This window comes from Nocardia sp. NPDC046763, assembly GCF_040645495.1.
Lineage (GTDB): Bacteria > Actinomycetota > Actinomycetes > Mycobacteriales > Mycobacteriaceae > Nocardia.
This window is the reverse complement of record NZ_JBEYYI010000037.1, coordinates 1-57671: the sequence shown is the minus strand read 5'-3', so window position 1 is coordinate 57671 and position 57671 is coordinate 1. Positions and strand designations below refer to the sequence as shown.

Here is a 57671-nt window from a genome sequence, read left to right as displayed (position 1 = left end):
GCGAGCGTTGATGTATCCGTTCCGGATGCCGTATTTTCGGCTCGCCGACGAAAGCCCTTGCGCTGCTGATCGATGAGCGACACCGTCGGCCTTCGGTCCCGAGTCGAGAGCGTGACGAATGGCCGCGACCGACTCTTCATCGTCGGTGGCACCGTCAAAGTTCTACTGCGACAGGTGCTTCGAGAGTTCTCGGGTCCGGGTTGTCGTGCGGTGAACGCAGCGGTGGATATCGGTGGCTTCGGATGGCGTGGCACCGACCAACGGGGGGCGAGTCTCGTGCGGGAAGTTCGGGATTCGTTCGCCCAGAGCAGTTTTGACATAGGGCAGTTCGGGTAGCGTCGAACTGCGTTTGGTTCGGCTCCACTCGTCGAAGATCGCTTGCAGGTGGGCTGCTTTGCCGGTGTCGCCCTCGCGGATCGCCGCCGCGATGCCCACCGGTACTTCGACGATCGGGTTCCCACCGCCGGTGACGATGCCGTCGACGCCGAGGTCGGTCACATGGGCGGCAACGCTGTCATCGCCAACGAGAACACGCAGGCCGGTCCGGGTGTAAGCGTGCGTCGTTTCCCGGTTGGTACCCGAGTCCTTGATCCCGGCCAGGAGTGGGAACTGTTCGGCCAGACGGGCCAATATTGATGGTGTGACCGGTGTTTGAGTGTGGCGGGGAAAGTTGTAGAGCAGGGTCGGGATCTCGACACGAGTCAGGATCTGCCGGAAGTACTCGAACACCCCATCTTCGGGTGGATCGGCGTAGAAGTACGGGGCGACAACGGCCAGGTAGTCGGCTAGCGGTTGAACATCTCCGAGCTGGACGATGACCTCCTCGACCGCACAGGCGCCGATATGGGCGATGACTGTGCCCGGGAACCAGCGACGAAACTGCGCCAAGACCAGGAGGCGTTCGGTTGCCGTTGTGGCGAAGAACTCGCCGGTGGTGCCGTTGACCATGATCGTTCGCACCCCACGATCCCACAGCCACTCGGCGTAGCGACGGACGGCGTCAGTATCGACGCGGTTCCCAGTGAACGGGGTGACGACCGCGACAACGGGCGGTCGGATTTCCCTTCTGGCCGCGGCCTCGGGCGCAGGATCCGGCCCATTACTGCAGGCGGTTGTCATCGATGGGGCTCCTCGCAGATCTCCACAGCGGTTGCCTCACAGCGAATCACACGAATCTGGCTGCCGCAGTGGCTATCTCCAGTGGTGGGGACGTACCGCGTCGACTTCATTGCCGGACCTGGCACCCTGTCGATGCCATGCACCGGAATCGGAGACCAGCCAATGCCGGCGGTCCGACCGACCGCCCAAGCACCTACGACCGAGGACAGCATGTCATCTGCGGATCAGAACACCCGGCCGCGACAGTCGATGAATTCCGCCGTTGATGCCACACCCAGGCTTCGACGGATCCATGTCGGCTCGCTCACCTTACTGGTATTGAGTGGGCTGGTCAGCTATGTCGATCGTGCGACGCTGTCGATCGGCAGTCCGATGATCCGCGAGGATCTGCACCTGTCGGTTGCCCAGATGGGCATGCTGTTGTCGGTGTTCCTGTGGGCCTACGCGGCTGCGCAACTCCCGATCGGTGTCCTGGTAGACAAGCTCGGGCCGCGGCGGCTACTGGCCGCAGGGATTGTCATATGGTCGAGCGCGCAAGCCGCAGCCGGGGCGGCGGGGTCTTTCGGTGCCTTCGCCGCGGCACGAGTCGTGCTCGGCGTGGGAGAGGCACCCCAATTCCCCTCCGGTATCCGGGTAATCCGGGATTGGTTCAACGTCCGCGCCCGCGGCACCGCCACCGGGATCGTGAACTGCTCCTCGACCCTCGGCACCGCTGTCGCGGGTCCACTGCTGACCGGTCTCATGCTGGGCCTCGGGTGGCGATGGATGTTTGTCGTGATGGCCGTCGCGGGACTGGTCATCGCCGCCCTCTGGTATGCCTTCTACCGCGAGCCCGTGACCGTCGCGCTGACCGAGACCGAGCGAACCTACCTGGACGAGGGCGACATTCGGCTCGTTCGGGCATCCATCGGCTTCGCCGAATGGCGCCGACTCCTCGGTCACCGAACCACCTGGGGAATGATCGCCGGGTTTTTCGGCGTCGTCTACGTGACGTGGGTTTACACCGCGTGGCTGCCCACCTATCTGGAAAGCCAACGGCATTTGAGTATCAAGACAGCAGGATTCGCGACCGCGGTGCCCTTCATCGCCGGGGTCGCCGGGGCATTGTCCGGCGGATGGCTCACCGACCTCTTAGCCCGGCAGCGGTTCTCGCCTGTCGACAGCCGCCGATTCCCGTTGGTGGTGTCGTTGCTGGGTATGGCCGCCTGTACCGGCGCCGCGGCCTTGGTGTCCGCGACCGCTGTCGCCTTGGCTTTCATTTCATGTGCCATGTTCCTGGGTTGCGTGGCCAGTTCCGCATCCTGGGCCATGGTTCCGGTTGCGGCACCACCTCATGCCACTGCTTCACTGGGGGCGATTCACAATTTTGGTGGGTACCTCGGCGGTGCACTGGCGCCCCTGGTCACAGGTTTCGTCGTGCAATCCAGTGGCTCGTTCGTGCCAGCGTTCCTCCTCGCCGCAGCCGTAGCCGCCGGGTGCGCGATAGCGTCCTTCCTCACTGTCCGCGGCCCGGTAGCTTTGCCGACCGGGCCAGCGGCACTACCCGCGAGTCAGGGATAACCGGTCGAACGAGCAGGCGGCCGGGACGGTGGGATCAGAACAGTGTGTCGCGTATCCGCAAGGGCCGATACCCGGTCGGCCCGAGCTGGGCGAGTTCGGCGTCGACGTCGACCTCGATGGCACCGAAGAAGTTGATGTTCTCGCTGTGCGCCGGGCTGATGTGGGCGAGCACATCGTCTTCGACCCGCCGCCCCGACCGGCGCATCTGCTCGATCGCGAGCCCGTAATACTCTGTGGTCCAAGCGATTACGGCGTTCGTCACTAGAGTCAGGCACCATGCCTGTTCGGTTTGCCCTTCCAGATGCCGCGCCCGGATCGTGCCCTCGTGCGCGTAGAGCAGGTCCCGGCGCAGCGCGTGCAGGGATTCACCCTTGTTCAGCTGGCGGGCGATCTTGCGGCGATACCCCGGATCGGACAGATACCGTGCAGCGTAGATCGTGCGCCGCATCGCCCCATACTCCTTGAGCGCGGCTGCGAGGGCGTTCTGCCGACCCGACGCGGACAACTTACCGACCAGCGGTGGCTGGATTACGTGACCGGCTCACCCGGGGGCGCGGTGATCATCCAGTTTGTCGTGAAAACCCTTGTTGCCATGTTGGATTGGGGACTAGATCCGCAGCAGGCGGTGTCGATGATCGACTTCGGTGCCGCCGATACGCCGGTCACCAATGTCGGCGGTGAGCATCCAGGCGTGGATGCTTCCGACAATGGCGCGCACGATCCGCTGGTGCAGCGGCTACGCCAGCTCGGCCACCAGGTCTCGGTGGACCCACAATCCAGTGGAGCCTCTGCGCTGGTACGCGAGGGTAATGGTTGGATCGGTGGCGCCGACCCCCGCCGTGAAGGCGTTGTGCTGGGTGGGAATCCGCCACGCTGAACTGCCGCGCCCATCGGCCACCGAACTTCCACAAGCTGCGGGCCACGGTGGTGAGGACAGGAGACGACGCGATGAATCGCTTTCCCACAACCGATCTCACCGACCGCACACCGGACAGCCGCACACAGCCGTCAGCGCGGCCCGCGGACGACCGGTCGTCCGGGAACCGACGCCCGACAGAGGAAGTCCAGAACGACAGGGCTGGCGAGGGTTCGGAATTCCTCGAAGTAGGCGTGCCGGGCTCCAGGGATCAGGTGTAGCTGAGCACCGGGGATTCGGGCGGTGAGCAAGGGGGCGTTGGCGGCGGGGTTGAGCAGGTCGTCGGTGCCGTGCAGGACCAGGGTGGGTGCGCTGATGGCGGGCAGCAGGTCCCACGCGTTGTGCCGGTTGCTGGCCACGAGGTGGTGGTGTCGAGAGTGAGCGGGCATCGCGGGATCGCCGATAACGTTGTACGGGCCAGGGTGATCGGCAAGCCAGCGAGGCGTGTACATCAACTCCAGCAGCGCTTGCCGTGCGGCACCAGGCTGAGATTGGACCAGGGACCGGCCGACATCGTTGGAGCGTTCGATGCTGTGCGGGCCGCCGGGTGAGGTGCAGCCGAGTACCAGTGCACCCACCCGATGCTGGTGACGCGCGGCGAGTTGCTGGGCAACCCGGCCACCCATGGACGTGCCGTAGACGTCGGCCCGCTCGATGCCGAGCTCGTCGAGCACGGCGATGACGTCCTCAGCGAATTGTTCAGTGCTGTAGGGGGTGTCGGGCTTGTCGCTGTCTCCGGTGCCGCGATAGTCGAGGGTGAGAGTGCTGCGCGCAGGGTGGAAATCAGCGCGCACCGCATCCCACCAGTGATGGTTGTTCGCCTGGCCCGCCAGCAAGACCAGCGGCGCTCCCTCACCTTGGAGCTGGTAGGCGATGCGGGTCCCGTCCGGTGTTCTCGCGTACGTCATCGGCAGGGTGCCCTCACTTCCTGTATCGACGGGCACTGTACTGCCGCGAGCCGAATTGGTTCCCGCCCGCAGTGAGAAGTCGGACAGCCCAATGCCTGGTCGAGCTCTGGCCGGGACGCCTGCCGGTTTCCACACCTATGCGGCGAGAATCTTCGCGACCAGGGGGGTGAGGACTCGTTTGGGGCCGACTTCGATCCACCGGGATTGGCGACTTCGCTAACCAGGTGGGTGACCGCGCGGCATGGGTCAGCCTCTCGTTTTCTGGTCGGGGTGGGTCGCGAGTGCGTCGGCGCGCATTTCGTGCGAGTGCAGGACCCAGCGGTTCTTACCGGCGGCCTTCGCGCGGAACAGGGCGGTGTCGGCTGCGTCGAGAAGCGTTTCGGCGTCCGCACCGACCACCGGCCAGAGCACGGTCCCGATGCTGGCGGACACCCGTAACATGTTGTCGCCGACGATGATCGGCTCCGACAGTGTCGCCAGCAGGGTGTCGGAGACCGCGGCGAGTTGTGCGGCGTCGGCCTTCGGAATCAGAGCGACGAATTCGTCGCCACCGATTCGAGCTATGAAGAGTCCGGGATCGCGTGTGCCCTGGCGGAATCGGTCGGCGACGGCGCTGAGCAGTCGGTCACCCACGCCGTGGCCGTAGTGGTCGTTGACCTGCTTGAAGCCGTCCAGATCGAGGAAGCACAACCCGAGTTGATCGTCGTCGCCCGCCTGGGCGATCATCACGTCGAGCTGCTCGACGAGGTGACGTCGATTGGGCAGCGAGGTAAGCGGATCATGGCGGGCCTGCCGCTGAAGTTCATCCTGCATCTCGTGTTGCTCGGTGACGTCTTCCCCGACTGCGAGGAGGTAATCGGCTCGGCCGTCGGTGCCTTTGACGAAAGTGATGGCGAACGAGGCCCAGCCGTAACTGCCGTCGGCGCGTTGGATGCGCTGCTCCAGTTTGACCGTGCCCTCACCGGTTGGCACGAGCTTCTCGTAGACCAGCGCCTCGATCGCGTCCCGGTCATCAGGGTGCGCGAAGTCGTAGACGGACGCACCGCGGAGCCGATCGATCGGTACACCGATCATCTCGGCGAGCCCGCGGTTGGCATCGATCAGACGTCCCGTGGTGTCACCGACCGCGATGGCGACCGCCGCGTTGTCGAACACCACCTTGAACCGTTCCTCCGCGGCGCGCCGTGCGTTACCCATCGCGGCCTCGACGGACAACCGGCCTCGGCATTGCGCCTGATGCAGCGCCGCACCATAGCCTCGCCCGAACGCTGCCAGCAGGACCGCCAACCTCGATGCCGCGTCGGGCCTGCGGCAATATTCGGTCAATCCGCTGAGCATCCGTGCGGACACGGACAGCACCGGCAGACTCGTCAGTTTGGCGTCCACCAGTGCCGCACCCACTCGCGCGCCAACCTCCGCATCGAAATCTTCGCGGTTCAGCTCGGTGGTGAGCTCGGCGACCAGCTCACCCAGCATCTGTTGTGCCTCGCGCGCGGGCATCGGCACATAACATGCATCGGCCAGCGCCCGCTGCCAGGCGCGCGCCAGCCGACTATGTCGCCCCGGGTGACCGTGCATGGTCTCGTTCACACATTCCCCTCGCGATCGCCGTCGCTCGGAAGCCCCACCCCGCACGACGTATTACTTCCATCTGATCTTAATCACGATGGAATAGACGCCCAGGCAACAGGTTTCGATACCCGATCAGACGACGCAGTTCTCTGCGAAGATCGACTTTCCCTTGTACCGGGCCGTGGTGACCTGCCACACCCAGGTAGCTCGCACGCAGTCGGAGAGATCGGTGGCGTGGATCGCCACGGTCTGCGCCAGTTCGGGGTCGAGTGGGCGCAACCGCGTGCAGTGCGAATCGACACGAGTATTGACCTGCCGGAATTCCGTGACACGGTCGCGGACCACGGCTGCGGCGGCCTCCACCGCCCGCGGGAGGTCGGACCCGGGATTGTTCAACAGCCACAAAGGAATCAGGTTGAAATCGGCCAGGTCGGCGATGCACTCCTTCTCGAAGGAGAACACATCGTTCATCAGAGCGCCGATCTCCACCGTCAGCATTTGCAGCCGTTCGAGGTCCGCGGCGACGCCCGCCCGATGGATGTCATCCCATGGCAGGTAGCGGTCCTGGCCGAATTCACACAGTTCGATCGCCGGGTACATGCCTGACACGTGCGACCGCAGCTCGATGTACTCACCGACGTCGAGCAAACTGCCGCGCGCACGCGCGTTCTGATCCTGGATCGCCGACCGCAGATGCGCGATCGTCGACGCGAGGAACCGATCCAGCCATTGCGGCTGAGCGAGATGGGTCAGCATTGCCACAAACTCGCCGGTCGCCGACTCCACCGGGGTCGGATCCTCCGCGGTCGCACGGATTTCCAGCAGTCGGCACATCCGCTTGACCGCAGTCTGGGCGGCATGTTGCTCGTCCGGGTCGAGATGGGCGAACTTCTCCCGCCCGACAGTGTCGTTGAGCCAGAACAGGATTGCGTTGTACAGGCCGATCACCGTCATCCGCTCGGCGGTGATCGCTCCCGGATGCAGGTAGGGCGTCATGCTGTTGTAGTGCACGCCACCGGCTTCCAACCAAATGTTGCGCTCCCGGCAGAACTGCTCGACCCGCGCACATGCTTCGTCACCGAACCGATTCGGCCGAAAGTCTCGGCAGTACTCCGCGATATCGCAATCGGGCGTGCTGAACAGCTCACGCAACGACCACAGCCGCCCATCCCGCAACAGCGCGCTGTGCTCGGCGCGCATTCTCTCGATCCCGATCTCTAGCGCCGACGTGTACTCACTGCCCATGGACGGAAGCCCTCCCCGTAACTCGCACTCGTAGGCCAACGCCCCGCCGCGGCGGCGGAAGATCCGCCGATTCGGCGAGATCGTTTGGCCGGGCACCGCATCATAGGGCTTCGGCCGAGGTCACGTATGCCTGGCCGCTGCCGGTGGGGAAGAGCATGAGCCACGGCCAGAACGTGTCGTCCGAACCGGTGGAACCTTGGCAGAACCCTTCCTGACAGGTGAGTGGTCCCCGGGCGACGTCGGTGGTCGATTCGGGTGAATCGCCGACGTGCAGGCTTGCCACAGCGAGAGCTGGTGCGGCAATGGAGAGTGCGAGTCGGGCGCACACAGGGTGGAGCATGTTCAGGTCTCCTTGAAATTCCTTGCGGGAGAGTTGATCCGGAATGTGCCGGGGAGTCCTCGGGCGGGGGCTATTGTCCGCCGAGACCTGTGGTGGCGATACCGCGCAGGAAAGCGCGTTGGGCAATCGCGTAGACGAGTATCAGGGGTAGCAGGATGAGCATCGCCGCGGCCATGAGTACCGGCCAGTTGGAGATGTATTGGCCCTGCATCCACACCAGTCCGAGGGTCAAGGTGCCGATGTCCTTGCGCTGCACCATCACCAGCGGCCACAGGAAGTCGTTCCAGACGTTGACCCAGGTGAGTGCGGCAAGCACCATGGCGGCTGGTTTGGCATTGGGCAGGAGGATGCGCCAGTAGATCTGCCACGGCGAGCAGCCGTCGAGGACGGCTGCCTCTTCGAGGTCTTTGGGAAGGGTGCGGAAGAACTGCCGCATGAGGTAGGTGCCGAATGCGCTGCCGAACAAGCCCGGAACGATCATCGCCCACGGCGTGTCCATCCAGCCGAAGGCACGCATGAGGATGAACTGTGGGATGACGGTGACCGTCAACGGGACCATCAGTGTGCTGAGATACAGGATGAAAAGCGTGTCGCGACCGGTGAATTGCAGGCGGGCGAACGCATATCCGGCCAGGGAGCAGAAGAACACCTGACCGATGGTGACCGCCCCGGCGTAGACCACGGTGTTGAGTAGCATCCGCCAGAACGGCATGAGTGTGAACACGTCGGCGTAGTTGGACCATTGTGGATGCGTGGGGAGCAGGACAGGTTCGCTGACCTCGGCTTCTTTCTTCAGCGAGCCCGACAGTGCCCACAGGATCGGGAACAGTGCGCACCAGGCGGCCGCGATCAGCGCGGTGTAGACGGCGATGCCGCGCACAATGCTGCGCCTGATTCTTCGTTCGGTGGTTCTGGCCATCAATCCTCCAGGGAGTACTTGCGCGACAGCCGCAGCTGCATCACCGTGAGCGCGAGCAGGATTGCGAACATCACCCAGGCCAGTGCCGACGCGTAACCGAAGTCCAGGAACGCGAAAGCGTGCTGGAACAGCATGATTCCGAAAACGTATGTGCCCGACTCCGGTCCGCCGTGGCCGCCGGTGAGCACGTAGACCTGATCGAATGCCTGGAACGCGTTGATGACCGACATGACCGCAACGAACGACAGCGCGCCACGGATGAGCGGCACGGTGATGGAGAAGAGCTGGCGGATCTCTCCTGCGCCGTCGATCCTGGCAGCCTCATACAGCGACTCCGGCACGCCTTGCAACGCCGCCAGGAGCACGACGATCGCGAACGGCACGGACTTCCATATGCTGACCAGGCACAGCGAGACCATCGCCCACTTCGGGTCGATCAGCCAGGGCACCGGTCCCAGCCCTATCCAGCCGAGCATGATGTTGAGCAATCCGCCGTCGGTGTCGAACACGAACTGCCACACCAAAGCCATGACGACCGACGAGACAGCCAGCGGCAGAAACAGAATCGTGCGGAAGATGCCGAGGCCTCTGATCTTCCGGTTCAGCAGGGCCGCCACCACCACGCCGATCACCACTGTCGGCACCAGTGTTGCGAGGGTGAAGACAACTGTGTTGCGCAAGGCGATGAGAAACAGCGGATCCGCGGTCAGCAGGGTGCGGAAGTTGCTCAGCCCGACGAACCGCGGTGGGGTGAACAGATCCCACTGTTGAACGCTCATATACAGCGAGAAGCCGAGCGGGAACACCATGAACACCGCGATCGCCGCCAGGTTCGGTGCGATGAATGCGGGCCCCCATCGGGGACGGCGGCGCCGAGCCCGCGCGCGGGGCGCGGCAGGCTTCACTGGACCGGATTATGTGGGGGCGGGGGAGCTTTCGGTCAGGGTCATGGTTTGCGCAGCACCTCGTCGACGTCGTTGGACAGCCCCGTCAACGAGGCCGCTGGCTTCGTTCCGCGCAGCACGGGCCCGAAGCTGCGGTCCATCAAGGCGTCGATTTCCTCCCACACAGGGGTGACCGGCAAATAGCCCGACCGCGCTGGGCCATCGGTGAGTACCGCGAGATTGCCCACTCTGGCATGGGCTTTCGCGAATCCGGGCGAGTTGAGCGCGGATTTCAGCACCGGTACGAACAGACTGGATTCGCCGATGAGGGCCTGCCCGACCGGGCCGGTCACGAACTTCACGAATTCCCATGCCTGTTGCTTCCGGGGGCTGCTCGCGGCGATGGCCAGTCCGGTTGTTCCGATATTCGATTGGGCGCCACGGCTTTTCGGGCCGCTCGGTAGGACCGTGACGTCGAGATCCAGACCGTCGGCGTGGGTGAATGTGCCGTAGCGCCAGTGCCCGCCCATAGCCATGGCGGCCTTGCCCAGTACGAACATGTCCATAGTGGACATGCTTTGCCGATCGGCAGATGTGGGAGCCACCTTGTGCCTGTTCGATAGGTCCGCATAGAACTGGACGCCTTCGATGAAGTCGGCGTCGTCGAAATTGATGTGCACGGGTTTGACACGCGGGGTCGACCACGTGGTGCCGTTGTTCATTCCGAACAGCCCTGCCGAGTAGTAGGGCACCCAGGTGTCGACGAAACCCCATTGTGTGACTTTCCCGGACCGGTCCCTTTTGGTCAGAGCCTTTGCCGCGGTGAGGAACTCCTCGAAGCTCCACGGCCGATCCCACCGCGTCGGTGGCGGAGGCACCCCCGCATCGGCGAACAGCTTCCTGTTGTAGAACAGGAAGTTCCCCGACCACTGCTCCGGGAACGCATACTGTCCGCCCTCGAACTCGAACGTCTCGTACAGCGCCGCGACGCTGTCGGTCTTCAACTCTGCGGCGAACGCCGGATCGGATGCGAGCATGGTGTTCAAATCCAGCAGCATCCCGCGGTCGGCGAGCCCGGCGTAGGTCAACTCCCACGCCATCAGCACATCCGGACACTTGCCGCCCGCGCAGAAGGTCGACATCTGCTGTACCGGATCCGGTCCGGACAGCACCGTTTGCACCTCGATCTCGGGATGCCGACGGTGAAATTCGTCGATGATGGCCATCCGTCCCTTTACCTCTTCCGGATTGGCCTGGAAGAAGAATGTCAACGCCTGGTCGTCATCACCACATGCCGCAGCAGGCAGCGCCAAGGCCCCAACCCCCAACGCGCCAACACCACGAAGAAAGCCTCGCCGCCCGAACGGCTTGCCGATCATGTGACTCCCGATTTCCGTATCGACCGGTCACCCGATTCCCCAAAGGGCGCGCCCATTGCTCAACGGTGGCTATACAGCGGCGTACTCACGCTGTCCGTTCTGAGCTGTCGCGGGGCCTGTAACACGGCCATCCTGCCAAGACCCGTACGTGCCCGCCCGAAGCCTGTTCCCAGCAGTGGTGATGATGACGTCGTCGGCACACGTTTGGCGCGCCCACACCACGAAGAAGGGCGTTTCGGGCCAACCCCTCGTGGGTCCGAAACGCCCTTCCTCGTGGTGTCGTCAGGTTGCTGACAGTGCGGTGTGCACGTGAAATCGGTTCTCGGATACGGCTTTTGGGCTCCTCGTTCACTACTGGAGGACGGTGACTCTGCCGATCAATATCGAATGGTCGGAGCAGTAGGCTGGCCCGCACTTCGGGAGGCTTTCCGGCAAGCGGGCGCCGCAGCTGATTCCTGAAGTCGTGGTGTTCTCACAGGGACCGGGACCGATTACCTCGGCCGAGTATGTGGTTCCCGGCGCGATGCGATCCTCCCGAACGAAGATGAAGTCGATCTTCGGGGGGTTGCCGCACGCGGCGCCCCCGGTCGCGCCGTAGTCGGTTGCGATGCCGACGCCGGGGCAGGCCGGATTGGTGTCGTCGAGTTCGTGATAGTGACCGGTGTTCCGGCCGTTGGCCGGAGTGTTCACCGAGGAGGAGTAGTACGCGTCCATACGACCCCAGTCGGGCTGTGCGTTGAAGTCCCCGGCGGTGATAACGGTGTCTCCAGCGGCGTTGTACTGCTCCATCTTCGACAGCGCCGCGGCGAGCTGGTCCGTGCGCCCGCCGGGGACTTCGCGATAGGAGATGTGTGTCGTGCAGAACCGCATGTGCGGTGCGCTCAGCAGGTGGTCGCAGAGCATGTTGCGATGCTCGGTCGTCCCGTCGTCGCCGAGCGGGATTCGATCCGCTTCGCCCATTGGTTGGCGGCTGAAGATCGCGTTCCCGAATTCCCCTCCGTTGCAGGCGCCCTGACCGGTCAGAAGGGCCGGAGCCCAACGAGCGAAATTGGCGTTGTCCTGCGGCCACCCGGCAGCGCGCAGCCGAGTGATGAGGTCATCGAACTGGTCATGGCACAGTTCGTTGAAGGAGGCGAAATCAACGTGGTGGTTGACGATCGAGGCGGCCGCCGCTTCGGTCATCCCGTTGGTTGTGGAGTCCTTGTTCATCGCGTTTCCGGCCACGTTCCATTGCCAGACAACGTATGAAGCCGGTGTCTGTGCGGCGGCTTCGGGCGGTTGCGCGAACAGCGCGAGCAGACATGCCGCAGCGGCAACCAACACGTTGCGTGATCTCACCACGGCGAGGGTAGGGGTCCGCAGGGCGGTGCGAACCCCGAGTGTTCCCAGTGTTGGAAAGCCGGAGCGGTAATCGATCGAAATTGGTGCTGTCCTGGAGTGCGGCTGTTTCGAGGGCGAGCCGCAGCCGTATGGAACCGGCGTCGGCGCAGCGAAATACCTTGGCCGACAAGGGCGAGAGGAAATCGAGATGACCCCGAAAGCGATCGGATTTCTCAGGCGCGACGTATCCGGAATACGCCAGGACTGGGATGAGACTCGTCTTCGAAGTCTCGCAGCACGGTCGGGATATGACCTGTGCAAGGTCGTGGCGTTCGGCCCGATGACCGACAGCCCGATGCAGCGGCTGCGCACCGTAGTGATGCGCACCGGCGCCGAGGCGATCTTCGTGCCGTCCCTGAGTCATTTCGTCGGCGGGAGGGTACCGACCGAGATCGCTGAGATCGCCGATGTGACCGCCGCCGATACCGAAGAAGAGGTTCACAGGATGGGTGCTCAGCGTTGAATCAACAAGGCGGTCGGGTTGAGTACCGCCCACTCCTTGTTCGACCAGGTGTCGGATCCGTCGATGGCGTCGCAGCCGCGCAAGGCACCGTAGTGGCCGATGTCGGCGAACGTCAGCCCTTTGTTCAATAGCGCGATGTAGCGAGCCGTGTCCTCGGCCGCGGGTTTCGCTATGTTGCGCACGGCCTTCAGTTCACGGGTGACCTGAGCCAGGGTGCGGTTCCGATCCGCTTCGAGTTCACGGAGGGTGATGGTCTTGGCATCGGGTCGTAGCGCCATCCGTACCATGCGGGCCTGCCTGGTGGCCAGGTCTTGTGTGCGAGTGGGGTCGGTGTAGTGGAGAGCCACCTCCTTCAACGGCGAGACATATGTCCCGGATCCAGTGGTACCGCCGCCAGGTCGCACGGGGCCGGTGACGAAGGCGTCGACGTAGCGATCCTCGTCGAACCTTCGGAACAGCTCTTGCCCGCCCGCCGCGATCGTCGCGTCGATCTCGTCCTGTGTGGCAATGGTGATCCGGCCGTCGAATCCTTGCAGTCGCTGGATCTCTTCGAGTATCGGCGACCTCCCCGGGGACTTGGCTCCATTTGTCCGCCGAAGTGTGCTGTAGTCCGCCTCGTCGATCAGATCGCGGCCACGTATGTAGGTGGAAGACGTTGTGGTGGTGGAGATCCCGCTGGGTAGGTCGGAGAGTGCGGCCTCCAGAGCCGGTACGTTTGCCGCATCGACCGCCTCGGCCCTGTTGACGACCTCGGCGACGTCGTGGGCGGCTTGCGCGGGCTCTGTGGCAAACGCGGCGGCGGCATCCTTGGCAGCCGTACCGAGTGCATCGCGCACAGATCGCCACACTGCGTCCAAATCGCCGCCCACTACTGCCACCTTGCTGTATCGCACACCCAGCGCGCAACGGCGGTCGTACCGTCTTATTCATCGTCGCAAGAAGTGTCGTATGTACGACGTTGGATGGGTCCAACTGTTTGCCGCGTACGAAATTTCAGGCTGTGGGGTTCGAGCTCACTTCGTCGTTCACCCGACCGGTGGAGAGTGGTGGGGCGATGGCTTCCAGTGAGCGGCCCTCGGCATCGACTGCCAGGGCGCGAGCGACCATTCCACCCGCAATCATCACGGCTGCGCCCAGCAGATAGCCCATGAACAGGCGGCCCGGTTGGCTACCGTCGCCGATCAATCCGCCGTAGACCACCGGCCCGAGTGCGCCGAAAAGTTGGGCGATGGCGAAGAATACGGCGATCGCCTTGGCCCGTACTTCCAGGGGGAAGATTTCGCTGACGGTGAGGTACGCGGAACTCGCTCCGGCCGAGGCGAAGAAGAAGATCAGGCACCAGCATGCGGTCTGCGTGACGGCGTTCAGGAATCCGCCGTAGAACAGTGCGGCCGAGGCGAGCAACAGGACACCGGACAGAATGTAGGTCGACGAGATCATGATGCGGCGACCGATTGTGTCGAAAAAGGAGCCGAGGACCAACGGCCCCACCAAGTTTCCTACTGCGAAGGCCACCAGGTAGATCGGGGTCGTTGACGAAGGGACGTCGTAGAACTTGCCGAGAACCAGGGTGTAGGTGAAGAAGATCGCATTGTAGAGGAAGGATTGGCTGATCATGAGGCTGGCTCCGAGCACGGCGCGAGATGGGTACTCGCGGAAGAGAACTCGGGTCAGCGCGAGGTAGCCGATGTGGTCCGCAGGTGTGGTATCGATGGCCTTCGACTCGTCCACCGCGGGCAGATCGGCACCACTCGCCACCACCTCGCGCTCGATCGCGCGAATGGAGGCCTCGGCCTCGTTGGCCCTGCCGTGCATGATCTGCCAGCGTGGACTTTCCGGAAGATTTCGTCGTACGAGCAGAATCACCAGGCCGAGCACCGGGCCGAGGAGGAAACCCAGCCGCCAGCCAAGCCGTGGTTCCAGACCGTTCAGGAGGACGAGCGTGCCGATCGTTCCGAGTATCGCTCCGGCCCAATAGGTTCCGTTCACCGCGATGTCCACGCGCCCCCGATAACGTGCCGGAATCAGCTCGTCGACCGCGGAATTGATGGCCGCGTACTCACCGCCGATACCCATGCCCGCGATGAACCTCGTCGCGTAGAGGAAGAACAGCCACCCCCCGCTGCTGCCGAGGGTGAATGCGGTCAGGCCGCTACCGAGTAGGTAGATGCCCAATGTGATCATGAAGAGCTTGCGTCGGCCCAGTCGGTCGGAGAGGCTGCCGAACACCAGCGCCCCGGCAACCTCGCCCGCCAGATACACGGTGGCGATCAAACCAACTGCGGCGGAGGACATATGCAAGGTTTCGGGTTTGGTCAGCAGGTCGGCGACCGCGCTGGCGACGGTGATCTCCAGCCCGTCCAGGATCCACGCCACCCCGAGGGCGATCACCATACGGGTATGGAACCTCGACCATGGCAGCCGATCGATCCGCGCCGGTATCAATGTCCGTATGGTAGCGGTTTGCCCAGCCACCTCCGCCATCACGACTCCTGAGTTCGACTCTTCTGTCCCGATTGCGCAGTTCGGTCCGGCCCCCCGAACCCTGTACTTCCGTCCCCATCTGCATCGAGAACTGTATGGCGTCCCCAGAGATGGGAGGTTGTGCTTCTTGGGTCGATCGATTGAATCCGTTGGCACTCAGGTAGTTCGACACTCTGCGGGGTGAACGCTCCGGTAGGGCTTCCCACGCTTGGGGATACGCAGCGAGGTACTGAGTAGTGACTCGAAATATGCTGCGGCGGAGAATATTTAATCGGAAGTTAAAGGTCTGGTCGGCCCTTGGTACGCCAGTGTTGGCAATCAGTGTTGGCTCCCGGGGAGACGATCGGACCGACACTGATGATGTCCGCCCTCTCACGGTCCTCCCCACGACATACCGTCTCGCTCATTCCGGTTGGCTATCGGTACCGGATCAGCCCCAGGGATTTTGCGCGTGAAGCGCTAGTCCGCCGATTCTCGTTGCGCTACTCCCGTACCCGGACGAATGAAGCCCTCCGCGGAGATCGGTCGAGTAACCGATCAGCCCCCTGACAGACACCCAAGCGTCGGAACCGCGACGCGATCGCCGCTGCGTACTGGTTGGCAATCTGCCCGTGATCAAATGTGGCACAGGAGAATTCACATGACTGCGACGGATCTTCCCAAAGGACTTGCTGCAAACGGACCGTACGGGCAGACCGACACCGCTGTCGACGCTCTCGAGGAAGTGGTCTTCGGTTCCCACGGCGACATCCACGCGCACGTCTGGGGAGTTTTGGCCGACCATCCCGGTCCGCTTCGTTCGGATCTGACCTACACCGAACAATCGGATTCCGCATCTGCGCTCCTGCGGTTTGTTATCGAGTCACTCGGTCGGCCTGCCCGAGAGATCGCCGCCGATACACATCTGCGTGGCGCTCTGATCGACTGGGCGGCGGTCGCGTCCCCGCAATCGCTGTTGATGTTGATCGGTCATTTGGACCTGTCGATCGGAGCCATTCTGACGCTGGGCAACGGATCCGAGTACCAGCAGCGGTGTCTGGCCTCGTTGGATACCGGTGCGGCGGTTGGCGTGCCGATGCTGACCGAACTCGGTGGTGCGAACGGCGCGGACCAGCAGACGACGGCTACGTGGGATCCCGCCGCAAATGGGTTCTGGCTGACGTCGCCGACGCCGGGATCGATCAAGATGATGGCCGATGTCGCGGATGTCGATACTCCCAAAACCGTCGTCGTCACTGCACTGGTGCTTGTCAACGGTAGGGATGAAGGGGTTTTCCCCTTTTTGCTGGAGCTGTGCACCTGGAAAGGGATGACGCGCGGCGTCAACTTGGTGCGGCTGCCCGAGAGACTCGGTGCGCTCAGGGATCGCACCATGATTCGGTTCGACCGGGTGTGGTTGCCACGCGAGGCGCTGCTCGGCGGAGATTGGGCTCGCATCGATGACCATGGACGATTCGAATGCGCACTGCCGCAACGTAAACGGTTCCACAGGGCGATCGGCATCCGCGGCAACGGACGCTTGGATCTGGCTAACGCGAGCGTTGCCATGGCGCGCGCTGGTCTGGTGGGACTGGTCGACTACAGTCGGCGACGCCAACCCGGCGCCGAGGTGCTGGTGGCCGAGCGTGACGCTGTACAGCGCGACCTGATCACCGGATTGGCCGCTGTCTACGCGATCGGGGCTTTGGGTCGGCGTCTCCGCGAAGCCTGCGATACCTTCGCGGGCCCCGCCGATCCGCAGCAGGCACTGTGGTTGATGCTCGCGAAACCGCTGCTGTCCTATACCGCGCACCAGGTCTTGGTCATGTGCCGTCACCATGCCGCCGCGCAGGGATCTGTGCTCATAAACCATCTCGTCGACTGGATCGCCACGACTACCGCGATTATCACCGCGGAAGGCGAGAACCAGATCATGCAGACGGCAGCAGGAAAGCTGGTCGCCGATCTCGGCTTGCCGCAGCTTTCCGACCCGCCGATCTCGTTGCCGTGGTACGGCCAGATGTTGATCGAACGCGAACGGATAATCGCGGATGGCTTGAACACGAAGGATTACGGATCCGCCGGTGTCGCTCGGGGACCCGACGCCGCGGCGATCGAGCTGGCTACGGCAACTGCGGAACGGCTCGCCATGACCGCACTGTTCATCGATGCGCTGCACTGCCCCGATCCTCTCGCACGCCCACTGCTCGTTACAGTGGCCGCCGCCTACGCTCTGGACCGCATCCATGCCCGCGGTACCTGGTACGCGGAGCATGCGCTGCTGCCCGCCGATCATGGCGTGAGAATCACCGCGGAACTGCGTCTCCACCACGCGGTCCTGGCCGAGAACCTGTCGAGGATGGTGGCTGCCTTCGACACCCCTGCCGTACCCGGCCCGATCCTTGCCGAAGACTACATTCAAGCGTGGCTGGACCACTCGAGCTGACCGATAGGTTCGGCATTGCCGGCCCGGCGCTATAGGTACTACTTGCGGCGCGAAGGTCAGTGGGTCCGAAAATCCCAGGAGCAGAGGTCATCTCGGGCTGCGGGTGTCGTCGAGTACGCGTCGACCGGGGCAGCACCCACGACGGCGGGGTGGGCAGCCGGATTGAACCCCGAGACGGTCTTGTTGCCGAAGCTGATGACCGTCTCCGGTCCGCGGCGATCTAGCGATTGCCCCGTGCGCAGGGATGTCCATTGGAACCCGGGAGGCATCCGAGTGGCGCTGAATCTCAGGATGACCGAGCGACTCGGCATCGTCACTGTCGCCCCAACTGTTGATCCACGGGAATGAATTGTCTTGTCACAGAGGCAAACTGACTGAATCCTGTCGTCCCGACGTGACCGAGCCCGTATCGAGCAAGCGCCATGCCCAACAGACAACCCAACTCGATCTGTGAGCGGTCGGAGGCCAGGACGGTAAGCAGACCGCCCGCGAACACGTCGCCCGCACCCGTGGAGTCTCGAATCTGGTGCTCCGGCAGTGGCGTTCGAGCGTAGAAGTCGCCGATAACGCCGTCACCTTCACGAAGAAAACACCGGATTCCGGTCGGGAGTTTCACTACGACCACGGCATCCGGACTTTCGAACTCGTCGAGGATACGACCGGCGACCTCCTCATCTGTGTCTCCAGCCCTGAAGCGGCCTATCTCCCGGAATTCCCGATTGTTGACCAGCAGAAAGTCACTGGCGCGGATGATCCCTACAACTTCCGGGCTGCGCTCGACTGACCAGATGTGCCCAGGATCGAAGCAGATCACCGTTCCGGTTCCCGCGCGTTCGACCGCCGATATCACCGCCAACAGAGGCGCGGCAGTTTCGGCGTCGAGAAATGACGTCACATGAACCAGTCGTGCTGACGACAGATAGGCGACGATGTCGTCGAAATTCTGTTCCAGAAAGCTGCTCATCCGAGTATTGGCGCCGACGTGGGTGAGCAGGGTCCGAGCATCACCCTCGATCAAGGAGAAGCAAATCCCACAGTCCACGGTCTCGTCCTGGGCGACGAACGTGCGGTCAATAGCGAGGGCATCGAGCTGATCGAGGATCGATGACCCGTCGGCGGGGGAGCGCCCTGCGATACCGACGTACCCGAGCCGAAGCCCGGTGCGAGTCGCCGCGATGGCATGGATCGCGTTGAATGCCGACCCGCCCAGCACAGTCGTCGGCATTGCGGCACTGGCTATTTCGATTGCGGCATGGATCGTGTCGGCGTTCACCTCGATTTCGGTGCCCAGCTCCAGCACCTGCCCGTTGTCTGCGAGTAGCTCGGCGAGGCGGTCGGTCATCAGCCGGTCCGCGGGCGCGGTCTGCTCGGTCTGCGATGTGAGGTAGTCAAGGTTCAGCGCGCCGATACCGACGACGTCCACAGCGAATGGCATAAGGTACTCCAGTAGTGAGATGACTCAATACAGCCACCGGACTCCGGCCAGATTACCGAACTTCGTTGCAAGGCAAGAATGTCGGGCGGTGGGGTAAGGGTGGGATGAAGAGCATCCGCCTTGTCCGAGAAGGAATCCAGCGCCGCGGCAGCAATCACTTCCGGCCACTCCGGGGGCGCACGGTCCAGATGACCATCTGGGCGCCGTTTCCGCGATAGCAGACATCGAGTCTGAAAGTTATTCGCCGACAGCCGATCTGGATGCCGAGCCACCGGAGGTGAACTCGGTCGAAGAGGCCACCGCAGTTCTGGGAGACGACAAGATCGCCGTGTTCTGGGATGACTGAACAGAACGATCCCACCACCCCCGACGAGGTGAATGCCCTGCTCGATCGCCTCGTGTTCACCGACGCACCGATCGACCTGCCGGTGGAGCTCGGCCAGGACGACGGGCCGGAACTGAAGCCGCGATCGGTCAAGATGAGCGATGACCTGACACGCCGCGGCAAGGCGCGTGCCGTCAACCTGGGCCAGTCGTTCTCCGCCTATGTCCGGTCTCTCATCGAGCGCGACCTCGCCAGGCCGAGCACAAAGGGCCGGCCGCGGAACTGTCCCGGATTGCCGCTGATCTCAGCCGCGCGGCGGCCGAACTCGACCACACTGCCGCCGAACTCGGCCGCACCGCCTGATCGTCGGCTCAGCCGGGGCCGATCGCTTCGGGGCGAGATATCCGCCTCGCTGCGATGCCCCCGGTCGTGACACCGCCCGTACCGATTCACTTCGGGCGCAATGGACTACGGTTGGGAGCCCGGCAAGTGGGTCGCTGCCGGTCCAGGCGAAGGAAGAGGTGCTCGTGGCCAAGAAGGTGTTGGTTGAGCTGATCGATGATTACGACGGGCACTCGATTGCCGCTGAGACCGTCGAGTTCTCGTTGGACGGCGTCGAATACGTGATCGATCTGTCCGCAGCCAATGCCGACCAGCTGCGGCAGTTCCTGGCCGACTTTGTGAAGCACGCTCGAAAGACCCGTGCGGGACGCAGGGCGAAGGCCGGGTCGGTTCGAGGCTCCGACCGCGAACGAGTCAACCGCATCCGCGAGTGGGCTCGCAGCAACGGCATCGACGTGTCCTCCCGTGGCCGACTCGCCGCCAGCGTCGTTGCCGCATACGACGCGGCCAAGATTTCCCAGTAGTGGTCCCGGCGACGCACATCCGCCGAACAGTTAATCGGTAAACAGACTCGGGACCGCGAAAATCCTTCCCAGGGCTGGGAAGTCCTGGATGTCAGAGGTCCTTACGATGGCGCTCAGGCGCCTCGCGGGGGATGGCCGACGACGTTCACCGATGTTGGGAGGTTCATCTATGACAGTTCCGGTGCCGGTTGCCGATGCCGCCTTGCTCGCGGACCGTCGATTCTTCGATGCGCTGTTGGCAAGTGATCGTTCGGAGTTGGAGGAGATCCTCGATCCGGAATTCCTCATCGTCGACGTCAACGCCGGTGGGGTGACGTCGCGGGAGGAATTTCTGGAGTTCATCGGCAGTGGCGCGGTGCGGTTTTCGCGCATCGACACCTTCCCCGATGAGGCGATCGTGCGGCAGTTCGGGATCACTACGGCCGTCGTTGGTCGTACGTCGATGGCGTTCACGCTGCCCGACGGGGGAGTGGCGACCATCGAGAGCAGATACACACATCTGTTTGCCACCGGAGTGCAAGGCCTGCTTCTAGTTTCGGCCCAAGGTACCGCAATTTCTGCCGCGTAGAGGATGACTCGCAGAGGGCGCAAGGAACCCTGTTGTCCAGTTGTAGATCCCGATTCTCTCAATCGTGTTCGATGAGCAGCGATCGCCGGTAGTCGCTCGGCGTCTGGCCGGTCCATCGTTGGAAGGCACGCGACAACGCGCGGTAGTCGGTATAGCCGAGCTGCAGCGCGATGGACCGCGTCGAGCGCGCGGGGTCGGCCAGCAGGGCGACGGCCAATTGATGACGGGCTGTTTCGAGTTCGGCTCGCCACGTGGTGCCATGGTCGGCGAGACGGCGCTGCAGGGTGCGGCGGCTGGAGTTCAGGCGGCGGGCGACATCGTTCATGTCGACACCGTTGCCGCCACGCTCGGAGATCACGTGGCGGATGGTCGCGCGGACGGTCTCCTGCCACGGCGGTATCGCGCGGGGCTGGTCGATCAGGCGCTGGGCGTATGCCCGCAGGATTTCGTGGAGCCGTGGGTCGTAGTCCGGTTGTGCGTTGACATACTCGGAGCGCAGGAAGGTGATCACGTTGCGTTCCTGCTCGAAGTGAATGTTGCTGGTTCCCAGGGCACAGGCGAGGTAGGCGTCGCTGCGGGGCGCGCGGTGTGAAAAGTCCACCCGCACCGGGGCGACAGTGTCGCCGAATCCCTCCCTGGCCCGCCGCAATGTCACCGCGAAGGCGAATTCGCTGTGCACCGCCGCCACTGGTCCCCGGTAGGGCGAACCGGCGAGCTCCACCATGAGTAGGGTGTCGTCCTCGATTACACGCATCACGACTTCGGGGTTGCACACCATCGGCTGGTATTGCGCTACGGCTCGCAGACCTTCCGCGAGTGTGGGCGCGGTGCGGATCAGGTAGTCCCACACATGCAGACGCCCGGGTGCTGCGGCCGCCGCGGTCCGAATACCGGCTTCGTGGCCGAGTTGCTGTTCGAGGCTCCCCCACAGCCGCATCATGTCCATGGCCGGAATCCGGGTCATGTTGTCCAGCAATTCCGTTCGGTCCACGCTGGCGATGTGTGCAAGGTCCGATTGCTGGATTCCGGACTGCGCCGCAGTGTCCAGCACCAGCCTGGCACAGTGCGCGGACACAAGATTCGTGACAGCACCCGGGAAGAACGTGGCGTGTGGTCGGCCAGCGCGTTCGACCACATCCATCGAATCGTGTGTTTGCGTCATATGAACTCCGCGTGCCTTCGTGAATCAGAACTCGAGGTTGGATTGCTACAACCGCATAGTGCGTTGATCTTGTTCCACCCGTCTCGGGTCGAAGTTCCCGGATGTCATGACTGCGATCTTGGAACCTCAACAGTGGTTGATGTCAATGGGTGTCGGCGCGATGCGTGCCTTCTCACTGCTGAGCACAGCGTTAGATTCCGATCATGAGGCGTTCGCGACGGCACATCTATGGCGGCGTGACCGCAGTCCTGTTGCTTCTACTCGGGGCGGCCTCGTCCTGCTCGTCCTCATCGCACGACGCCCAGGCGTCGTGCGCCGCCACGCCTAATGGTGTAGCCGTTTCGACCACCGCCACCTCGTCGAACGGTTCTGCTGCAAACGATTTGGCTCTGCACCCCGAGATCGCCACTGGCTACCGCACGGGCATGAAGCCGGTGCGTACAGGCACTTTCGCAGTGTCGACCGCGAATCCGGTTGCCACCGAAGCCGCCTGCAGAACGTTGCGCGATGGAGGAACCGCCGCCGACGCGCTGGTCGTGGCCCAGACGGTGCTCGGCCTGGTGGAGCCGCAGGCTACCGGCATCGGCGGCGGCGCGTTCCTGCTCTACTACAACAACGACACCAAGACCGTCGACGCCTACGACGGTCGCGAAACCGCCCCTGCCGCAGCGACGCCCGACTACCTGCGCTGGATCAGCGATACCGACCACACCGCACCGCAGCCCAGCGTGCGTGCCAGCGGCCGGTCCATCGGCACTCCCGGAGTGCTGCGGTTGCTCGAACTGGCTCACGACGAGCACGGCGCGAAACCGTGGCAGGCACTGTTCGATCCGGCGATCGGCCTGGCGGACCGGGGCTTCACGATCAGCCCACGGATGGCGAGCCAAATAGCCAACTCGGCGGCCGGTCTGGCCCAGGACCCGAACTCCCGTGCCTATTTCCTGCAGCCCGACGGCACACCGAAGCCGACGGGCACGATGCTGACCAACCCCGCCATGGCGAAAACACTGTCCGCCATCGCCTCCGACGGAGCCAATGCCTTCTACGACGGAGCCATCGGCCATGACATAGTCGACGCGATCAACAACACGATCGGTGGTCGAACTGCCGGTACGACAACGACCGCCGATCTGGCCGCCTATCAAGCCAAGAAGCGCACGGTGGTCTGCTCGCCGTACCGGACACACGACATCTGTGGTATGCCGAGCCCGTCCTCGGGCGGTCTCACCGTAGCCGCGACCCTCGGTATCTTGTCGAACTTCGATCTGGCGTCCATGAAGCCGGACAGCACCTCGGGAGACAGCGCGACGGCCCGCGACGGTGGAAGGCCCACCGCCGAGGCGATCCATCTCATCGCCGAGGCCGAGCGACTCGCGTACGCCGATCGTGACAAGTACGTCGCGGATCCGGATTTCGTTCCGCTGCCCGGTAATTCGTCGCAGACCCTGATCGATCCTGCCTATCTGAAGCAGCGGGCCGCGCTCATCGACCCGAAGCACAGCATGGGCGTGGCCAAGCCGGGAGAATTCGGTCCGATACTCGTCGGCAACGGTCCACAACAACCCGAGCATGGCACCAGCCATATCTCGATCGTGGACAAGTACGGCAATGCGGCATCCATGACGACCACGGTGGAGTCGGAGTTCGGCTCGTTCCACCTGGTCGACGGGTTCGTTCTGAACAATCAGCTCACCGACTTCTCTGTGGAGCCGACCGACAAAGACGGTGTGCCGGTGGCCAACCGGATCACCGCGGGCAAACGCCCGCGCAGTTCGATGGCTCCCACCCTGGTGTTCGACCGTCAGCCCGATGGGTCGCGGGGCCCGTTGAGTTATGTCACCGGCTCGCCGGGTGGTTCGGTGATCATCCAGTTCGTCGTGAAAACGCTGGTGGCCATGCTGGATTGGGGCCTGGACCCGCAACAGGCCGTGTCCATGGTCGATTTCGGCGCGAACAACTCCGTCATCACCAATGTCGGTGGCGAGCACCCCAGCGTCGACTCCGCCGACAATGGCGATCGCGACACCCTGGTACAACGCCTCCGCCAACTCGGTCACCAGGTCTCGGTCGCACCTCAGTCCAGTGGCGCCTCAGCGCTGGTTCGCGACGGGCAGGGATGGATCGGTGGCGCGGACCCGCGCCGCGAAGGGGTGGTCCTCGGCGACGAACGGTGATCGGTTCGGTGATCGATGCGAACGGCGGTCAGCGACAGGCAAGGAGGACTCTGCCGATTCCCTGGCCGCTTTCCACCCGCGCGTGCGCCTCGGCGACCTGGTCGAGGGCATAGCGAGAGGCGATGGGGTGGGCGAGAATTCCGCGTGAGATCAGGTCGGTCACGTCGTCGATGGCGTGTCTCAGGGCTTGTGGCGGCATGGCGTAGACCATCACGGTCCGGATGGTGGCTCCGGCCCGCAGCAACGTGGTGAAGGGGAGTACCGGTTCGGCGATGCCGTTGGAGGCATAGCCCGATATGGTTCCGCCCGGTGCGATGACGGTGCTCGAGATCGGAAGATACGCTCCGAAAGCCACATCGACGATGCGATCGACGCCGGTGGGGGAGACGTGCAGGATCTGTCCGATCACGTCGTCATCTCGGTAGTCGAAGACGTGATCGGCGCCAGCGGTGCGCGCGACCGCTCTTTTGGCCGCGGTGCCTGCGGTGGCGATGACGATCGCACCGGCGTTTCTGGCCATCTGGATCGCATAGTGCGACACCGCACCTGTGCCGCCGGTGATCAGCACAACCGATCCGTCCATTGGCCCATCGGCGAACAGGCATCGGTGTGCGGTCAGTGCGGGCAGGCCCAGGCAGGCTCCGACTTCCGTCGGCACGTTGTCGGGCAGTTCGATCGCGCGGTTCGCGGGAACGACAACATATTCGGCGGCAGTGCCTCCGCGAGTGGCGTAGGTGGCCGAGTGGACCCACACCCGCTGACCGAGCCGGGTGGCGGGTACGCCGGGACCGAGTTTGTCGATGACTCCGGCGCCATCGTCGCCGGGAATCACGCGACCGAATCTGATGGCACGGCTGCCGATTCCAGATCGGAGACGGACATCGGCGCGGCTGATACCGGCCACCTCCAGACGTACGCGGATCTGCCCGTGTCCCGGCTCCGGGTCGGGCAGTTCTCCAACCTCGAGGACAGCGGCAGCGGGGCCGGTGCGCTCGTACCAGGCGGCTCGCATTCAGTGCCCCAAGGTGCCTTTTGCTTGCAGATGAACGCGATTGACGAGAACCGCGTTGTCGGGGCCGCGTGCGACGACGCGCAGCTGGATCGAGGAGTCGGGCTGGCCCGCGGGCACGCGCACCTCGGCCTCGATCTCGGCACGTGACCGACCATTGGGTTCAACCAGGACCGTGGCGATGGCGTAGCCGTCGCAGAGTAGTTGTACCCCAACGGTTTCCATCGAGTTCTCGATCATCAGATCGGCTTCGCCGGAAACCGAGTAGGCGATGCCGGGAGCTTGGCTACCACCGCTGAGCCGGATGGCGGTTCCGACGTCGTCGAGCTCGATGAGAGATCGTTGTTCGCCGGTTCTCCACAGATGGGCTTGATCGCCTCCAGATTTTCCATATTCGCGCAGTGGGACAAGTGCTCCGTCAGCGGTGCGGCGGCCGTCGATGGGCCATCGACCGTTGAGATACACGTAGTCGTCGAATACCGCGGTGGGTGGGCGGCCGTAGTCGTGTTTCCAGTCCCGGAGCCTGCTCCATCGCATGGTGCCCGTGGAGGCGTCGATCAACCAGTTCGTGTGGGGGAAGGCAGCTATGGCGAGGGCGAGAAGGAAGTCGACCATGCTTCCATCGAACTCACCCCAGCTGTCGCCGGGATCGAGGTGCCGAAAGTGCACTCGGACAGTCCAATTGTCGGGATCTTCACGCTCAGTCGACCAGAACAGCAAGTCGCCGTTGAAGGTCTGACCCCAGAGCAGCATGTCATTGGACATCTGCTGTCCTGCCACCGAATTCGACCCATCGGCGGCGGGGTCGTCGAAGAATCCACTGTCTCGAAGCGATTGGGTGTTGTCGGACAAGACCGACAGCGTGGGCCGAGGTCCATGTTGACGGGCCGGGAAGAAAACCGAGAGGAGGTGGTTGATCTGCCCGTCGCCGTAGAGATCGATGAAGTCGCGGTAATCGGCGGGAAGCCGGAGATTCATCGACTGCTCGATGGCGGTCCATGGTGGCGCCACGACCGGGGGCAGCGGCGGTGGCGGCATCAGCGATTTCAGAAGTGCCAGGCGAGGATTCACGGCACCGCCCTCTCGATCTATTGCGCCGGACCATAACAGTCGCATTGGCCCTTACCAGTGGCGGGAATCCATATCGAAAGCGGCGCTGGATATTCCGGCATTCGGATAGGCTCGGCCGATGATCGAGGGCACCATTCCGGCGCGTACGGCCAGCTTGCTCTGGGCCGCGGCGCTCCGGGCGGGAGTGAGTTCGGCCGAGTTGGCGGCGATTCATCCGGTGGTGGATCCCGCGGCTCTCGATGACGATCTACTTCGAGTACCGACCGCGTGGGCTCCGCGTGCCTGGGAGCTTCTGGATGCCGCAGCGGGTCCGGGGTCGGGGTTGCTCGCGACGGAGACCGTCGAACGGGGCGGGCTGTACGTGTGGGACTACCTGTTCACCAGTGAACCGACACTCGCACAGGGTGTTCGAGCGGCGGTCAATCTCCGTGGTGTCGTGACAGATCCGCGTGTTGGCTGGGAGGTGGTGGAGGACGGGGGTCTGCTGTTGATCCGTGATGCCACCCCGGTCCTGCCCGGTTTCAGTCGCGCTCCCGTTCAAGAGTTCATGCTTTCGCTGATGTTGCGGCGGGTCCGAGAAGCCACTCGTCAGCCTTTGGTTCCCGTCCGGGTTACCTTCACCCATCAGGAAAGCAACCGGTATCCGTATCTGATCGACGAATTCGTTACCAGCCGAATCGATTTCGGCGCGCCATACGCCGAGATCACGTTCCTGGACGCGGCGGATCTGCCGACCGGGGCAGACCCGCACCTGGGTACGATGCTGCGCCACTACGCCGAGCTATTCCTGGCGTCCTCTCGGCTGGCTCCGGGCGAGCAGGACAACGTCCGGATCGCCATCAATGACGCGCTGAGCGAAGGCGAGCTGAGTTTGGACGGCGTCGCACGACGGTTGGCGATCAGCCCACGCACGTTTCAGCGCCGTTTGTACGAGATGGGCACCAACTGGCGCGAGGAGGTCGAAGCTGTGCGATGCGAGCACGCCGTGGAACTACTTCGGACGACGAATCTTCCGATTCGCTCGGTCGCCACCCGCCTCGGCTATGCCGATGCCCGCGCATTCCGGCGCTCGTTTCGACGCTGGACGGACCAGCCGCCGGACGAGTTTCGGCGGCAATCTCTCAGCGACGATATCGCGACAATGGGTCCCGATGATTGATTACCCCAGAAATGGGGGTACCGGTAAGGATTGTGTTACCCGTCGCAAATGGCCTGTGGCAGTGAGGGTCTCGGTATCGCGGGTCACTCCCCAGGGATGAGAAACGCACTGTGGGATCTGGCTGTGTCCGCATCCTTTGTGATCCCGTTCTTGGCCCTAACCACCGGCGAACAACGATCTCTCATCGAGCTCGACGACGTCGGAACCGCCATCCGGCTCAGCGGTGGTAGCCAAGCCCTCAGACCCCAGTTCGGCGACGTAGGAGCCGGGTTCAGGGAGGACTTCCCTGTCCCACAGTCGGACTCGGGCGCGGATATCGGCGGTGCCAGTTGCGCGCGGAGTGTCGATATGTACCGAGACCGGGCTGTGGGTGGCCACGGCGTGGCGACGACGTCGTGCCTGCACCCGTGCGTCGCTGACCACGCCGATGCGTTCCAACACCTTGCGCTGTACGGTATCGAACCCCCCGAGGTCCACGGCATGGGTTTCGAGCTCGGGACGGATCAGACTCGTGTTCCGGACCATCGTGGTTCGGATTCGGTGAAGGCGACGAACGCTCGTGCGAGCAGTCCTGCGGCTTCGGGGGACCGCCAGATCAGGGCGAGATGACGTTGCAACACCGGTTCTGCCAACTCGACTGCGGTGACGGCGGGTGCGGCGGTGGCGACGGTCGATCGAGGGGCCAGACACAGTCCGAGGTTCTCGGCGACGAAGCTCATGGCGACGGCGAGGTTCGGGGCCTCACAGATGATTCGTGGGTGAGTGCCGTGTTCGGCGTAGATCCGTTCGATGACCGATCTGTTCCCGGTTCCCTGACGGAGTGCGATCAGTGGTTCGTCGATGATGTCGGACAGTCGTAGTCGGCCCCGGTTCGCCAGCGGGTGGTCGGCGGCCACCGCGACCACGAGGGGCTCGGTGGGGTGCAGCCAGTGCGCGGCCACTCCGGCCGGGCACCGGGTGTCCGGGAAGGCGATGAAGGCGACGTCCAGTTCGCCCACGCGGACTTGATCACTCATCTGTTCGGAGCCGTCCTGGCTGATGTGGAGATCGATGCCGGGATGGCGAGCGAGAAACTCGGTGAGCAACCGAGGCGCCTGCGTCGGTCCTGCCGATTCGACGAGGCCGACCCGCAACGTGCCCCGCAGCGTACCGGTGCTGGAGGCGACCTCGGCAAAGCCTTTGTCCGCCGCATGCACGGCTGCGCGGGCATGCGGCAGAAACACTTGACCGGCCCGAGTCAGCCGAACGGATCGTGCATTGCGTTCGAGTAGCTGCTGGCCCACCTGTCGCTCCAGGGCCCGGATCTGCTGACTTACCGCGGGCTGAGCGATATGCAGACGCACCGCAGCGCGAGTGAAGTGGCACTCCTCGGCAACCACGATGAATGTCCGCAGGTGTTGCAACACGAGGATCTCCAATCATAAAGATTGCTTATCCAGTATGGCGAATCATGTATTGGACTTCTTTACCGGGGTCCTCGCACCATGGGAGCACGAACAATGGTCGGACAGGAGAATCCCAAGATGACAGAGGTCCTTGACACCGCGCTCGAACGGCTGAGCGGCTTCGGCACCGAGACCGGCACCGGCAATCCCAATCACGGCCCGATGGCGGTACAGGCGCTCGTCGAACTCGGCTTCGCCGATGCTGTCGCCCCCTGGGTGAGCGAGTACGCCAAGCGCCTGACAGGGGCACCGGCCGCAGTGACGCCGATCTCGGGGCAGACCTGGCGAACGGCTCTGGGCGCCAAGCATCGGTTCGCGGACTGGCAGCTGTTCTTCCGCCGTGAACTCGACCAAATGAGCTGGCGCGATCTGCTGTCGACGTGGTTGCCGCGCCTGTGGCCCGGCGGCATGGCGGAGGGCGGTCACGGTCCGATCCGCGTGGCGCACGCCGTGTCCGCGATGTCCAGTGAGGCTACCGAACCGCGACTGGACGAGGTGGTCAGCGCACTCGCCTACTGGGCTGCCTATTACCGCGAACTGTCTGGCAAGGCATCGCTCGAGGGTGACCTGGACGTGCGGTCGGCATTGCAGCGCATGCCGCATCTGAACGAGACTCAGCAGCGGTCCGGGGTGCCGCCGGAGGTACTTCGACTGCTGGGTTCGGTTCCCGATTTCAGGCACGCTCTGGATCTGGTGGCGGCGCCGACAGATCCACTCGAAAGCCTCCACGAACTGTCGTGGGCCGGAGCCGATCTGTACCGGCGCAACAATTCGAGGTTCCCGCTGGTGTTCGCCCATACCATCACCACCACCGAGGCCGTGCGAATCCTGTTGCCCTGCACTCCGGAATCCGCGCACACCGACGCATACCGATTCGGCTGGCACTACACGGCCGCAACCTGGGCCGCCTTCGGAACCAGTGGGGCGGCGGCACCGCCGATCGACCGTGTTCCCGAAATCGACGAACTGATGGATCACTGTCTCGCCAGCGGCGATGAACACGCCTTCAAGCTCACCGCGGCGTGCCTGCACGAATACCGCCGCACCGGCGACCCGATCTTCCTTTCCGTTGCCGACGACTGGTCGACCCAGATGGTGGCCGCTCGCGAGTGGGACCTCAACCGGCGAATCGCGGCAGGACTGGCATTCGTGTGACCACACCGACGCAGGGCACAGCGGTCGAGATCGCTGCGGCGCCCAGGACGATCGGCCGCCCCGTTGTGCTGTGGATCTGCTGTACGAGCATGTTGCTCGTCGGTGTCGATGCCACCGCGGTGAATGCCGCGTTGCCCGCCATCGGTCACGAATTCGGCGTCGAACCCACAGGCATGGCATGGGTGATCGATGCTTACACACTGGTATTGGCAACGTTCATGATGACGGCCGCATCCATATCGGATCGGGTGGGCCGCAAACGAACATTCCGGATCGGAATTGTTGTATTCACAATCGCTTCGGTCCTGTGCGCCTTTGCGCCGGGGCTGGGATGGCTGGTGGCCTTCCGCGCGTTCCAGGCAGGCGGCGCGACGATGCTCAATCCGGTCGCGTTGGCAATTCTTGTCTCGACGTTTCCGGATCGGGCCGATCGAGCTCGCGCCGTCGGCGTCTGGTCCGGGGCCAGCGGGCTGTCACTGGCACTCGGGCCGGTCATCGGTGGAGCGCTGGCAGGGTCCGTATCCGGCTGGCGATGGATCTTTCTGATCAATCTCCCCGTCGGTGCCGCCATGTACATCGCGACCAGATACTTCATTCCGGAATCCAAAGCTGCCACGCCACGTGCAGTCGATCCCGTTGGTCAGGCACTACTGGCATTGCTGCTGGCCACGACGACGTTCGGCATCATCGAAGGACGTGAACTGGGCTGGGCGTCGCCGGCCATCGCGTGCACGCTGGCAACCGCGGTCGCTGCACTGACAGGCTTTTTGATCTACGAGTCACGACGTGCCGAGCCGCTGATCGAGCTGCGACTGTTTCGTAGTCCACCGTTCGCCGGGGCGCACCTCATTGCCGTGGCCGCTTTCGCCTCGATGGGGTCATTTCTGTACCTGAACAGCATCTATCTCGAGCAAGTCCGAGGATATCGACCGCTACACGCGGGGTTGCTGACCCTGCCATTGGCCGTTGCCGCCCTCGTCGTGGGGCCGGTCAACGGTCGCGTACTCGCACGTCTGGGCCCGCGCCCGTCTTTGCTGGCCGGTGGTTCGGCGCTGACTGCAGGCGCGTTGTTGCTCACATTCGACAACGCCCACCCGCCGATTCCGCTGCTGCTCGCCGCGTACGCGGCGCTCGGCACCGGTATCGCGGCCGTCAGTGCTCCGATAACGCACATCGCCGCCGCAAGTCTTCCGGCAGCCCAGGCCGGGGTCGTTGGTGGCATCGCCGGTGTCACCCGGCAGGCGGGGCAAACCGTGGGCGTCGCTATCGCCGCAACGATGCTCACCGGAACCGCCGGACAAACAGGCAGTCGGGGCGACGCTGTTCACGGCGGCTGGTATCTGAACGTCGTCTACGGGACGCTGGTTCTGGCCGGAGCCGCGATATCCACCCGCAAACTCAAATCCGATCGGGGGCGAGGATGGCGTCTGCGCAGTGGTCACCAGGCCGCTTCGGTGCGGTGACCGGTGGTTCGCGCTGGAATCGCGGCGATCGCGGCGGCAGCGAGTGCCAGGACGGTTCCGACGATTGTCACGACATGAAGCGACGTATGGGTTCCGGGCACGACGCCGTTGAACACCAGTGAGCCGAGTAGCTGACCCGCGATGGAGGCCAGACCGAGGAGCAGCAGTCCCAGGCCGCGGACCAGCAGCGCCATCAGGCCGATGGACAACAACCCGAGTGCTCCGCCGGTGTACATCCACCACACCGTTGGCAGCCTGAAATGCGCTGTCCCCAAGCCCAATCGGATCAGCAGCCCCGCCGACAGTACGATGAGACCGACAAGAAAATTGAAGGTGATCGCGACGATCAGCGATCCGCTGTGCTTGGCCACTGCCGCGTTTCCGGCGGGCTGCCAGCCGGCCAGCAGACCCGCACAGAAAGGCAATACGGCAAGAAAGATCGCATGTGGCACATGGAAATTCGGGGAGATCGCCACGGCAGTCGCTACGACGGCCAAGCCCGCTCCGAGGATCCGGACACCGAAGATGGGCTGCGGTACCGCCGTCGTGACACCGATCCGGTCGCAGGCCACGCCGGAAATGATCAATCCGCAGATCAGCGAGATCTGGAACACGGCCACACCGAGCGATCCGACCGAGACGCCTTCGGACAGCACGACCGCCGCCCCGCACAAGCCCGCGAGGCAATTCCACCAGCCCAGGGCGCCGCTGCGCACGAGTTGGGGCAGCCGTAGCGCCTGGGCGCGCCATCGCCGCTGAGTACCCACGACAGCGGTCATGATCAGCAGCCCGGTACCGAAGGAAACGACTGCGGCAGCGTTTCCGTCCCCGACTGTGCTGCCGAGCGCCCCGTTGACAGCCGATTGCAGTGGACTGAGCGTCCCGGCCGCAACTGTCGCGATCAACAGAATGCCGACACGAGACGCATTCCGCACCACAGCACTCGGATTCGCATGTACCACACTTGATTTGGCGAGCTCGGACACAGGGTGTTCTCCCTTCGGGTGATCGTTCATGATCGCCCGCGCCCCATCCGACCGGCTTCAGCGCATTCCCATCAGGGGGAGCCACTGGCGAGCCCGACGCCTCACCATGAGCCCACGAACCCTCCAGCGCCGACTCCAGGCACTGGGCACGAACTGGCGGCAAGAGGTCGAGCTGGTGAGGCACGAGAACGCGCTACGCCTCATTCGCGACAGCGACCTCCCTGTCCAATCAGTGGCCACCCGCGTCGGCTGCACCGACGCCCGCACCCTCCGCCGGGCCATCCAACGCTGGACAGGCCACAGCACCACCGAATTCCGCCGCCAACTCCTCGACCCCGGCCACCCCGCCGCCGAACCCCTCGGCGTCCGTTAGCAACCGGTTCCATGGCACGGAATCCCCTGTCACGCGCCGGTTCCGAAGGGGTTGTCGATGATGCAGCGCCACAGCCCGTCGTGCCGACGCCGGGCGACATCGGCTGTTGCTGTCCCCGTCCCATCGTCTGTGTCGTCGCGGACATCTAGCGTTCGTCGCCAGTGCGGTTCTGGTGGGGCTTCGAGGATGCGTCCGTCGTCATGGTCGACGGCGGCTGCCCGACTTCCCAGGACACGGTCCGGGTGAGGCTGCCGTGGGTTTCGAAAGGTTTCGCCCAGCCAATTTCGGTGAAGCGACCGTTCTCCGAATCTTCCACCCCGGTCGCTATGTCGCTCTTGCCCTTGTCGAAGTCGTAGTAGTCCTGCGCTTCCACGGTCACGTCCATAACTATGCGCTTACCTTCGACGCGGACATTGGCGTGGCTCCATTGTTGATAGTTGCCGACTGTCTTCTCCCAATTCTCGGTCGAAGAAACTGCGGTTTTCGGGCCGCCAGTGATCTTGAAGCTTCTCTTACCGGTCTGCACGAAATAGTCTGCTGCCGTAGCGGCGCGACCGATCTCTCGATCCACCGCTTCGCGAATGGATCCATCCTCGTGGTAGGCCTCGTCGTAGTCGAATTCCATCTTCTTGCCGTTGTTGTCCCAGTAGTGCTTGTACATCATCGTGGCGTCATCGAGGTCGGGCCTGAGGTACCTGGCACCCAGCAGCATCGCCTGCCACTTCTCTTTGTTCAGGTAGTCTTGGGAGTCGGCGTGCTTCGAGTTGTAGATGAACGTGTCATCATGCACGAGGACCGGCGTCTTCGGATCTCCGATTGCGTACCTGCCATCCGGCGACTTGGGTGCGGTGGCACTGATATTCAATTCAAGCGACTTGAATGCGGAAATTGCATCTTTCGTGCCCGTCTCGGCCCGGTCGGCGGCGCTGTGCAGGCTGCTCAGGCCCGATTGGGTGTTCTGCCAGGCCATGACAAGGGACGGTGTGTTCTTCTTGCCTGGCATAGCCTCGTCGTTGTCGATTTTGGGCAGCCCCGCCATGACGGCATCCAGCTGTTCACGGCCGTCGTCATAGCTCCGCTGCGCGGCCTCGAGCATGTTCGCGAAGTTGGTGAGTGCCGAGTCGCCGAGCTGGAACCCGGCCTCGATGTGCGAGGCGTGGGTGGACACAGCATTCACAGCTTGCCCGGCGTTTTCTGCCGCGTTTCCGTGCCATGAGGCAGGTAATGTCGACCAGCTCGTATTCTTTAGAGCCGCTGCACTGTTGCCGGCGTGTACGGATGCTGCTCGATATATTTCTGCCTGGCCGCGAAGCGTGCTGGGCTTCCCGCTCGGACGCGGGAACTTGTACGCGATCTGGATAACGGACTCCAGGTCCTGTCTTGTGCAGTTTTCACCCGCGATCTGATGGAGTCCGACCAGTAGCGAATTCAGGAGTGAACTCCAACTATCAGTGCTGTCTGTACCAGGATTTATTGGCATAGCGCGATCGATATCAGTGGGAGGCTAGCCACCGGTGGCGGAAATTGTTGTTTTGCCGAATTCATCGGCGACTTGGTAACCCTTCAGAGAATTGGACAGTGACATCGCCAATTCCTGACATTTCTGTGCGCAGACTGCCCTCCCATTGTTCATTCGCTCGTGGTAATCTTTCACCCGATAATCGATATCACCAAATTCCGTCGAGGGGAAGCCGGGAGCATCCTCCAAAGCTATGGACAACATTTCGTCATAGGCTGTGACGATTCCATTGACGGCCACTGGAAAACTATTCGGATCAAGCCATAACGCCACCTCATCGCTGACTCCCTTGTTGACATTCGGGAGAGTGAATTCTGGCTCGATTGGTTCGAGTGCCATGAGATTCTCCTTGCCGGCAGTTCCGGAGCGGTCGAACGCGACCCTAGCGCCTGGTGCCGCTCCAACCTTCCCACAGCTGGGGGCCAGAGCGTTCGGGGCCGCGGCGCGCACCTGCAGCCCCGCTGGAGCGAGGAAGGCGATGGTGCCGATCTGGGAGAAGACTTGTCGGACGTGGGGTCTCGGCGCGCCGCAAGGGGTTTGACGAACGCGAGTGGCCTGCACGTCAGCTCGCGGTTGTGGCCGGGTTTCACGAATTGCACGCCGCGCCAACATATTTCTGCTGGTTGGAGGAACCGGGATCGCTGGGTTGCGATCGGATGCCAACATCCGTCTTCAACCACGACAGGGAGGGAATGACGTATGAACGCGCCCAACACGACCGAGCTCGCGGTTGGCGAACGTCTGGAAATGCGGCGGCGCAGGCGCGGCCTGTCCCGCAAGGTGGAGGCGAATCTGGCCGGGCGCAGCGAGGAGTGGCTGCGGCCGGCGGAGTTCGGTCGGTTCAGCGCGTTGATACCGACCCGGATAGTCGATGTGCCGCGGCGCGCACTTCGGCGAGGCTGGTGAGGACGGCTTGGTTGGCGGCGCGGTCGCCGACGGTGATGCGGACGCCTGTCGAGTACTTCCGCACATGGATCCCCGCTCTGCAGAAGGCCTGCGAGACGCGATGAGCCAGCGCGGGGTCGTGCAGTGGAACGAAGAGGTGGTTGGCGGAGCTGTCCGGCAGGACATAGCCGAGCCGCCGCAGGGCGACCGAAACCCGATCGCGTTCGCTGGTTATCGCGTCGATGCGTTCGTTCAGCTCGTCCTCGGCGGCGTAACAGGCCCGGACACCGACTTCGGCAAGGATGTTCATGCCGAAGGGCACTTGCCAGCGCGCTATGCGAGCGGCGGCCTGCGGGTCGGCGACGGCGTACCCGACACGCAGGCCCGCCAAGCCGAATGCCTTCGAGAAGGTGCGGACCACAATGACATTCGGGTATGCCGCCAAGAGCGTCTCGGTGTCGATGCGCTGATCGGGTGCCACGAACTCGATGTAGGCCTCGTCGAGTATCACCGCGACCCGGGTGTCGATCCGGTCGAGGAATCCGGTCAGTTCACCAGCGCGCAGTCGAGTGCCGGTCGGGTTGTGCGGATCGCACAGCACAACCACCCCGGTCCGCGCGTCGACCGCTGCCCTCATCGCGTCCAGATCCTGCGACCCATCCGCCGCCAGCGCGACCATGACGGAGTGACCACGGACTGTCGCGGTGAGCACTGGGTAGCCGTCGAATATCGGCTCCGCCATGACAACCCGAGCCCGGCCGGGCGCGACGAATGCCTGCAGGATGTGCATGATCACGCCGGTGGCTCCGGCACCGACAACGATCTGCTCGGGCGAACAACCGATCCGAGCCGCGATGGCCCGTGCCAACCGATGTGGCAGATATTCGGGGTAGCGGTTCGCCGAAGCCAGCGCCTGCTCCAAGCTGTGACGGACGGATGGCAAAGGCCCATAGGGGTTTTCGTTGAGCGCGAGTGAGTGTCGCCCACTCATTCGGGCGGTCAGCATGGGGAATCCCTTGGGGCGTGCCGTCCACCCCAGCGCACGGCCATCGCGCCCGCGAAGTCTCCCGCATGGGCGAACCCCGCGAACATGACCACACCACCTTCCGGCATCGACCCCGAGGTGACGGCGTCGTCGAAAGTCATCGGCATGGCACTGCCGAAGGTATTGCCACACTCGTCGAAGGTGTCCGGGTGCCGCTCGGCGGGCAGCGCCAATGCCTCGTGCCAGTTTCGGAGAAACGTACGGTTGGGCTGATTGGTCACCAGCAGGTCAAGGTCGCTCGGCCGCACCGCAATCCGTTCGCAGACCGCCCGGACGACTCGAGGGACGATCTGATTGCCGCGTTTCAAAACTTCGGCAATGTTCGACTCGGAGAATCCGAGGTGATGTTCGCCGAGCCCTGGTTCCCAGTACTTGCGCGGCGGGTCGGAAACCGAGGTCATCTCGCCCGCGAAATGCGTTAGATGCCGTGTCTCGATATCGAGTATCGGAGACCGGTCCGACTTGGTCAGCCACGCGACGCCCGCACCGTCCCCGGGGATCGCGCCCTGCGCCATGGCGCGCACTCCGGGTTGGGCGAAGATCTGTCCGGCCGTATTCGTCACGGTGATGACCAGCGCGCTCCTGGCAGTGGTGTGTTGTAAGAGTTCCCGGGCCAGCTTGATCCCGTGGATGAAACTGGCACAGCCGCCATTGGCCAGGTCGATCAGCCATTCCGGCGCGATGCCCAATCGAGCGGCGACCTCGCCGCCATTGCCGACGAACCAGGTCGCGGGCAGCTGGGTATGCACCACCAGGATATCCACCTCGTCCAACAGCTCTCGCCCTTGGCGGGCGAGCATTGGCGCGATGGCCCGTTCGGCCATGTCGGCGGGGGTCTCGCCCCCGCCGACATGGTGGCGGAAACGTGGCGGATCGAACATGACAGCCGACGCCGTCCCGGCACCATGCTGGAACTGAGCGAAATACTCCGCCGAGATGGGTTGTCCGGGCCGATAACTGGACACATCGGCCAGACTCACAGTGACGATCACGTCGATCACCTGTCCGAACGAATCGCCGAAGAGGCCGGCGTCGCGGGAATCGATTGCTCCGCAATGCCGTTGAGCCGAGTGATCAGGTAGTCCGTCAGCCCGACCAGCAGTTGCTTGCAGGACTCGCGGCTGCGTGCGTCGCAATAACTCAGTGGCACATGGTCGTCGAGATCTAGCGCCGATCGCAGGTCGGCCAGGCGATAGCGGTGCGCGCCGTCGAAATAGTTGACCCCGACCACGAACGCCAGTCCGCGGCTTTCGAAGAAGTCCATCGTGGCGAACGAGCTGTCCAGTCGGCGCGGGTCGACCAGGACCACGGCACCCAGCGCTCCGGCCGCCAGTTCGCCCCAGAAGAACCGGAACCGTTCCTGCCCGGGCGTGCCGAACAGGTAGAGGATCAGGTTCGGATTCACCGTGATGCGCCCGAAGTCGAGTGCGACGGTGGTGGTCTGTTTCGCCTCCACGCCCGAAAGGTCGTCGACTCCTTCGCTTTTGGCGCTGATCAGTTCCTCGGTGGACAACGGCGCGATTTCGCTGACAGCACCCACCAGGGTGGTCTTGCCGACGCCGAATCCGCCCGCTATGAGGATCTTCGACGAGGTGATTTTCGACGGTTTCGCCGTGTCAAAGCTTGAGGAGGCCATCACGTATCGCCCTTAACAAATCGGCAGTTTCACTGTTGTCGTTCGCGGCGTGGCGAGACTGCGCCGAGCTGATGCTCAGATAGCCGTCCGCGATCAGGTCGCCGATCAAGATCCTGGTCACCCGGACCGGAAGGCCGAGTCGCGCAGAGATTTCCGCGATAGCCCGCGGATTCCGCGCGATCACGACGATCCGCTCGTACTCGGGATCCATGCGACGCAGTCGGCCATCCGCCGCACCATCGACCGCGACGACGATGGTGATCATGCTCAGCTCGGGCGTCACATCGCGGGTCCGCCCGCGCGTGACGCCATACAAGCGAACGAGGGGACCGGCCGCCTCGTCGTACCAGAAGTCCCGCTCCCCATCCATGGCGGCGGTCGATCATTGGCCGTGATTGCTGTGGCGCGGTTCGGTTGTCAGCCAGGTTCCCATGCGCTGCACGGTCAGGTTCATCTCGTGCGCCACTGAGCCCCAATCCGCGCTGGCCTCGCCGAGAACGGCCAGGCAGACGTTCTCACCGGCGGCGGTGACGAACAGCATCGCGTCGGCGAGTTCGACCATGACCTGTTGCAGTGGGCCCGAGGAGAATTGGCGTCCGGCGCTGGCTCCCAGACTGTGCAGGGCCGACGCCATCGCACTGAAACGCTCGCCGTCGTCGCGGGAGATGTGGGCGCAGTGCCCGAGCATCAGTCCGTCGGTGGACAGCATGACGACGTAACGAACGCCCTTGAGCCGACCGGCCAAATCATCGAGGATCCAATTGAACTTGCCGTACTGGTCAGTCATTCCACTGTCTTTCGTTGTCCGCCAAGGGCTCACCGGGTGACCCGACGGGAACCCCGGAGCGACCGAGCTTCGTTCCGGCCTGCAACGCGGTCCACAGATCTGTGGGCCGCCCCTGGCCCGACGGCCTGTTGCGCTGCATGCGAATGCTGGGGTGATCGTCGGGCATGCGCGCCTCGGCCGCGGGGGTCGTGGTGGGTGTCTGCCGCCTGCGCTGTGGCAGCCGCGGGATTTCCGCGTACAGTTCGGAGTGGGCCGTTTCGGACCCTTCACCCCAGATCTCGGCCATCGGTCGGCTGCGGAACGTGTCGTCCTCTGCGACCGGCGGCTCGGGTGCCGAGGTCGTGCGCACCGGCGCGTTCGTCGCACTCGACTCGATCGAGTCGGCTTCTGGAAGGAACTTGCGCGACCGGCTCGACAGCTCGCCGAGATTGTCGACGATGTCGTCCGGAGTCGACACATCGGACTCATCGACGACAACCAGTTCGTAGGGCAATCGCACGACACTGCGGATGCCGCCGTAGTCGGATTCGGTCAATCGCACCGCGATCCGATGACGCTTGGCCAGCTGTCCCACGACGAACAGACCGAGCCGCGAATCACTCGACAGTGTCGCGATATTGAAGTCCGGCGGGTCGGTCAGCATCTCGTTGATCCGCGCTATCTCGCCCTTGTTCAAGCCGATACCCAGGTCGGAGATCTCGACGATCAGTCCCGCCCCACCCATCTCGCCGGAGATCTCGACACGGGTCCGGGGCGGCGAGAACGTGGCGGCATTGTCGATCAGCTCGGCAATGAGATGGATGAGGTCGGCCACGACCGCGCCGACAACGGGCACGTTGGGCAGCCGGACGGTGTGAATCCTCGAGTAATGCTCGGTTTCGGTGACCGCGCTGCGGACGATATCGTGCAGCGACACCGGGTTTCGCCACTGTCTGCCGGGGCGTTCGCCACCCAGGATCACCAGGTTCTCGGCATTGCGCCGCGCTCTGGTGGCGAGGTTGTCGAACTCGAACAGCATTTTCAGCGTGTCCGGGTCGTCGTAGCGATGCTCGGCTTGTTCGAGCAGCCCCAACAGCTGGTGCATCGCTGTCTGGCTGCGGCGCGCGATATTGACGAAGACCGACTGCACACCCTGTCGGGTCTGTGCTTCCTCGACTGCGGCGGTGGTGGCCGCCTTCTGCGCCAGATTGAATGCGTCGGCGACCTGGCCGATTTCATCGCGGCCGAAGTCGAGTTCGGGCACCTGCCGGTCCAGGTCGATCGTTTCGGATCGCCTGAGCTGTTCCAAGATGTTCGGCAGCCGCGTCTCGCTCACCGACAGGGTTTCGGCCCGCAGTCGGCGCAGTCGTGCGATCAGCCGCTGCGAGAGCAACAACGCGGCGATGAATGCGATGAGGGACAGGGACAAGGCCGCCGCGGCGTCCTGGACGGATCGATGGGAGAGTCTGCGACCTTCCCGATCGGCCACTACACCGGCGTATCGCAGGTGCGAGTTCCAGATTCCGCGCAGTTCCGCGCTGACCCTGTCGGCTGCGTCCGTCCATCCGGCCAGCGGCGCTATCGGTGGAGACGGGGCGCTCGGCGCGGGGTTCGCCTCGTTCGGGGTGTTCGCGGTGTTGGACCCGTGCGGCGAAATCCCCGATGCCGCACCGCCCGAGGTCGATGGCGCGGTCTGCGGCGATGCTGGATCGGGTGCGAGGACGGGTGGTGGCGTCGACGCGGCGGTCCGCTGGAGCAGGCTCTTTTCGAGGGTCCCCATCTGACGCCATGGCTGGCCGGACACCAGTGCGCTGTAGCTTGCTTGCTCATCGGGCGTGAGCTCACCTGCCCGGTTGTCGAGTTCGTTGCGGTAGAACCCGACGAGCTTGCTGTATTCCTCCTGCTGGGAGGGAGTGAAACCGCCCTTGATCGACGCCGCCGCGGCCAGCGCGGCACTGCGCGACATCGCCTCTGCGCTCTCGAACAGGCCGATCTCGGTGTCCTGTTCATTGGCGGCTTCGGGCACCGTGGCTGTCCGAGCGGCGAGGCGGCCCGCGACGATCACTGTTTGGATGACCTTGTTGTAGTAGTCGTAGACCTCATCGATCTGGGCCGCCCCCAGGTCGATTCGCTGTCGGATGACCGGCAGTTGCCCGAACGTTGCCTGCATTTGCGTGACGGCATCGCCCACCGACCCGTGGAAAAGTTTGATCAGGTCGTCGCCCGCGGCCATCATGGTGGGGAGAGCGATGTTGAGCCGTGTCCGTTCGGGCGTCAGGTTCGCCGCAGCGGAGGTGTCGCCCGCCAGCACGAGCATGCTGGTGCCACGCTCCTGCTGTACCGACTCTACGAATTCCAGTGCCGGACCGGCTGTTTGGTTGATCGCCGACGACCAAGCCGCGATGGACTGGGATTGGCGTAGAAAGTGATCAGCTGTGACGCCGCCGACCGTCAGCAAGGACAGGCTCGGTATCAACGCTATCGATAGAACTCGGAATCGCACACTCGGATTGACCCTGAACACGCGACTGATTCTGTGCATGTTTGACCGCAATCTATTGTTCCCAATCGGATTGAGACACTGACCTATTCGGTGAAGGGCGCAAACGGCTCAGCCCAGCGCGGCCTGCTGTGTGCGCACGAGCCATCCTCGGAAGAGACGGGCGACCGGCAGGGCGGGCACTCCGGTGAGTTCCTCGGGTGCCGCCACCATCAGCAGCCATGCGGGCATGAATCGTAATGTCCACAGCGGGGCCGTTTTACGCATGTGAGTTTCGAACCCTTTCCACACCGCCTCGTCGAGCACGGGGGCGAGCCGGGCGGCCAACTCGGTCTCCTCGTCCTCGGCGTGGGCGACGATCCGCTCGTACACGTCCAGGGTTATCCGTGCGAGTTCCGACGCCACGGAGCCGTCGGTCGCCAGTTTGTGGGCCACTCTGTTCCATTCGACCAGGAACTTGTCCAGCTCTTGATGTTCGGCGGTGAGCAACGCGATCGCGTTCTCGTCGGCGCCGAGGTCGTGCAGTCGGGGCCAGAGATATGCGTCCTCGCCCTCATGGTGGTGGGCGATCAGCGCGTGTACCCGGTCGATGTAGGCGCTCAGTGCGACGGCCCTCGTTTCGTCGGGAGTCTGTGCCAGACGCGAAGCGGCTTCGGCGATCCGGGGAAGATCGGTGACCATCGCGCGGTGTGCCAACAGCATGGTCTGATGTCCGCTGGGCAAGTCGGAAAATGACGGGCTCATTGACTGCTCCTGAAGAGTTCGAGTCTCGTCGGTGAGATCACCGCCTGATACGACGAAATTCGCACGGAAAACGATGCCGCCTGCCGAATTACAGTCAATTGTCAACCTTTACGGGAGGACCAGCGCGACACTCCGTCTGATTGTCGTTGAGCGCGAGAATAATCCATCGATCTCGACGACTGCCATCGAAACTTCCCATCATTGGGAACACCGTTCGAGTCTGTGATAGCCATCACCGATGCATTGCAAAGCCGCAGATAGAACGGGCGCCGAGTCACGTCGAAGCCGGTTTGTTCTACAGGTCACCGCATCTGTGCCCGGTGTAGCTTCATGGCCCATGAAGATCGATGAAGAAAAACTATCGGACATTCCCGGCCTGGTTCGGGGAGAGCAGGTCGGTGTGGGCGAGGTGCTGGCCCGCTGCACCGCGGTCACGCAGTCCGACTACGCCTATGAGGATTTCTATCGGGACTATTGCACCGTTCAGGGCTATATCGACTGCCCACCTCGAGATGTCTTCGACTACATGGCCAATATCCACAGCCTGTCGGAGTGGACGTACAGCACACGCGATTTCGAACCAACCGAGTTGCCAAGCGTTTACCAGGGCGTGGACACGCTCAGCGCCGACACCAAGCTCTACATGAAGGTCGTCGCCAACCCCGACGCCCTCACTGTCGACTATCACTGCGCGTGGGACCAGGGCGACGACCTGTGGATGATCTATCTGATGCGGGTGGTCCCGGCCGAATTGGTGCTCAACCGCCCCGGATCCGTGGTGCTGTGGACGAACTGCCGGCACCCCTACTACGACGAGAACCCCTACCCCGAAACAGCTCCCGCCACCCGCTCCGAGTGGGTGGGCGACATGTGGGGGATCTTCGGACCGGGCCACGGCCTCGAACTCGACAACCTCAAAGCCATCCTCGAATACCGGCACGCTCGTCGACTGCCGGTCGGTCCGCACGTGCTCGCCGGCTGAGCCCATGAACGCGGATTCAACACGGCATCGCGCGGTGGCCGCGCTGGCGCGTCTCCTTCGATCAGTGGTATCCCAGCTCGTTCAGTTGTTCTGCTGCGCCGCGTTTTCGAAGCACCGTTGAAGAGATCGGGAGTCGGTTGGACGAACGGCGCATGGTCGGCTCGCTGACGACGAACCCTATCGGCGGGAAGCCAAGGCGCAGGCGAACCTTCAGGAAGGCCGCCACGATCTGGGCCGTACCGTCTTCCACGGCCGCAAGGGCGAACTCACCCGCGCCTACCTCGACGGCATGGAAGACCAGCTGTCCGCGCTCTGACACATCACCGTACTGTGGAACTCGGTATACCTGGGCTGTGCCCTCGATGAGCTGCGCGCCCAGGGCTACCCGGTCCGTGACGAGGACGCCGCCCGGCTGTCCCCGTTCATCCGCAAGCATGTGCGCATGGACGGCCACTACAGCTTCCACCTGCCCGACCTGGGAGGAAGCCACCGGCCGCTGCGCGATCCGGACGCCCCGGACGAAGACGATTGAATCGGTTGCGGGTCTACTGCAGCGGAATCCAGCCGACCGCCATGTCACCGGACGGGAGCGCGCGCCCGATGCCGAGGGTGCTGGTGAAGTGTGCGTGTGGCTTCCCGATGCTGGTGGGTGTGTCGGGAGGGGTTCCGCGGTGGAGGTGGGAGCATTGCGGCGACTCTGATGTGTCGGAGGAGATTGATAGTGGTTGCATCGATAGTGGTTGTTCAGCACTGCTGGCAGCGTTTCGTGCAGAACCGGGCACGTTCGGTAGCTTGCTGCGCCGGTTGAGGTCTGGGGTTCTGGACTCACCGCTACCGGCCTGATCGGCCGTGACCGCCCTCCCGCCATTCGGGACCGTGAAGGCACGTCCGTCCTTGTAGACGCGTCGGTGCCCGTTCAGTCGAGCTACCCGGTGTTGCGTCGGAATCGACCGGCTGGCAGTGGATCGCTCGGATGTCGATGTCGACCACGGTGAACTCTTCCTGTTGGTCGGCCTATCCGCTGCGGCGCCCAGCCGCATCACGACGGGTGAGCGCTACGTCATGGACCCCGTCACCAAATCCGTAGACCGTGACCGCGGTCTTTTCCGGGCTACACCCATGCCATTTTCGGCTATCAGAAAGTTGAGAAGTGATGAGAACAATGTTGCGACGCGTGCATCGGGGTTGGCGTGTGCTCCCGTGGCTGGCCGCCGGCGTTGTGTTGGCCGCGTGCAGCGGGCCGGGTGCGACGGGCCCTGCACCGACTCGTACTCCGGTCGCGGCGGGCACCTTGCGTTCGGTTGCGGTGGTCACCGACAGCAGTCCGGCCGACGCGTTCTGGAGCGTGGTGAAAAACGGTGCCCTGGCGGCGGGCAAACAGCTAGGTGTCCGCGTCGACTATTACTCCGCTGATGATCCCGGTGCGCAGGCCAGGCTCATCGACAATGCGGTCGCGCAGGGTATCGGTGGTCTGGCCGTGTCGATGCCGTACCCGGAGCCTTTGCGCCCGTCCATCCAGCGCGCTGTCGCCGCGGGCATTCCGGTGGTGACGATGACCCAGGGCGCGGCTGACAGCGCACGCTTCGGCGCCATCGGTCACGTCGGGGTGAGCGAGCGGCTCGACGGACAAGCTGCGGGCAAACGCCTGCACGGCGCCGGGAAGACCAAGCTGCTGTGCGTGGACCATATGCCCGGCCAGATCAGCGGCGACGAATTCTGCGGCGGCGCGGCCCAGGGCTTCGGCAACCCGATGACCACGGTAGTCGTCGATATCAACAACCCGACCGAGGTGGTGTCGCGCGTCAAGGGCGCGCTGCAGGCCGACCCGTCGATCGACGCGGTGCTGACGTTGAACGCGCAAATCGCCGCCCGCACAGTGGACGCGGTACAAGAAGCCCATTCCGCCGCCGCCATCGGGGCCATGACTGTCAACACCGAGCTGCTCGACGACATCCGCGCGGGCAAAGTGTTGTTCACCGCCGACTCGCAGCAGTACGAGCAGGGGTATCTGGCGGTGGTGATGTTGCAGCTGTACAAGACGAACCTGAACACCGTTGGCGGCGGTCAATCCGTCGAGACAGGTCCCTCCTTCATCGACAAGTCCAACGTCGACGCCGTCGCCCCGCTCGTGGAGCAGGGAACACGCTGAGACCGATCAGGAGTGTGAAATGACTGTAGTCGCACAATCGTCGGAGTCGGCGCCGAACCGGCCGGAACAGCGTGAACCCCGCCCGCAACGGCGTGTGCCGGTGTGGCAGTGGCTGGCGTTGCGTCCGGAGACCGCTGCGGCGCTGGGCGCGGCAGCGGTGTTCGTGTTCTTCTCGGTGGTCACCGGGCAGTTCCTGAGCCCGCTGGGTGTCTCGACGTGGCTGGACGACGCGTCGTCGATCGGCATCATGGCCGTGGCGGTGGCGCTGTTGATGATCGGCGGCGAGTTCGATCTATCCGCGGGTGTGATGACCGCATCGACCGCGCTGGTCACCGCGCTGCTGGCGGTGAATGCGGGCTGGAATGTGTGGCCTGCGCTTGGGGTGTCGCTGGTGTTCGCGCTGGGGGTTGGTGCGCTCAACGGCTGGCTCGTAATCCGCACGGGCCTACCGAGTTTCATCGTCACCCTCGGCACATTCCTTGCGTTGCAAGGGGTCAACCTCGGTGTGACGCGATGGATCACCGGCACCGTGCAGGTGTCGGGTATCAGCAGCGCGCACGGATACACGTCGGCGGGCGCGGTGTTCGCCTCGACAACCAGCATCGGCGACACCCAACTCAAGGCGTCGACCGTGTGGTGGATCGTGCTCACGGTAATCGCCGCGCTCGTGCTGACGCACACCAGATTCGGGAACTGGATCTTCGCGGTCGGCGGCTCGAATGCGAGCGCGCGAGCGGTCGGCGTCCCGGCCGCGCGCACCAAGATCCTGCTGTTCATGACCACCACATTCGCCGGCTGGGTGGTGGGCGCGGGCAACATCCTGCGGTTCGACAGCGTGCAGGCCAGCCAGGGCATCGGACTGGAATTCCAGTACATCGTCGCCGCGGTCGTCGGCGGCTGCTTGCTGACCGGCGGCTCCGGCTCGGTGGTCGGCGCCGCGATCGGCGCGCTGACCTTCGGCATGGCACAACAGGGCATCGTGTTCGCCCGCTGGAACAGCGACTGGTTCGAGCTGTTCCTCGGCATTCTGCTGTTGTCGGCGGTGCTGGTGAACACCGCATTCTCCAAGCGAGCAGAAAGGGCACGCCGATGACCGCCTTGATCGAAACCACCTCCGTCGGAAAGAGTTACGGCGGAGTGGTAGCGCTGCGGGAGGTGTCCATGGTGGTCAACGCCGGCGAGGTCACCTGCGTGCTGGGCGACAACGGCGCCGGCAAATCCACCCTCATCAAAATCCTGTCCGGCGTGCACCAGCACGACACAGGTGAGCTGCGGATCGAGGGCGAGCAGACCCGGCTGTCCTCACCGCGTGCGGCGTTGGATCGCGGCATCGCCACCGTGTACCAGGATCTGGCGCTGGTGCCTTTGATGAGCGTGTGGCGCAACTTCGTCCTGGGCTCGGAACCGACCACCGGAGTCGGGCCGTTGCGGCGGCTGGACCGCCGCACAGCGCAGCACATCACCCGGGAAGCCTTGTCCGACTTGGGAATCGGCATCCGCGATCTGGAACAGCCCGTCGGCACGCTGTCCGGCGGCCAGCGGCAGTGCATCGCGATCGCGCGCGCGGTGCACTACGGCGCGAAGGTCCTGATCCTGGACGAACCGACGGCCGCGCTCGGGGTGAAACAAGCCGGTGCGGTACTACGGCACGTGGTGGCTGCCCGTGACCGCGGGCTCGGTGTCGTGCTCATCACCCACAACCCGCACCACGCCTACCCGGTCGGTGACCGGTTCCTGCTGCTCGAACGCGGTGCCGTGGTCGGTACCTACGAGAAAAATGACATCGACCTGCCCGAACTCACCCAGCAGATGGCCGGAGGCGCCGAACTCGATGCACTGCAACACGAACTCCAGCGCGTGGTAACGGCCTGACCGCCACCGCTACCCGCCGAGACAGCGAAGTGAAGCACTGCCTCGGGATCGAATCCGAGTCGAAAGTGATGCCCGGCTCGGGCGACGTACCCGAACGCCTTCAGGCACGGAAACCTGGGGGCCGACATCTACGCCGGACAGGTCCGGTCATCCTCGGCCACCTGGTCCCGCTGCCTCCGTCGCATCAGCGGTCGGCTGGCCGTGATCCTCGGGAGACGAGGATCACGGCACCAACCGGTGTTCAGGCCCCTGGTCGCCCGGGTGTGAGCGAGCCGGTAGGAGTCCATGCCGGTCTCGATGATGTGCCCGCCGAAGGTGAGCCGGTCGAAGGTGAGCCGGTCGACGATCGCGGAAAGCCGGGATCGGTGAAGGCCACCCTGATCACTACCAGCGCGACCGTCGTGGGCTGCCGGCCGATCCACCTTACGCCCGTGGCCTTCAACGAGTTGATGGCCGTGCTCGTCGGCCCGACCACTCTGCTCCGTGCCGCGCGGACCTCCTCGGCCACTTCACCCAACGCGTCGTGCGGGTGGCCACCGGTCCGACAGCTGAGCAGTTCGACCATGCCGTCCCGCATCCGCTGCAACTGCTGCAACAACTCACCGGGTGCCCCTCATCACCGACCGCCGCCACCGTGCGCGTCGGACCTGGACGCGGATCTCATCTGCCGATCACCGGCCCGCTCGCCGCCGCGCGGCGGGGTCGCTGTCGGCCTGATCTCCCGACAGGATGCCGGTGCCGTGTGCAGCCCTTCGATGTCGAATTCGGTCGCGACGTCGTTTCATTCATAGACCGGTAGCGCTGGATGATCGAGGATCACCAGTCGTAGCCTGTGCAGGACGTTGCCGCGATGGCGTGGCGTTGGCAGCGGTCGGGTGTCCGGCACCTCGACGCTGTCGAGCCTACGTCGGCCTGATTCCATCAGGCGCAGTCACTCCTCGCTACGCCCGGCCAGATTCGCCATCACATTCCGGGACAGGCCACGCCTGCGCCTGCGCATTTCCAAGCGCTCGCCAACCGCGAGTTCGGTGGTGTTGGGCTCGTTCATACGTCATTCCCTCCGCCGCCGTGGTTGAAGTCGGATGTTGACATCCGCTGCCCACGCGGTGGCCGCAGCTCCTCGTAGCAACGGTAAATGCTTTGGTGCAGAACATGTTTCGAGCATCAGGCCGGGACTCCACCGTATGGTTGGGAAGCCCGTTCGCAACCATACGAATTCGCCTGCCGACAAGAGGTATTGGTGACGAGAACGGACAGTCATGAACCAACGGCGTCGGCGACAGCGGGATCGAGAAGCCGCCGCCGGAACTCTTTGGTGCTGTGGCCGGTCCAGCGCTGAATGGCGCGCCGCAGGGTGCGGGCGTCGGTGTAACCGAGGCGGGCGGCTACCGACTGGGCAGGCAGGTCGCTGTCGCGAATGAGAAGTACCGCGTTGTCATGTCTCACCGCCTCGACCTCCTGCCGCCAATTCGTGCCCAACGCCTGCAACCGGCGCTGGAGGGTCCGCGGACTCAGCATCAGTCGTCGTGCCGTGTCCTCGAGACTGACTTCTCCGTCTCGCAACGCAAGACCGATGGCTGTACGCAGGGTTCCCCGCCAATCCGGCGTGGATCTGGAACGGGCCAAGAGCAACTCGGCGTGGTGGCGAATCATCGCACCCAGGTACGGGTCGGCATTTGTCGGCAGGGAACCCGCGTCGAGGAAGGTGATCTCCGCGCACGGCGTACCGAACTCGATTCGGGTGGTGCCGAATGTATCACTCAGTTCTGGGTAGCGTTGAGTGTCGCTGTGGCTGAATGCGACTCGGATCGGAACGAGAGGGTGGCCGGTCGCCTCGCTCATTCGCCGGTGGACGAGCGAGAGTGTGAACTCCTCGATCGATGCGAGCAGGTCGTCCGGTTCAGCTGTGGGCTTTGTGCGGATAGTCAGCAAACGGCCGTCCTCCTCCACCGACCAGTCGGCTCCAGGATCGGTAGCCATGCCTCGCAGCTCGATCGCGGTACGTACGCTGTCAGCGAGTGTGACTCCGCTGGTGAAAAGGTAGTCCCAGACATACAGGCTGCCGCGTTCGGCGGCGGAAGCGACGCGTAGTCCCGAGGCCGGGCCTACCGTGCCATCGATGAGTTCCCATGCTCGCCAAGCCCATTCGACTGGTATGCGCAACAGCTCGTCGTTCAGTACCTGAGGATCCATGGCCGGTTTGATCGCGTCCAGTTTCGAGGGTGGCACACCAAGGTTCATCGCCGTGGCGCGCATCAGTCCGGCCAGGTGGGTGGGGATAGTGCCATGAATGATTGCCGTGGCCTGGCAAAGGGTTTCGCTCGTTGTACTCGAAGTCAACTTCTCTCCACTCAGAACTGTTCAGCGGCAAAACCGGCAAGGAGGGCGGTGAACCCGCCGATCTCACCGACAAACCAGGGCGACAAGGACGAACCGCATCGTCGTCGGCGGGTTACGCATCTGGTTGTCGGTCTCTTCTCGCAGGCCGAGCCGGGTATAGTTGCCGATCGTCACCGCGAACATGAAGACAATCGTGTTTGCCGCAATGAAATTCACGGCCGATGGCCAACCGGACAGTTCGATGAACACGGCGATCAGGGTGGTCGCGAACGAATACATCAGCGCCGCGCGATGCGCTGTGTCGACGTAGGGGTGGGCTGTTCCGTTCGGCCTGGGCGATACGGCGTTCCGACCGTTCGTTGAACGAAGCGCCCAGTGTTTGGACCGCCTGCTCCTGGCTGGGTAATTCCAGATGTTCACCGCCGGCTACTGCGGCGACCATGCCGGCGACAGCTGTCAACAACGGGGAGCGGTCTCACGAGCACACCATGGTGGGGATACCGCACTGCGCAATGGACTCCAGCGGAAGCCGCGCATCCCAGGGCGAGCGACAGTCGCGCAGCGGCTTGCGGTCGCCCCTGGAAGCCGTGCACGAGGATCACATGTGCCCCGGCTTCACCCCATCGTTCGACTTCCGGCGACGATCTGTGCGACCGTCCCCGGCGTCGATCGTGGGTAGTTCGGCCACATCTCTGATACGGCCTCGGAACTTGCCAATTCCGACCACATTTCGGCGAATTCTCGCCCTTCACGTCATACCTCCGGATGACCAGGACATCGATGCCACGCCTGCCCGGAAGTTCGGGCGGGGCGGCGGTTCGGTCAAGGCTCGGCGAATAGGTAGTCCGCACGCATCGGCACTTCGTGGTAGGTATCGAGAGATCGGGACCGGTTCCGGTGAAATTACAGGTCGCGGGACAGCCACACCGCCATCCCACTAGGCTGCTCCGACGTGTCTGTGAAACCTGAACCGTTCGACGTAGGTATACCGACGAACGGTGATGGATTCGTCGGCCGCGAACGCGAGTTGGAGCGTGTGGCGTCGTTGCTGTCGGGCTCGGCGCGCATGGTCACGTTGGTCGGGTCGGGAGGAATTGGGAAGACCCGTTTGGCAATGGCGGTGACCGGCCGAATTCGTAAGGCCGCGGCGCTGCCCGTGTATTGGGTGCATCTGGCCAAGCTCCCCAAGAACGCGAGTTCCGATGCGGTACGGGACGAGATCGTCACCACGGTGGTCGATGGCGATTTCTCGGGACGAACAGCGCGGCAAGCTTTGATCGACACACTCGACCGGGCGGACGAGGGCGGGCTGCCGGTGCGTTGTGTGCTGGTGCTCGACAACTGCGAGCACGTACTGGATGGGCTCGGCCCGGCCATCGCGGATCTGCTCACCGAGGTCCCGGGACTGGCGGTGCTGGCCACCAGCCGTACCGCGATCGGATGGGTGGACGAGCACATCGTGGCGATTCCGCCGCTGTCCCGGCAGCAGGCGCTGGCCTTGTTCCGGCAGCGTGCGGACCTTGCCGGGCACCCGGTCACGACGGACGGGCAAGAGCTCGTGGAGCAGATCTGCTGGCACTTGCACAACTACCCGTTGCACATCCGGCTGGCTGCCGCTCGATTGCGCTATCAATCGCTTTCGATGATCCTGCGCGATCTGGGGGGTACGGACGTCGATCGCAGGTTGCGCTGGTCGCCGGGATTCCGGGTCGGCCGCGATAATCGGCATCGCGACATCAGCGCGGTCATCGGCTGGTCCTACGAGTTGTGTGAGCCCAAAGAGCGGCTGCTGTTTACTCGGTTGTCGGTCTTCGCGATCGGTTACGACACGAATCCGGAGGACGTCGATCATGATCGGCCTGTTGTGCCCGACATCGGTGCCGACCTCGACGCGATCGAGGCTGTCTGCGCCGACACCGACCCGGACGGGTTGGCTCGCGAAGAAATACTCTCCGTGCTGGAACAGCTGGCCGATCGCTCCATGGTGTTGATTCATGTCGGCCCCGAATCGGTTCGGTACTCGCTGCTCGAGAGCTTCCAGGTGTTCGCACACGAATTGCTGCGCGAGTCCGATGACGGGGAATGGCTGCGGCTGGCTGCCCGGCATCGCCGCTATTACCGAGACCAGGTCAACGCGGTGGCAACCGGCTGGGTCAGCCCGCGCGAACAGGAACTGCTGGCCCGAAACCGCGCCGAGTGGGACAACATCGTGTGGGCGATCGAAGGCAGTCTGGCCGATCCGGACGAGGCGGTTGTGGGTCTGGAGATCGCGAAGGGCCTGCTGGCCTCGCGAATCGCGGTTCTGCGTGGCTCTTTACGGGAGTCGCGGGGGTTGGCCGAACGCAGTCTGGCGGCTGCCCGGGCCTCGGGACAGTGCCCTGCCGAGCTCGATGTGTCGATGCGGGCGGCGATCGGCTGGATCGTCCTGTGCCAGGGCATGACAGCCGAGGCCGACCGGATCCTCGAGGAGTGTGTCACCGACAGCGTCGCCCCCGAGGCCCGATGGAATTGGCGAGCGGACCCGGCGGTCGATCCGGGTCTGCCCGCGCCGGTGGACAACCTGTGGGGCGGCCTGCTGTGGCAGGCGGAGACGGATCCGCGGGCGGCGGTGGTGTTCGCACGAGCGCGGAGCAAGTTCGAAGCCGCCGGTGATACGGGTGCCGCGACGATGAGCGAGCTGTTCGAGTCGTTGTCGGCAGCGCTCCTCGGCACCGCGGAGGACGCGTTGACGGTGACGCGTCGACATCTCGATGCGATCGTCGCAGCCGGGCCGCAGTGGGCGCTCTCGTGGGCCCGCTTCGCCCGTGCCATAGCGGTTTCCGCGCACGGCGATCCCGCCGCCGGCTTGGCCCTATGCGATTCGGCACTGGCCTGGCAGATCCCGATGCGGGATCACTGGGGCGGGGTATGGGGACTCAGCATTCGTGCCCGAATCCTCTCGCGGCTGATCACAAGTCGGCCCACCGGCGGATTCGACGACCAAGCGGTCCGGCAGGCGCTGGAAGTCGCCCGGCTGATCGGGAACGCCGCGGCGATTCGCCGACGACTCGGCATCGAGCTGACGAACCTGCGCCCGTTCGCGAAACAAGCCGATGATGCGATCGAGATCGCGACAAAGGTATTGGGGCACAAGGTGTTCGAAGCGGCCATGCGAGAGGGAGAGTTCAGGCCCGGGGCCGACCAGATCCCTTCGGCCCTGCACTCAGCCGAAGCGGGCTGCACCCGCGTGGTCGCTGTCATCGGCGAATCGCGACCGTGGGATGGATTGACCCACGCTGAGCAGGAGGTCGCCCTGTTGGCCGCGGCCGGGCTCACGAACACCATGATCGCCGAGCGCCGCGGAACATCTTCTCGCACAGTGGATGCCCAGGTCGCATCGGTTCTGTCCAAGTTGATGATCGGCTCCCGCAAGGACATCATTCCGCTGCTACCCACCGAACACCCCGACCAAGCCGGTCGGTAGACCTGAAGCGCAGCAACGTAATTGGAAGTATCTGCGGGCAGATCCGCCTCTGGTGTCCGAGATCGGCAAGGACTCCAGAGGCGGACACGGACCACGACGTGGCACGGGCTCGACGGAGCCGCGTCACGCATTTCTGATCACGTCTACCGAGTCGGGCGACCCGCGAGGGAAAGCGCGTCCAACCGGTGAAACCGATCCGTGGTAATCCGGGCTTCGCTATAGGGGAGGCCGCTCAGGACACCGGATCCGATTCCGAGACTAGGCGACCCAGGCAGCCGATTCAGCTTCGTATTCCCATGACGGGGAATAGCATTGCTTTTCCGGCAAGGATTTTCACACCGTGACCATTCCAATTTCACGGCTACCGCGTCCTGCCGTTTCATCGCGCCGTCATAGTCGGCGCCCGGCTGAGTCACACCGTTCAGTGGCCGATCTACCGGTTCTGGGACTTCGACCGCCGCCGGTTCGCGCTCCGTCCCTCGACCGCCCGGATCTCGTCGATCGGAGAGTGACCCACGAGGGCCGATCGCGCATCGGACGCGGACCATGCTACCCGCAGCCTGACGAACCGCCTGATCGATGGCAGTAGCCCGATCAGGCGTTGTCCGGTCGGCGGCTAGTTCGTTGCCGCACGGTAGGATTCGAGCACCTCGGCCGGGATGCGGCCCCGTGCCGATACCTGAAGACCGTTGGCGCGGGCCCACTCCCGAGCCTGCGTACTTTCCTGACGGTCGGTGGTCGATCGCTGATTGACCACCGCGGGCTTGCGGCGGCTTCCGCGCACCTTGCGGGCACACAGAATCCACGGCTCGAATACCGATCGCAGTTGGTCAGCGTTCGAGTGGGAGAGGTCGATCTCGTACTCGACACCGTCCAGGGTGAAGTTGACGGTTCCGTCGGCCACCGATTCGCCGTCGAAGTCGTCGACGATGCTGACGACTACCTTTCTTGCCACGATCTTCCTCCCAGGTCTTTCCTCATCGTGAGTGCAGTGCGCTCGGTCAGTTCTACACACCGGTTCCGTCGAGGCCGAGATCGGGTACGAAGACTGCGATACTGCCCATAGATCGTCTCGTCGCGACATAGTGCATGCCCACCCGAAGATCGCGTGCAAGGAGCACGAATGACGCTTACTCGCAAAGGTTCTCGACGCATCACCGTCGACGGCGTTACCTACCGGTGGAAACTGCGGGGGAGGCCGACCTACAGCCAAGGCATGGGCTGGACACCCTGCACGTACGCGGTCGAGCTCGCTGAATTCAATGGTTCGGTCCTAGTTGTCACAACCGATCGCACGCACCTCAGCAGCTGGATCGGGCCTACCGCGGGTCCTATCCTTCCGGCGGAGGTGGCGGACACGATCAGGACCGCCCTCTCGCAAGGCTGGGTGCCGACCGCCAGCGGTCCGTCGTTCCATCTCGATCAGTCACAGGGGTTCGAGGCTTGCCTTCCGTAACACGGCAGGAGAATTCGAAGCTCGGAAACTTCCCAGCCGTGCGAAAATCATTTTATGAGAACCTGATTCGCGATCATGGAGTGACGATCGTGTTCGAGTTCCCTGACCGAATCCGAGTCGTTCTCCGCGCAGCGGCCGGACGAATCCGGGACGCTCTCAGTCGCTGCGCCTCCGAACTCCACGACCGAGGATCGGCTGCTTCACATGCGCTGCGGGCGGCCGAAGGCCGGTTCGCCGCTGCCGATCGGCCGATCCCGCCGGAACGCATCGGCCGGGAACCATCTCGAGTCGCAGCGCTCCAGACGGATTCGATGGCTCGAGAAACGACCGGTCCGCGAACGCGGACCGGTCTCGGCGACGACATCGACACGGTCGTGGCACTGTCGCCGACCTTGTCGAGCTTGGTGCGCTGTTTACACGCCGACGGATGTCTGACCTCCGTTCAGGTGAGTCGCGAGAGTGCCGCCGCGGGAGGTCCTCACGTCCACGTGCATCTCGGCAGCAAGACCGAGCGGCGATTCGATGATGTTCAGCATGGCGTGCTCACGCGCGAGCGGGCGGTCCACGGCATCGTGGACGATATCGCCGACGCGCCTTCCGATATGCCGGGCCTCACCAACGGCGACGTCCTGGGAATGCATTACGGGGCGCTGTGGGACGAACTCCAGTAGAAGGAAAACCGTCTTCGCACTGGCTGTTTCGATAATGGTGAGTCGAAACGGCAGTGGCGATGGCCTACCGACCGCTCCACGACCGCGCGGGTGGCCCTGACCCTTACACGCGCGCGGTCGTGGATCTGCGTGATCGACTGCTCATACGGTGCCACCGATCCGATTCAGCTGGTCTGCGTCTGAAACCAGCCGCTAGGGGAGCGGCGAAGGCGGGTGCGGCACACGGGTGTTTGCACCCGCAGCATGCCAGCGATCGCGCGAGCAAATCGTACGATCCCCGCCGTGCGATCGACTCGGGCATTGTTCCCCGTCGTGGGAACTGGATGCTCTCGAATCGGCAGTGAGCAGCCCGGCGGCCCCGCCTCCCAACCCCGGGGTGGTCCGAGATTCTCGTCCGGAAGGCGAGGCACATCACGACGGACACCCGATGCGATATCCGCTTTTCGCACCGGGCTTCGCGTTGCCGTCCACCGGGACCGGAGTGGGTGACCTGGTGACACGGAAGCGAAGTCGCGATCCTGGGCCGCAGGTCCGCGTAGATGCGACCCAGGCGAGCGAACTCTAGCCAGCCACTGACCAATCTCAGCCTCACCCGGTTCCCAAGTGTGGGAAGAAGGTGCACATAATATCGTCACCGACGGTTCACCGATTGTCTCGCCGATCGGTGAGGTCGACGTGATGATGTTCGGTGGACGCCAGGGGTGGGGCGATGTCTTCCAGGGAGCGGCCTTCGGCGTCGACGGCGAGGGCGCGGGCGACCAGGCCGCCGCCGATCATGACTATCGCGCCGACCAGGTAGCCGATGAACAGGCGGCCGGGGTGGGTGCCGTCGCCGATGAGCGCGCCATAGATGACCGGGCCCAGGGCACCGAAGCATTGTGCGATGGCGAAGAATACGGCGATCGCCTTGGCGCGGACCTCGAGAGGGAAGATCTCGCTGACGGTGAGGTAGGCGGCGCTGGCGCCGGCGGAGGCGAAGAAGAAGATCACGCACCAGCACAGGGTTTGGGTGTAGGCGTTGAGGGCTCCGAGGTCAAACAGGCAGGCGGAGATCGCGAGGGCGGCGCCGGAGAGGATGTAGGTTCCCGAGATCATGACGCGGCGGCCGAGGGTGTCGAACAGATGGCCGATTGCGAAGGGGCCGAGCAGGTTTCCTATCGCGAAGGCGATCAGGTAGATCGGCGTGGTGGCGGCGGGGACACCGTAGAAGCGGCCCAGTACCAGGGTGTAGGTGAAGAAGATGGCGTTGTAGAGAAACGATTGGCTGATCATCAGGCTCGCGCCGAGAACGGAGCGAGAGGGATATTCGCGGAACAGGATTCGGGTCAGCGCCGCATAGCCCACACGGTCGGCGGGCTGGAGTTGCAGTGCACGGGATTCGTCGACGTCGACCAGGTCCACACCGTCGGCGCGGACCTGGTCCTCGATCGCACGGATCGTGGCTTCGGCCTCGGCAGCGTGGCCGTGCATGATCTGCCAGCGTGGGCTTTCCGGCAGGTCGCGGCGAACCAGCAGGATCACCAGCCCGAGTACCGGGCCCGCCAGGAAGCCCAGGCGCCAGCCCACGGACAGATTCACGTACTCGAGCAGTACATACGTTCCCAATGTGCCGAGAATCGCTCCGGCCCAATAGGTTCCGTTTACGGCGATATCCACGCGGCCGCGGTGACGCGCAGGGATCAATTCGTCGATGGCCGAGTTGATCGCCGCGTACTCGCCACCGATGCCGGTCCCGGCCACGAAGCGCGTGAGATAGAGGAACGCGAGCCAGCCTGGCCCGGATCCCAGTGTCAGCGCGGTGAGTCCGCTGCCGAGCAGGTAGACGGCGAGGGTGATGACGAACAGTTTGCGGCGGCCGAGGCGATCGGAGAGATTGCCGAACAACAGTGCGCCGAAGACTTCACCGGCGAGGTAGATGGTCGCGACCAGGCCGACCGCGGCGGACGAGAGGTGCAGCGTCTCCGGCTTGGTGAGCGTATCGGCGACCGCTCCGGCCACGGTGATCTCGAGCCCGTCGAGAACCCATGCCACGCCGAGGGCGATGACTATCCGGGTGTGGAATCTCGACCAGGGCAATCGGTCGATACGCGCCGGTATCGTCGTTCGGACCGCACCGGCCACGCCGATCTTCTCTGCCATGTCAACTCCCGAGCTATGCCCTCGATGCCCCGGACACAGTGGCCGCGAACCCCGGCCGCCGCCCGCCCCGATCCCCTGCTGATGTTTCGAGCGTAGGCCGTCCCCAGCGCTGGGAGGCTTGAGCCGACACGAAACCCGTTACCTCCCTGATGGATTCACATGCACAAGGCGGCATCCCCGGAGCCGTTCGCATTTCAGCGGATGTTGACGGCCGCCGTGATACTCGGAGCGCCGAGGGAGTCGATAGCGAACAAGAGGTAGTCACCGGGCAGCACGACACCGGTGTCAGCGGGAATAGCCAGTTGATAGGCCGTGCCGGAGGTGCCGGTAATGGTCAGGGGGATCCTGCGCTGGTCGTTGTCGATGGTGTGGGTGGCGGCACCGGCCCGGACGAGGCTGAATCGACTCACTGGCCGGTCGGTGGTGACGGCGATACCGGCACCCGGTTCCGTTGCTGTAGGCGCGGCAACGATGGAGGGCCGAGAGCGCGCAGATCCATCGACGTTGAGAAGGTAAGCAGGGGTGGAGATTTGGCCATCGAAGTGGTTTGTTCCGCACACCGCTCACAACCCGCCACCGCCCACGAAGACGCGGCCGTCGCTCAGTGTCAACGGACATCGGGACATGGCTCTGGCACAAAGTTGTTGGTGCCCTGGGAATTTGGAGCCGCGAAGGTAGTGGTCGATCATGATCCCGGTGCGCTGATCTTGATCTGAAGG

Annotated in this window: 50 protein-coding genes and 3 pseudogenes; 19 read left to right on the top strand and 34 right to left on the bottom strand. The window is 64.0% G+C overall.

All coding sequences use genetic code 11. The features are described from left to right. Window positions 1-162 precede the first annotated feature (162 nt). On the bottom strand, window positions 163-1119 hold the full coding sequence (locus ABZ909_RS38805; RefSeq protein WP_357010518.1) for a dihydrodipicolinate synthase family protein: 957 nt from the start codon (window positions 1117-1119) through the stop codon (window positions 163-165). A gap of 318 nt (window positions 1120-1437) precedes the next feature. Between ABZ909_RS38805 and ABZ909_RS38800 the strand changes: the two genes are divergently transcribed. After that, window positions 1438-2679, top strand: a complete 1242-nt coding sequence (locus tag ABZ909_RS38800; RefSeq protein ID WP_357010516.1) for an MFS transporter — start codon at window positions 1438-1440, stop codon at window positions 2677-2679. 34 nt (window positions 2680-2713) lie between these two features. On the opposite strand, the pseudogene ABZ909_RS38795 reads toward ABZ909_RS38800, so the two are convergent. After that, window positions 2714-3196, bottom strand: a pseudogene (locus tag ABZ909_RS38795) (Tn3 family transposase); the annotation flags it as partial. 15 nt (window positions 3197-3211) lie between these two features. On the opposite strand from ABZ909_RS38795, the pseudogene ABZ909_RS38790 reads away from it, so the two are divergent. Next, window positions 3212-3556, top strand: a pseudogene (locus ABZ909_RS38790) (gamma-glutamyltransferase); the annotation flags it as partial. Window positions 3557-3687: 131 nt separating this feature from the next. On the opposite strand, the gene ABZ909_RS38785 reads toward ABZ909_RS38790, so the two are convergent. The 8 genes from ABZ909_RS38785 to ABZ909_RS38750 form a co-directional block, all read right to left on the bottom strand. Then, a complete protein-coding gene (locus ABZ909_RS38785; protein ID WP_357010513.1) occupies window positions 3688-4503 on the bottom strand; it encodes an alpha/beta fold hydrolase in 816 nt (271 codons plus the stop codon). Between the two features lie 246 nt (window positions 4504-4749). Beyond that, entirely contained in the window at window positions 4750-6093 is a 1344-nt protein-coding gene (locus ABZ909_RS38780; RefSeq protein WP_357010511.1) for a sensor domain-containing diguanylate cyclase, read from the bottom strand. A gap of 114 nt (window positions 6094-6207) precedes the next feature. Then, window positions 6208-7320, bottom strand: coding sequence for a terpene synthase family protein (locus ABZ909_RS38775; RefSeq protein ID WP_357010508.1), 1113 nt, complete (start codon window positions 7318-7320; stop codon window positions 6208-6210). Between the two features lie 100 nt (window positions 7321-7420). Further along, window positions 7421-7660 (bottom strand): hypothetical protein, encoded by a 240-nt coding sequence (locus ABZ909_RS38770; RefSeq protein ID WP_357010505.1) that lies wholly within the window; start codon window positions 7658-7660, stop codon window positions 7421-7423. Window positions 7661-7730: 70 nt separating this feature from the next. Beyond that, window positions 7731-8579 (bottom strand): carbohydrate ABC transporter permease, encoded by an 849-nt coding sequence (locus ABZ909_RS38765; protein ID WP_357010502.1) that lies wholly within the window; start codon window positions 8577-8579, stop codon window positions 7731-7733. Then, entirely contained in the window at window positions 8579-9484 is a 906-nt protein-coding gene (locus ABZ909_RS38760) for a sugar ABC transporter permease (RefSeq protein ID WP_357010499.1), read from the bottom strand. The genes ABZ909_RS38765 and ABZ909_RS38760 overlap by 1 nt, the downstream gene beginning before the upstream one ends. A gap of 41 nt (window positions 9485-9525) precedes the next feature. Continuing rightward, window positions 9526-10842 (bottom strand): sugar ABC transporter substrate-binding protein, encoded by a 1317-nt coding sequence (locus ABZ909_RS38755; protein WP_357010496.1) that lies wholly within the window; start codon window positions 10840-10842, stop codon window positions 9526-9528. A gap of 351 nt (window positions 10843-11193) precedes the next feature. After that, a complete protein-coding gene (locus ABZ909_RS38750) occupies window positions 11194-12183 on the bottom strand; it encodes an endonuclease/exonuclease/phosphatase family protein (RefSeq protein ID WP_357010493.1) in 990 nt (329 codons plus the stop codon). Between the two features lie 187 nt (window positions 12184-12370). Between ABZ909_RS38750 and ABZ909_RS38745 the strand changes: the two genes are divergently transcribed. Continuing rightward, the gene (locus ABZ909_RS38745) at window positions 12371-12685 is read left to right on the top strand and encodes a hypothetical protein (RefSeq protein ID WP_357010490.1); all 315 of its coding nucleotides are present in this window, start codon (window positions 12371-12373) and stop codon (window positions 12683-12685) included. On the opposite strand, the gene ABZ909_RS38740 is transcribed toward ABZ909_RS38745, so the two are convergent. Further along, window positions 12676-13554 carry a hypothetical protein gene (locus ABZ909_RS38740; protein ID WP_357010487.1) on the bottom strand — a complete coding sequence of 293 codons (879 nt, stop codon included), beginning with the start codon at window positions 13552-13554 and terminating at the stop codon, window positions 12676-12678. The genes ABZ909_RS38745 and ABZ909_RS38740 overlap by 10 nt on opposite strands. 124 nt (window positions 13555-13678) lie before the next feature. After that, a complete protein-coding gene (locus ABZ909_RS38735; protein ID WP_357010484.1) occupies window positions 13679-15169 on the bottom strand; it encodes an MFS transporter in 1491 nt (496 codons plus the stop codon). Between the two features lie 640 nt (window positions 15170-15809). Here ABZ909_RS38735 and ABZ909_RS38730 point away from each other — a divergent pair. Next, a complete protein-coding gene (locus ABZ909_RS38730) occupies window positions 15810-17594 on the top strand; it encodes a hypothetical protein (protein WP_357010481.1) in 1785 nt (594 codons plus the stop codon). A 313-nt stretch (window positions 17595-17907) separates the two neighbouring features. On the opposite strand, the gene ABZ909_RS38725 is transcribed toward ABZ909_RS38730, so the two are convergent. Beyond that, entirely contained in the window at window positions 17908-19017 is a 1110-nt protein-coding gene (locus tag ABZ909_RS38725) for a carbohydrate kinase family protein (protein ID WP_357010478.1), read from the bottom strand. A gap of 386 nt (window positions 19018-19403) precedes the next feature. On the opposite strand from ABZ909_RS38725, the gene ABZ909_RS38720 reads away from it, so the two are divergent. The 3 genes from ABZ909_RS38720 to ABZ909_RS38710 all read left to right on the top strand — a co-directional run bounded on the left by ABZ909_RS38720 (window position 19404) and on the right by ABZ909_RS38710 (window position 20788). Continuing rightward, on the top strand, window positions 19404-19787 hold the full coding sequence (locus ABZ909_RS38720; protein ID WP_357010475.1) for a hypothetical protein: 384 nt from the start codon (window positions 19404-19406) through the stop codon (window positions 19785-19787). Between the two features lie 94 nt (window positions 19788-19881). Continuing rightward, on the top strand, window positions 19882-20220 hold the full coding sequence (locus ABZ909_RS38715; RefSeq protein ID WP_357010473.1) for an Lsr2 family protein: 339 nt from the start codon (window positions 19882-19884) through the stop codon (window positions 20218-20220). Between the two features lie 169 nt (window positions 20221-20389). Next, window positions 20390-20788 (top strand): nuclear transport factor 2 family protein, encoded by a 399-nt coding sequence (locus ABZ909_RS38710; protein WP_357010470.1) that lies wholly within the window; start codon window positions 20390-20392, stop codon window positions 20786-20788. A gap of 58 nt (window positions 20789-20846) precedes the next feature. On the opposite strand, the gene ABZ909_RS38705 is transcribed toward ABZ909_RS38710, so the two are convergent. Further along, the gene (locus ABZ909_RS38705) at window positions 20847-21950 is read right to left on the bottom strand and encodes an AraC family transcriptional regulator ligand-binding domain-containing protein (RefSeq protein WP_357010468.1); all 1104 of its coding nucleotides are present in this window, start codon (window positions 21948-21950) and stop codon (window positions 20847-20849) included. Between the two features lie 203 nt (window positions 21951-22153). Here ABZ909_RS38705 and ABZ909_RS38700 point away from each other — a divergent pair, with 203 nt between their 5' ends. Next, entirely contained in the window at window positions 22154-24124 is a 1971-nt protein-coding gene (locus ABZ909_RS38700; RefSeq protein WP_357010465.1) for a gamma-glutamyltransferase family protein, read from the top strand. 28 nt (window positions 24125-24152) lie between these two features. Here ABZ909_RS38700 and ABZ909_RS38695 read toward each other — a convergent pair whose 3' ends face one another. Continuing rightward, on the bottom strand, window positions 24153-25136 hold the full coding sequence (locus tag ABZ909_RS38695; protein WP_357010462.1) for an NADPH:quinone reductase: 984 nt from the start codon (window positions 25134-25136) through the stop codon (window positions 24153-24155). After that, complete coding sequence (locus ABZ909_RS38690) at window positions 25137-26204, bottom strand: SMI1/KNR4 family protein (RefSeq protein ID WP_357010459.1); 1068 nt, start codon at window positions 26202-26204, stop codon at window positions 25137-25139. It lies immediately after the preceding gene. A 118-nt stretch (window positions 26205-26322) separates the two neighbouring features. Here ABZ909_RS38690 and ABZ909_RS38685 point away from each other — a divergent pair, with 118 nt between their 5' ends. Then, on the top strand, window positions 26323-27363 hold the full coding sequence (locus tag ABZ909_RS38685; protein ID WP_357010456.1) for a helix-turn-helix domain-containing protein: 1041 nt from the start codon (window positions 26323-26325) through the stop codon (window positions 27361-27363). 156 nt (window positions 27364-27519) lie between these two features. On the opposite strand, the gene ABZ909_RS38680 is transcribed toward ABZ909_RS38685, so the two are convergent. Together ABZ909_RS38680 and ABZ909_RS38675 are read right to left on the bottom strand one after the other, a co-directional pair. Then, window positions 27520-27804, bottom strand: coding sequence for a hypothetical protein (locus ABZ909_RS38680; protein ID WP_357010453.1), 285 nt, complete (start codon window positions 27802-27804; stop codon window positions 27520-27522). Window positions 27805-27866: 62 nt separating this feature from the next. Further along, window positions 27867-28769, bottom strand: a complete 903-nt coding sequence (locus tag ABZ909_RS38675; protein ID WP_357010450.1) for a LysR family transcriptional regulator — start codon at window positions 28767-28769, stop codon at window positions 27867-27869. A 117-nt stretch (window positions 28770-28886) separates the two neighbouring features. On the opposite strand from ABZ909_RS38675, the gene ABZ909_RS38670 reads away from it, so the two are divergent. Together ABZ909_RS38670 and ABZ909_RS38665 are read left to right on the top strand one after the other, a co-directional pair. Continuing rightward, entirely contained in the window at window positions 28887-29963 is a 1077-nt protein-coding gene (locus tag ABZ909_RS38670; protein ID WP_357010447.1) for a questin oxidase family protein, read from the top strand. Continuing rightward, window positions 29960-31426, top strand: coding sequence for an MFS transporter (locus tag ABZ909_RS38665; RefSeq protein WP_357010444.1), 1467 nt, complete (start codon window positions 29960-29962; stop codon window positions 31424-31426). Before ABZ909_RS38670 ends, ABZ909_RS38665 begins: the two co-directional genes overlap by 4 nt. Here ABZ909_RS38665 and ABZ909_RS38660 read toward each other — a convergent pair. Next, window positions 31402-32361 (bottom strand): DMT family transporter, encoded by a 960-nt coding sequence (locus ABZ909_RS38660; RefSeq protein ID WP_357010441.1) that lies wholly within the window; start codon window positions 32359-32361, stop codon window positions 31402-31404. The genes ABZ909_RS38665 and ABZ909_RS38660 overlap by 25 nt on opposite strands. 79 nt (window positions 32362-32440) lie before the next feature. Between ABZ909_RS38660 and ABZ909_RS38655 the strand changes: the two genes are divergently transcribed. Further along, entirely contained in the window at window positions 32441-32785 is a 345-nt protein-coding gene (locus tag ABZ909_RS38655) for a helix-turn-helix domain-containing protein (RefSeq protein WP_357010439.1), read from the top strand. Between the two features lie 145 nt (window positions 32786-32930). Here the strand turns inward: ABZ909_RS38655 and ABZ909_RS38650 are convergent, their stop codons facing one another. The 9 genes from ABZ909_RS38650 to ABZ909_RS38610 form a co-directional block, all read right to left on the bottom strand. Next, window positions 32931-33953, bottom strand: a complete 1023-nt coding sequence (locus ABZ909_RS38650; RefSeq protein ID WP_357010437.1) for a hypothetical protein — start codon at window positions 33951-33953, stop codon at window positions 32931-32933. 336 nt (window positions 33954-34289) lie between these two features. Further along, the gene (locus ABZ909_RS38645) at window positions 34290-34643 is read right to left on the bottom strand and encodes a hypothetical protein (protein ID WP_357010434.1); all 354 of its coding nucleotides are present in this window, start codon (window positions 34641-34643) and stop codon (window positions 34290-34292) included. 502 nt (window positions 34644-35145) lie between these two features. Further along, entirely contained in the window at window positions 35146-36195 is a 1050-nt protein-coding gene (locus ABZ909_RS38640; RefSeq protein WP_357010432.1) for an aminotransferase class I/II-fold pyridoxal phosphate-dependent enzyme, read from the bottom strand. Beyond that, window positions 36189-37223 (bottom strand): 3-oxoacyl-[acyl-carrier-protein] synthase III C-terminal domain-containing protein, encoded by a 1035-nt coding sequence (locus tag ABZ909_RS38635; RefSeq protein WP_357010550.1) that lies wholly within the window; start codon window positions 37221-37223, stop codon window positions 36189-36191. The genes ABZ909_RS38640 and ABZ909_RS38635 overlap by 7 nt, the downstream gene beginning before the upstream one ends. An 8-nt stretch (window positions 37224-37231) precedes the next feature. Next, window positions 37232-37870, bottom strand: a complete 639-nt coding sequence (locus ABZ909_RS38630) for an ATP/GTP-binding protein (protein WP_357010430.1) — start codon at window positions 37868-37870, stop codon at window positions 37232-37234. Further along, window positions 37851-38240, bottom strand: coding sequence for a DUF742 domain-containing protein (locus ABZ909_RS38625; protein ID WP_357010429.1), 390 nt, complete (start codon window positions 38238-38240; stop codon window positions 37851-37853). The genes ABZ909_RS38630 and ABZ909_RS38625 overlap by 20 nt, the downstream gene beginning before the upstream one ends. A gap of 12 nt (window positions 38241-38252) precedes the next feature. Next, window positions 38253-38657 (bottom strand): roadblock/LC7 domain-containing protein, encoded by a 405-nt coding sequence (locus ABZ909_RS38620; RefSeq protein WP_357010426.1) that lies wholly within the window; start codon window positions 38655-38657, stop codon window positions 38253-38255. Next, window positions 38650-41178: a nitrate- and nitrite sensing domain-containing protein gene (locus ABZ909_RS38615; protein WP_357010424.1), complete on the bottom strand. Its 2529-nt coding sequence runs from the start codon at window positions 41176-41178 to the stop codon at window positions 38650-38652. The genes ABZ909_RS38620 and ABZ909_RS38615 overlap by 8 nt, the downstream gene beginning before the upstream one ends. Window positions 41179-41247: 69 nt before the next feature. After that, a complete protein-coding gene (locus tag ABZ909_RS38610; RefSeq protein WP_357010421.1) occupies window positions 41248-41880 on the bottom strand; it encodes a hemerythrin domain-containing protein in 633 nt (210 codons plus the stop codon). A gap of 337 nt (window positions 41881-42217) precedes the next feature. Between ABZ909_RS38610 and ABZ909_RS38605 the strand changes: the two genes are divergently transcribed. Then, window positions 42218-42862, top strand: coding sequence for an SRPBCC family protein (locus tag ABZ909_RS38605; RefSeq protein WP_357010418.1), 645 nt, complete (start codon window positions 42218-42220; stop codon window positions 42860-42862). A gap of 61 nt (window positions 42863-42923) precedes the next feature. Here ABZ909_RS38605 and ABZ909_RS38600 read toward each other — a convergent pair whose 3' ends face one another. Beyond that, window positions 42924-43112 (bottom strand): hypothetical protein, encoded by a 189-nt coding sequence (locus ABZ909_RS38600; RefSeq protein WP_357010415.1) that lies wholly within the window; start codon window positions 43110-43112, stop codon window positions 42924-42926. Here ABZ909_RS38600 and ABZ909_RS38595 point away from each other — a divergent pair. The 4 genes and pseudogenes from ABZ909_RS38595 to ABZ909_RS38580 form a co-directional block, all read left to right on the top strand. Beyond that, window positions 43080-43394 (top strand): annotated as a pseudogene (locus ABZ909_RS38595) (Tn3 family transposase); the annotation flags it as partial. The gene ABZ909_RS38600 and the pseudogene ABZ909_RS38595 sit on opposite strands and share 33 nt — an antisense overlap. A 774-nt stretch (window positions 43395-44168) precedes the next feature. Next, complete coding sequence (locus ABZ909_RS38590) at window positions 44169-45011, top strand: substrate-binding domain-containing protein (RefSeq protein WP_357010412.1); 843 nt, start codon at window positions 44169-44171, stop codon at window positions 45009-45011. A 19-nt stretch (window positions 45012-45030) separates the two neighbouring features. Continuing rightward, a complete protein-coding gene (locus tag ABZ909_RS38585) occupies window positions 45031-46104 on the top strand; it encodes an ABC transporter permease (RefSeq protein WP_357010410.1) in 1074 nt (357 codons plus the stop codon). Further along, window positions 46101-46883, top strand: a complete 783-nt coding sequence (locus tag ABZ909_RS38580) for an ATP-binding cassette domain-containing protein (protein WP_357010407.1) — start codon at window positions 46101-46103, stop codon at window positions 46881-46883. Before ABZ909_RS38585 ends, ABZ909_RS38580 begins: the two co-directional genes overlap by 4 nt. A gap of 1257 nt (window positions 46884-48140) precedes the next feature. Here ABZ909_RS38580 and ABZ909_RS38575 read toward each other — a convergent pair. Together ABZ909_RS38575 and ABZ909_RS38570 are read right to left on the bottom strand one after the other, a co-directional pair. After that, a complete protein-coding gene (locus ABZ909_RS38575) occupies window positions 48141-49223 on the bottom strand; it encodes a helix-turn-helix domain-containing protein (RefSeq protein WP_357010404.1) in 1083 nt (360 codons plus the stop codon). A gap of 63 nt (window positions 49224-49286) precedes the next feature. Continuing rightward, window positions 49287-49643: a hypothetical protein gene (locus ABZ909_RS38570; protein WP_357010401.1), complete on the bottom strand. Its 357-nt coding sequence runs from the start codon at window positions 49641-49643 to the stop codon at window positions 49287-49289. A gap of 532 nt (window positions 49644-50175) precedes the next feature. On the opposite strand from ABZ909_RS38570, the gene ABZ909_RS38565 reads away from it, so the two are divergent. Further along, window positions 50176-52686: an AAA family ATPase gene (locus ABZ909_RS38565; protein ID WP_357010398.1), complete on the top strand. Its 2511-nt coding sequence runs from the start codon at window positions 50176-50178 to the stop codon at window positions 52684-52686. Window positions 52687-53302: 616 nt separating this feature from the next. Here the strand turns inward: ABZ909_RS38565 and ABZ909_RS38560 are convergent. Next, entirely contained in the window at window positions 53303-53641 is a 339-nt protein-coding gene (locus ABZ909_RS38560) for an Lsr2 family protein (RefSeq protein ID WP_357010395.1), read from the bottom strand. A gap of 812 nt (window positions 53642-54453) precedes the next feature. Between ABZ909_RS38560 and ABZ909_RS38555 the strand changes: the two genes are divergently transcribed. After that, complete coding sequence (locus ABZ909_RS38555; RefSeq protein WP_357010393.1) at window positions 54454-54813, top strand: hypothetical protein; 360 nt, start codon at window positions 54454-54456, stop codon at window positions 54811-54813. Window positions 54814-55455: 642 nt separating this feature from the next. Here the strand turns inward: ABZ909_RS38555 and ABZ909_RS38550 are convergent. Beyond that, on the bottom strand, window positions 55456-56952 hold the full coding sequence (locus ABZ909_RS38550; protein WP_357010390.1) for an MFS transporter: 1497 nt from the start codon (window positions 56950-56952) through the stop codon (window positions 55456-55458). 194 nt (window positions 56953-57146) lie between these two features. Continuing rightward, window positions 57147-57512, bottom strand: a complete 366-nt coding sequence (locus ABZ909_RS38545) for a galactose oxidase early set domain-containing protein (RefSeq protein WP_357010387.1) — start codon at window positions 57510-57512, stop codon at window positions 57147-57149. Between the last annotated feature and the right edge of the window lie 159 nt (window positions 57513-57671).

Excerpts from the sequence above, each read along its gene's own strand:
- ABZ909_RS38805 (WP_357010518.1), bottom strand. The coding sequence starts at position 1,119 with ATGACAACCGCCTGCAGTAATGGGCCGGATCCTGCGCCCGAGGCCGCG.
- ABZ909_RS38785 (WP_357010513.1), bottom strand. The coding sequence starts at position 4,503 with ATGACGTACGCGAGAACACCGGACGGGACCCGCATCGCCTACCAGCTC.
- ABZ909_RS38775 (WP_357010508.1), bottom strand. The coding sequence starts at position 7,320 with ATGGGCAGTGAGTACACGTCGGCGCTAGAGATCGGGATCGAGAGAATG.
- ABZ909_RS38770 (WP_357010505.1), bottom strand. The coding sequence starts at position 7,660 with ATGCTCCACCCTGTGTGCGCCCGACTCGCACTCTCCATTGCCGCACCA.
- ABZ909_RS38765 (WP_357010502.1), bottom strand. The coding sequence starts at position 8,579 with ATGGCCAGAACCACCGAACGAAGAATCAGGCGCAGCATTGTGCGCGGC.
- ABZ909_RS38755 (WP_357010496.1), bottom strand. The coding sequence starts at position 10,842 with ATGATCGGCAAGCCGTTCGGGCGGCGAGGCTTTCTTCGTGGTGTTGGC.
- ABZ909_RS38745 (WP_357010490.1), top strand. The coding sequence starts at position 12,371 with ATGACCCCGAAAGCGATCGGATTTCTCAGGCGCGACGTATCCGGAATA.
- ABZ909_RS38735 (WP_357010484.1), bottom strand. The coding sequence starts at position 15,169 with ATGGCGGAGGTGGCTGGGCAAACCGCTACCATACGGACATTGATACCG.
- ABZ909_RS38730 (WP_357010481.1), top strand. The coding sequence starts at position 15,810 with ATGACTGCGACGGATCTTCCCAAAGGACTTGCTGCAAACGGACCGTAC.
- ABZ909_RS38710 (WP_357010470.1), top strand. The coding sequence starts at position 20,390 with ATGACAGTTCCGGTGCCGGTTGCCGATGCCGCCTTGCTCGCGGACCGT.
- ABZ909_RS38705 (WP_357010468.1), bottom strand. The coding sequence starts at position 21,950 with ATGACGCAAACACACGATTCGATGGATGTGGTCGAACGCGCTGGCCGA.
- ABZ909_RS38700 (WP_357010465.1), top strand. The coding sequence starts at position 22,154 with ATGAGGCGTTCGCGACGGCACATCTATGGCGGCGTGACCGCAGTCCTG.
- ABZ909_RS38695 (WP_357010462.1), bottom strand. The coding sequence starts at position 25,136 with ATGCGAGCCGCCTGGTACGAGCGCACCGGCCCCGCTGCCGCTGTCCTC.
- ABZ909_RS38685 (WP_357010456.1), top strand. The coding sequence starts at position 26,323 with ATGATCGAGGGCACCATTCCGGCGCGTACGGCCAGCTTGCTCTGGGCC.
- ABZ909_RS38670 (WP_357010447.1), top strand. The coding sequence starts at position 28,887 with ATGACAGAGGTCCTTGACACCGCGCTCGAACGGCTGAGCGGCTTCGGC.
- ABZ909_RS38655 (WP_357010439.1), top strand. The coding sequence starts at position 32,441 with ATGATCGCCCGCGCCCCATCCGACCGGCTTCAGCGCATTCCCATCAGG.
- ABZ909_RS38645 (WP_357010434.1), bottom strand. The coding sequence starts at position 34,643 with ATGGCACTCGAACCAATCGAGCCAGAATTCACTCTCCCGAATGTCAAC.
- ABZ909_RS38640 (WP_357010432.1), bottom strand. The coding sequence starts at position 36,195 with ATGCTGACCGCCCGAATGAGTGGGCGACACTCACTCGCGCTCAACGAA.
- ABZ909_RS38630 (WP_357010430.1), bottom strand. The coding sequence starts at position 37,870 with ATGGCCTCCTCAAGCTTTGACACGGCGAAACCGTCGAAAATCACCTCG.
- ABZ909_RS38625 (WP_357010429.1), bottom strand. The coding sequence starts at position 38,240 with ATGGATGGGGAGCGGGACTTCTGGTACGACGAGGCGGCCGGTCCCCTC.
- ABZ909_RS38620 (WP_357010426.1), bottom strand. The coding sequence starts at position 38,657 with ATGACTGACCAGTACGGCAAGTTCAATTGGATCCTCGATGATTTGGCC.
- ABZ909_RS38615 (WP_357010424.1), bottom strand. The coding sequence starts at position 41,178 with ATGCACAGAATCAGTCGCGTGTTCAGGGTCAATCCGAGTGTGCGATTC.
- ABZ909_RS38610 (WP_357010421.1), bottom strand. The coding sequence starts at position 41,880 with ATGAGCCCGTCATTTTCCGACTTGCCCAGCGGACATCAGACCATGCTG.
- ABZ909_RS38605 (WP_357010418.1), top strand. The coding sequence starts at position 42,218 with ATGAAGATCGATGAAGAAAAACTATCGGACATTCCCGGCCTGGTTCGG.
- ABZ909_RS38585 (WP_357010410.1), top strand. The coding sequence starts at position 45,031 with ATGACTGTAGTCGCACAATCGTCGGAGTCGGCGCCGAACCGGCCGGAA.
- ABZ909_RS38580 (WP_357010407.1), top strand. The coding sequence starts at position 46,101 with ATGACCGCCTTGATCGAAACCACCTCCGTCGGAAAGAGTTACGGCGGA.
- ABZ909_RS38555 (WP_357010393.1), top strand. The coding sequence starts at position 54,454 with ATGGCTCGAGAAACGACCGGTCCGCGAACGCGGACCGGTCTCGGCGAC.
- ABZ909_RS38550 (WP_357010390.1), bottom strand. The coding sequence starts at position 56,952 with ATGGCAGAGAAGATCGGCGTGGCCGGTGCGGTCCGAACGACGATACCG.